Annotated in this window: 39 protein-coding genes and 1 pseudogene; 16 read left to right on the top strand and 24 right to left on the bottom strand. The window is 61.4% G+C overall.

Annotated features, from left to right (window positions below; all coding sequences use genetic code 11):
- Positions 1–468 (top strand): GlxA family transcriptional regulator (locus tag FHT02_RS18915; protein ID WP_184091372.1); only part of this gene is annotated, 468 nt, incomplete at its 5' end.
- Positions 469–528: 60 nt separating this feature from the next.
- Here FHT02_RS18915 and FHT02_RS18910 read toward each other — a convergent pair.
- The 4 genes from FHT02_RS18910 to FHT02_RS18895 form a co-directional block, all read right to left on the bottom strand.
- On the bottom strand, positions 529–1,359 hold the full coding sequence (locus tag FHT02_RS18910; protein ID WP_184091370.1) for an alpha/beta fold hydrolase: 831 nt from the start codon (positions 1,357–1,359) through the stop codon (positions 529–531).
- Positions 1,360–1,834: 475 nt separating this feature from the next.
- Positions 1,835–2,644, bottom strand: coding sequence for an outer membrane protein (locus tag FHT02_RS18905; RefSeq protein ID WP_184091368.1), 810 nt, complete (start codon positions 2,642–2,644; stop codon positions 1,835–1,837).
- Positions 2,645–2,742: 98 nt separating this feature from the next.
- Entirely contained in the window at positions 2,743–3,747 is a 1,005-nt protein-coding gene (locus tag FHT02_RS18900) for a ferritin-like domain-containing protein (RefSeq protein WP_184091366.1), read from the bottom strand.
- Positions 3,748–3,769: 22 nt separating this feature from the next.
- Entirely contained in the window at positions 3,770–4,756 is a 987-nt protein-coding gene (locus tag FHT02_RS18895; protein WP_184091364.1) for a ferritin-like domain-containing protein, read from the bottom strand.
- A gap of 175 nt (positions 4,757–4,931) precedes the next feature.
- Here FHT02_RS18895 and FHT02_RS18890 point away from each other — a divergent pair, with 175 nt between their 5' ends.
- A complete protein-coding gene (locus FHT02_RS18890; protein WP_184091362.1) occupies positions 4,932–5,663 on the top strand; it encodes a Crp/Fnr family transcriptional regulator in 732 nt (243 codons plus the stop codon).
- Here the strand turns inward: FHT02_RS18890 and FHT02_RS18885 are convergent.
- The 3 genes from FHT02_RS18885 to FHT02_RS18875 form a co-directional block, all read right to left on the bottom strand.
- Positions 5,629–6,327: an anti-sigma factor gene (locus FHT02_RS18885; RefSeq protein WP_184091360.1), complete on the bottom strand. Its 699-nt coding sequence runs from the start codon at positions 6,325–6,327 to the stop codon at positions 5,629–5,631. The two genes, FHT02_RS18890 and FHT02_RS18885, sit on opposite strands and share 35 nt — an antisense overlap.
- Complete coding sequence (locus FHT02_RS18880; protein ID WP_184091358.1) at positions 6,320–6,880, bottom strand: sigma-70 family RNA polymerase sigma factor; 561 nt, start codon at positions 6,878–6,880, stop codon at positions 6,320–6,322. The genes FHT02_RS18885 and FHT02_RS18880 overlap by 8 nt, the downstream gene beginning before the upstream one ends.
- 590 nt (positions 6,881–7,470) lie before the next feature.
- A complete protein-coding gene (locus tag FHT02_RS18875) occupies positions 7,471–10,281 on the bottom strand; it encodes a PAS domain S-box protein (RefSeq protein WP_221239584.1) in 2,811 nt (936 codons plus the stop codon).
- Between the two features lie 421 nt (positions 10,282–10,702).
- On the opposite strand from FHT02_RS18875, the gene FHT02_RS18870 reads away from it, so the two are divergent.
- Positions 10,703–11,008 carry a hypothetical protein gene (locus tag FHT02_RS18870; RefSeq protein ID WP_184091357.1) on the top strand — a complete coding sequence of 102 codons (306 nt, stop codon included), beginning with the start codon at positions 10,703–10,705 and terminating at the stop codon, positions 11,006–11,008.
- A gap of 76 nt (positions 11,009–11,084) precedes the next feature.
- Here FHT02_RS18870 and FHT02_RS18865 read toward each other — a convergent pair whose 3' ends face one another.
- Together FHT02_RS18865 and FHT02_RS21695 are read right to left on the bottom strand one after the other, a co-directional pair.
- Positions 11,085–12,821, bottom strand: a complete 1,737-nt coding sequence (locus FHT02_RS18865) for a PAS domain-containing protein (protein WP_221239586.1) — start codon at positions 12,819–12,821, stop codon at positions 11,085–11,087.
- A gap of 101 nt (positions 12,822–12,922) precedes the next feature.
- Positions 12,923–13,795 (bottom strand): annotated as a pseudogene (locus FHT02_RS21695) (PAS domain-containing protein); the annotation flags it as partial.
- A 373-nt stretch (positions 13,796–14,168) separates the two neighbouring features.
- Here FHT02_RS21695 and FHT02_RS18855 point away from each other — a divergent pair.
- On the top strand, positions 14,169–14,561 hold the full coding sequence (locus FHT02_RS18855; protein WP_184091351.1) for an acyl-CoA thioesterase: 393 nt from the start codon (positions 14,169–14,171) through the stop codon (positions 14,559–14,561).
- Between the two features lie 95 nt (positions 14,562–14,656).
- Here FHT02_RS18855 and FHT02_RS18850 read toward each other — a convergent pair whose 3' ends face one another.
- Positions 14,657–15,643: a manganese catalase family protein gene (locus FHT02_RS18850; protein ID WP_184091349.1), complete on the bottom strand. Its 987-nt coding sequence runs from the start codon at positions 15,641–15,643 to the stop codon at positions 14,657–14,659.
- A 508-nt stretch (positions 15,644–16,151) separates the two neighbouring features.
- Here FHT02_RS18850 and FHT02_RS18845 point away from each other — a divergent pair.
- The gene (locus tag FHT02_RS18845) at positions 16,152–16,352 is read left to right on the top strand and encodes a hypothetical protein (RefSeq protein WP_184091347.1); all 201 of its coding nucleotides are present in this window, start codon (positions 16,152–16,154) and stop codon (positions 16,350–16,352) included.
- Positions 16,353–16,615: 263 nt separating this feature from the next.
- Here the strand turns inward: FHT02_RS18845 and FHT02_RS18840 are convergent, their stop codons facing one another.
- The 4 genes from FHT02_RS18840 to FHT02_RS18825 all read right to left on the bottom strand — a co-directional run bounded on the left by FHT02_RS18840 (position 16,616) and on the right by FHT02_RS18825 (position 20,714).
- Positions 16,616–17,788 (bottom strand): ferritin-like domain-containing protein, encoded by a 1,173-nt coding sequence (locus FHT02_RS18840; RefSeq protein WP_184091345.1) that lies wholly within the window; start codon positions 17,786–17,788, stop codon positions 16,616–16,618.
- 182 nt (positions 17,789–17,970) lie between these two features.
- Complete coding sequence (locus FHT02_RS18835) at positions 17,971–18,756, bottom strand: SDR family oxidoreductase (RefSeq protein ID WP_184091343.1); 786 nt, start codon at positions 18,754–18,756, stop codon at positions 17,971–17,973.
- Between the two features lie 76 nt (positions 18,757–18,832).
- The gene (locus tag FHT02_RS18830; RefSeq protein ID WP_184091341.1) at positions 18,833–19,651 is read right to left on the bottom strand and encodes an alpha/beta hydrolase family protein; all 819 of its coding nucleotides are present in this window, start codon (positions 19,649–19,651) and stop codon (positions 18,833–18,835) included.
- A gap of 136 nt (positions 19,652–19,787) precedes the next feature.
- The gene (locus FHT02_RS18825) at positions 19,788–20,714 is read right to left on the bottom strand and encodes an L-lactate dehydrogenase (protein WP_184091339.1); all 927 of its coding nucleotides are present in this window, start codon (positions 20,712–20,714) and stop codon (positions 19,788–19,790) included.
- Positions 20,715–20,945: 231 nt separating this feature from the next.
- Here FHT02_RS18825 and FHT02_RS21690 point away from each other — a divergent pair, with 231 nt between their 5' ends.
- From FHT02_RS21690 to FHT02_RS18810, 3 genes are all read left to right on the top strand, one after another.
- The gene (locus FHT02_RS21690; protein ID WP_184091337.1) at positions 20,946–21,158 is read left to right on the top strand and encodes a hotdog domain-containing protein; all 213 of its coding nucleotides are present in this window, start codon (positions 20,946–20,948) and stop codon (positions 21,156–21,158) included.
- Positions 21,159–21,250: 92 nt separating this feature from the next.
- Positions 21,251–21,916: an HAD family hydrolase gene (locus tag FHT02_RS18815; protein WP_184091335.1), complete on the top strand. Its 666-nt coding sequence runs from the start codon at positions 21,251–21,253 to the stop codon at positions 21,914–21,916.
- A gap of 40 nt (positions 21,917–21,956) precedes the next feature.
- Positions 21,957–23,114 carry a Gfo/Idh/MocA family protein gene (locus FHT02_RS18810; protein ID WP_184091333.1) on the top strand — a complete coding sequence of 386 codons (1,158 nt, stop codon included), beginning with the start codon at positions 21,957–21,959 and terminating at the stop codon, positions 23,112–23,114.
- A 98-nt stretch (positions 23,115–23,212) separates the two neighbouring features.
- Here FHT02_RS18810 and FHT02_RS22120 read toward each other — a convergent pair whose 3' ends face one another.
- Positions 23,213–23,434, bottom strand: a complete 222-nt coding sequence (locus tag FHT02_RS22120; RefSeq protein ID WP_343057004.1) for a helix-turn-helix domain-containing protein — start codon at positions 23,432–23,434, stop codon at positions 23,213–23,215.
- 182 nt (positions 23,435–23,616) lie between these two features.
- Complete coding sequence (locus FHT02_RS18800) at positions 23,617–24,627, bottom strand: SDR family oxidoreductase (RefSeq protein WP_184091331.1); 1,011 nt, start codon at positions 24,625–24,627, stop codon at positions 23,617–23,619.
- Between the two features lie 306 nt (positions 24,628–24,933).
- On the opposite strand from FHT02_RS18800, the gene FHT02_RS18795 reads away from it, so the two are divergent.
- From FHT02_RS18795 to FHT02_RS18780, 4 genes are all read left to right on the top strand, one after another.
- Entirely contained in the window at positions 24,934–25,263 is a 330-nt protein-coding gene (locus tag FHT02_RS18795; RefSeq protein WP_184091329.1) for a hypothetical protein, read from the top strand.
- Positions 25,264–25,276: 13 nt separating this feature from the next.
- On the top strand, positions 25,277–25,534 hold the full coding sequence (locus FHT02_RS18790) for a hypothetical protein (RefSeq protein WP_184091327.1): 258 nt from the start codon (positions 25,277–25,279) through the stop codon (positions 25,532–25,534).
- A 359-nt stretch (positions 25,535–25,893) separates the two neighbouring features.
- Positions 25,894–26,328 (top strand): helix-turn-helix domain-containing protein, encoded by a 435-nt coding sequence (locus FHT02_RS18785; protein WP_184091325.1) that lies wholly within the window; start codon positions 25,894–25,896, stop codon positions 26,326–26,328.
- Between the two features lie 105 nt (positions 26,329–26,433).
- Complete coding sequence (locus FHT02_RS18780; protein ID WP_221239583.1) at positions 26,434–26,790, top strand: DUF2809 domain-containing protein; 357 nt, start codon at positions 26,434–26,436, stop codon at positions 26,788–26,790.
- Positions 26,791–27,025: 235 nt separating this feature from the next.
- On the opposite strand, the gene FHT02_RS18775 is transcribed toward FHT02_RS18780, so the two are convergent.
- Entirely contained in the window at positions 27,026–28,132 is a 1,107-nt protein-coding gene (locus FHT02_RS18775) for a serine hydrolase (protein WP_184091321.1), read from the bottom strand.
- A gap of 549 nt (positions 28,133–28,681) precedes the next feature.
- Between FHT02_RS18775 and FHT02_RS22115 the strand changes: the two genes are divergently transcribed.
- Together FHT02_RS22115 and FHT02_RS18770 are read left to right on the top strand one after the other, a co-directional pair.
- Positions 28,682–28,858 (top strand): transposase, encoded by a 177-nt coding sequence (locus FHT02_RS22115; RefSeq protein ID WP_343057003.1) that lies wholly within the window; start codon positions 28,682–28,684, stop codon positions 28,856–28,858.
- Positions 28,859–28,998: 140 nt separating this feature from the next.
- On the top strand, positions 28,999–29,151 hold the full coding sequence (locus tag FHT02_RS18770) for a hypothetical protein (RefSeq protein ID WP_184091319.1): 153 nt from the start codon (positions 28,999–29,001) through the stop codon (positions 29,149–29,151).
- A 501-nt stretch (positions 29,152–29,652) separates the two neighbouring features.
- On the opposite strand, the gene FHT02_RS18765 is transcribed toward FHT02_RS18770, so the two are convergent.
- The gene (locus FHT02_RS18765; RefSeq protein ID WP_184091317.1) at positions 29,653–29,865 is read right to left on the bottom strand and encodes a hypothetical protein; all 213 of its coding nucleotides are present in this window, start codon (positions 29,863–29,865) and stop codon (positions 29,653–29,655) included.
- 866 nt (positions 29,866–30,731) lie between these two features.
- Positions 30,732–31,154: a hypothetical protein gene (locus tag FHT02_RS18760; protein WP_184091315.1), complete on the bottom strand. Its 423-nt coding sequence runs from the start codon at positions 31,152–31,154 to the stop codon at positions 30,732–30,734.
- A gap of 656 nt (positions 31,155–31,810) precedes the next feature.
- On the opposite strand from FHT02_RS18760, the gene FHT02_RS18755 reads away from it, so the two are divergent.
- Positions 31,811–32,095, top strand: coding sequence for a hypothetical protein (locus FHT02_RS18755; protein ID WP_184091314.1), 285 nt, complete (start codon positions 31,811–31,813; stop codon positions 32,093–32,095).
- 932 nt (positions 32,096–33,027) lie between these two features.
- On the opposite strand, the gene FHT02_RS18750 is transcribed toward FHT02_RS18755, so the two are convergent.
- The 4 genes from FHT02_RS18750 to FHT02_RS18735 all read right to left on the bottom strand — a co-directional run bounded on the left by FHT02_RS18750 (position 33,028) and on the right by FHT02_RS18735 (position 39,045).
- A complete protein-coding gene (locus FHT02_RS18750) occupies positions 33,028–33,315 on the bottom strand; it encodes a hypothetical protein (RefSeq protein WP_184091312.1) in 288 nt (95 codons plus the stop codon).
- Between the two features lie 3 nt (positions 33,316–33,318).
- Positions 33,319–36,585 (bottom strand): error-prone DNA polymerase, encoded by a 3,267-nt coding sequence (locus tag FHT02_RS18745; protein WP_184091310.1) that lies wholly within the window; start codon positions 36,583–36,585, stop codon positions 33,319–33,321.
- On the bottom strand, positions 36,582–38,009 hold the full coding sequence (locus tag FHT02_RS18740) for a Y-family DNA polymerase (protein WP_246352549.1): 1,428 nt from the start codon (positions 38,007–38,009) through the stop codon (positions 36,582–36,584). Before FHT02_RS18740 ends, FHT02_RS18745 begins: the two co-directional genes overlap by 4 nt.
- A 274-nt stretch (positions 38,010–38,283) precedes the next feature.
- Positions 38,284–39,045 carry an ImuA family protein gene (locus FHT02_RS18735; protein WP_184091308.1) on the bottom strand — a complete coding sequence of 254 codons (762 nt, stop codon included), beginning with the start codon at positions 39,043–39,045 and terminating at the stop codon, positions 38,284–38,286.
- 429 nt (positions 39,046–39,474) lie between these two features.
- Between FHT02_RS18735 and FHT02_RS18730 the strand changes: the two genes are divergently transcribed.
- Entirely contained in the window at positions 39,475–39,876 is a 402-nt protein-coding gene (locus tag FHT02_RS18730) for a hypothetical protein (RefSeq protein ID WP_184091307.1), read from the top strand.
- A 42-nt stretch (positions 39,877–39,918) separates the two neighbouring features.
- On the opposite strand, the gene FHT02_RS18725 is transcribed toward FHT02_RS18730, so the two are convergent.
- Positions 39,919–40,338: a lysozyme inhibitor LprI family protein gene (locus FHT02_RS18725; protein WP_184091306.1), complete on the bottom strand. Its 420-nt coding sequence runs from the start codon at positions 40,336–40,338 to the stop codon at positions 39,919–39,921.
- Between the last annotated feature and the right edge of the window lie 165 nt (positions 40,339–40,503).

The following is a 40,503-nucleotide window of genomic DNA, read 5'->3' as shown; positions in this document are numbered from 1 at the left end:
TGGACCGACCTCGGCCTCACGCTTGTCGGACGACTGCTCGGCCCAAGCGTGATGCTCGCAACTGCGCGCTTCTTCCTGGTTGATCCACCTGGTCGCGCGCAGCAACCCTATGGGCAGTTTGTCCTCAAGTTAGATCATGGAGACGCTACCATCCTTGCGGTCCAGCACTGGCTGCAGGCGACAGGAGCCAAGGATCATGGGGTGCCTATGCTTGCCGGCCGCGCGGGTATGGAGGAGCGAACTTTTCTACGCCGCTTCAAAAAGGCGACAGGACTCAGACCCACGGAATATGCGCAGCAGATACGGATAGCGAAGGCTCGCGAGGCACTCGAACTAACGCGGCGGCCGATCGAGCAGATCGCCTGGCAAGTTGGCTATGGTGACCCTTCGGCGTTCCGTAAGCTCTTCCAACGCGTCACGGGATTGGCGCCCACTGAGTATCGCCGCCGGTTCGGCGTGGCGGCGTAGGCGGAAGGCGCCTGCCGCGCAGTGCAGAAAGGGCGGGCCAGGGCCCGCCCTCGGTTGCAATTAGCTTCGAACGAAGGCGAGCAGATCAGCGTTGATGATGGCAGGGTGTGTCGCCGCCATTCCATGCGACAGGCCGTCATACGCCTTGAGCGATCCGTTCTTGAGCAACTCCACGGCGCGTGGAGCATGGTTCTCGAACGGAACCAACTGATCGTCAGTGCCGTGCATCACCAGGACCGGCACATCGATTGCCTTGAGGTCCTCAGTGAAGTCGGTCGCCGAGAAAGCGGTGATGCAGTCATACTGTGCCTTGGCGCCGCCCATCAGGCCCTGGCGCGACCAATTGTCGATCAGGCCTTGGCTTACCTGTGCTCCTTCCCGATTGTACCCGTAGAAGGGGCCGGATGCGATCTCGCGGTAAAAATCGGCACGATTGGCGATGAGCGAGGCGCGGAACCCATCGAAAAGCTCCGGCGGCAATCCCTGTGGGCTATTCTTGCCACGCATCATCATCGGAGGCACGGCACCCAGAAGCACTGCCTTGGCGACACGGCCTGGCGCAGATCGGGCAACATAGCGAACGACTTCGCCGCCGCCAGTCGAGTGGCCGATATGAACTGCGTCTCGAAGGTCGAGAGCCCCAGCAAGTTCGCTGACATCAGCGGCGTAGGTATCCATCTCGTTGCCCGTGTCAGTCTGGCTGGAGCGTCCATGCCCGCGGCGATCATGCGCGATGACGCGGTAGCCCTCACTCGCGAAGAACAGCATCTGGTTGTCCCAATCATCAGCGGACAAGGGCCAGCCATGGTGAAACACGATCGGCTGCGCTTCCTTGCTGCCCCAATCCTTGTAGAAAATGCTGGTGCCATCCTGGGTGGTGATCGTCGCCATGAGCTATCTCCTCTGCTTCCTCGGCAGGAACGCCGTTGCTGGAGATGCTCTAGAGGATCAGCTCTGAGCCTACGCTTGGCAGAAGTGACACAAAGCGCTGCATAACTGACAAGACCCGAGTGCGGTTAGAGTGGCACGCGCAGTGGCATTCTTGTTGGCGGACGCGAGGCTGCCGTTCGCAATTACCATGACCCTGCGTGTGTCGAAGAAGCAGCGATATGCGCGACGTTTGAAAGTGAGCACATTAGCGACAGAGCTACGGCGGAAGTTTCACCCATGCGCATTGGACTGACCCTAGCGATCCTCACCTACCGGTAATATGAGGCTCGGTCATTGGCGCGACGCACTCGTCGAGATCGGACCGAGCTTCTGCGGCGGCTGATCCGGCGTGTAGCCACGCGGATCAGCGACCTGCTAATTACATCCCATCCCCACGGACGTTAGATTCTTATCTAGATGCAAGCTGACACAGCGATTAGAACCTGAACGCGAGGGTCCCTCTGACAGCATGGAAGTCGAACCTAGGGTCACTGCGCCGAAATTCAGTCCCGGGTGCACCAAAGAGGATGAATGGATTGATCGGGTTTGCGATGCCTTGAACCACGCGGACGCGGTAATCGTCGTCCTTGTAGCGGGAATAAAGATATTCGACCCCCATCGAAACATTGGGGGTGAACTTGTGCTCAAGGCCGCCTCCACCGACTACGCCCCAGCTGCGAGATTTGCCATTGTCGAGGAAGGCGTTCTGAGTGTTCGTAGTTTCGAAGCTGTTGTCGATCCGCGCATAGGCTGGTCCGCCTGTCACGTAAGCGAGCGTCCGCTCCCCCAGAACCACACCGGCTCGAGCCCGCAGATTGGCTTCCCAATCGATCGTCCGCGTCATGGTATAGGATGCGGGTGTCGTGCTGAAGGCGGCGACGCTGTCACCGACCTCGCTGCGGCCAAACTCGCCCACAGCGCCCACGACAAATTTACCGAACTGCACGTCCCACCCTGCCCGCACATGATACTGGATCGTGTCGCGGTCGTCGCCACAGCCGGTGTTGCGGGAGCCGAAGGCACGACCGCCACAAAAGCCCGGCGAAAAGGCGTTGGTGCCAGCGGTTGTGGTCACCGTATCGTCGGTGCCGTCGAAGCCTCGATCGAATAGCATCGTCTCTTCGTCATCATCGCCGTTGAAGCTGTATCCGAACGAGCCGCCAACATAGGGGCCATTGAATTCCTGCGCGAGCGCGGGAGTCGCCAGCAGGAGGGCCCCCGCGGCCGTCAGAATGGAGCTACGCATGATGGTCTCCCTCTTCATCTTGTTCGTCCCTTTGTCTTTCATTTCAGCTAAATTGCACAGCGGCCCCGCTAGGTTGCGCAGGGCCGCTGTGGCGCCGATCAGCTGGCCGCTGTACTGAGACGGATCGTTCCGTTCACGCCGGCGGGGAAGAAACCACCGCGATCGGTAGCCATCTTGTTGAGATAGGCGATGTTCAGCACCTGTCCGGTCGTACGGCTAAACGCCACACCGCTGGAGTCGGTCGGTGCGATATTGCTCGCTGCGGTTTCGCCGGTGCCGGTGGGCTGTATTCCCTGGTCGATGTCGCTAGCGCCGTCGAGGCTGTCTCTGGCGTTGGAGATCGCTTCCGTCGCCTGGATCAGCGCTGGAGTCACGAGGCCCTTGCGGTCGAGCACAGTGCGAACCAAACCCGCATGATATGCTTCGGCAGCAAGGATCCCGGCTGCCGCTTCGAGGAAGGTCTTGTTGGTCAGGAGAGGAGACGCACCTTTGTAGGCCGTGACGCCAACATCTTCGAATATGAATGCGCCTAGAAGGAAGTTCTCGTCGTTCTCATAGGGATTGAACGATACGCCTGAACCAACCAGACCCGCAGCCCGGGCAGCGCTTGAGAAGGCGCCATTGGGGTCAGTGCCGATGTCGATCGCTGGTTGTGCCACAGCAGTCGCGCCAATCGCACCGCGCAGAAAGCGCACGTGCGCAACTTCGTCCGCCGCGATTTCGCGCGCGTACTGCGCAACGAGTGGATCCTTGAACGTAGCCTGACGGCCGCCGGTTACAGCGCCTTGGGCGCCAGATCCGGCGAGGAGGTTGGCTGGAAGGCCGCTACCGGTTGCCGCGTAGGAATAGAACTGCGCCTCGAGATACTCCAGGTTAAGCGCGAAGTTGAGGACATCGGCGTCGCTCAATGCCGGCGTGGGTGTGGGCGTGGGTGTGATGATCGGCGCGAACTCGCCGTCATCGCTGTCGCCGCAGGCGCTGAGGAGCGCGCTGCCAGTGACCGCTGCAGAAGCGGCGCTTGCTACTTTGATGAAGCGACGTCGCGCTGCGCGGCGTTGCTCGCTTGCCTCGAGAACCTCGAGGATCAGGTCGTTCTGGCTCATGACGATAAACTCCCTGTGAGGCTCAATTGGCTGCGCTCATGCGCAGGGCGCCAGTGACGCCGTTCGGGAAGAAGCCGCCGCCGGTGACGGCCGCACGGTTGAGGTAGACGATGTTGAGGACCTGACCTGCACTGCGGCTGTAGGCGAGGCCATTCTCGTCCAGAGGCGCGATGTTGCTCGCGATCGTCTGACCGGTTCCCGTGGGGCGAACGCCTTGATCTAGATCCGTGGCACCGTCGAGGCTGTCGCGGGCATTTGAGATTGCCTCGGTTGCTTCGACTAGCATCAACGAAGGCGTCGCCATGCCCTTTGCGTAAAGCGTCGTGCGGATCAGGCTCGCGTGGTACGCCTCCACCGCCAAGATGCCCGCTGCTGCTTCCAGAAAGACCTTGCTCGAGATGAGGGGTGAAGCCCCCTTGTATGCCGTCACGCCGACATCCTCGAAGATGAAGGCGGCGAGAAGGAAGTTCTCGTCGCTTGCGTAAGGATCGAACGCGGTCGCCGTGGGATTGGCCGAGCCGGGTCCGATCAGCCCCGCTGCGCGCGCTGCAGTGGAAAAGGCGCCATTCGGATCGGCGCTGATGTCGATCGCCGGCTGTGCCGCTACGGTTGCCCCGATGGCTTGGCGCAGGAAGGTGACGTGCGCGATCTCATCAGCGGCAATCTCGCGAGCATATCGCGCCACCAGCGGGTCGGTGAACGTCGCCTTCTTGCCGCCAGTGGCCGCGCCTGCGGTACCGGAACCGGCCAGCAGATTAGCGGCAAGGCCATTGCCGGTTGCCGCGTAGGAATAGAATTGCGCTTCGAGGTACTCTAAGTTCAGCGCGAAATTCAGAATGTCTCCATCGCTTGGGGCGGCCTGCGCCTCTGCCGGTGTGGCTTGGTTCACCAGCGCAAAGCCACCTGCGATCGCTGAGGCAGTGCCAAAGGCTTTGAAGAAATCACGCCGGGCATTTCGGCGCTCTGCGCGAGCCTCAAAAGCTTCGAGCACGTCAGTATTGGTTGTCATGGGACTGCCTCCCTGGATTGCAGTCCACCTGGAACAAGGCTGTGACGGGCCCGTTCCATTTACATAGGTAAACCGTACGCTGTCGTACGGAGTGCATCTTTCTACCAATTCCGAACGAATCTTATAACTCGTTTGTGAATGAGGTCAGGATGCAGTCGATCGATCGGCGCGGCAGATGAACTTGCTGCTGCAGTCACTAAGGCCGTTTGATCTCCGTCTGATCGCGCCCCATTTGCAACAAACTCGATTTGGCGCTGGAGAGGTCCTGCTTTCTCCCCGCATGAAGGTCGCAGGCGTCATTTTCCCGGAAACGTTCTTAGTCAGCTTCCGCGATCACCAGCGCGTGGAGGTGGGCCTCGTCGGTCGCGAGGGGATGCTTGGGTGGCCTCTACTACTAGGCAGCGATCACTCACCGCTTACTGGGATAGTAACCCTGGAGGGGGGGACAGCGCTTACGCTTAGCGCCGATCGGCTCTTCGAGGCATGTCGCGTCAGCCTGTCTCTGAACCAAGCGCTGTTGCGTTTCGTGGACAATTTCATGGCCCAAATGGCGTGCACAATTGGATCGAACGCGGCGCACCCGGTCGAACGGAGGGTGGCAAGATGGCTGCTGATGCTGCACGATAGGTCAGCGGAAAATTCTCTGGCACTCACCCACGACCATCTGGGCGACGCTCTTCACGTGCGCCGCGCAACCATCACGGATTGCCTGCATATTCTGGAGGGAGATGGGCTACTTCGCTGTAAGCGAGGTCACATTTTGATCGAAGATCGTGCGGGGCTCGAGCAAGCCGCGGGCGCTGCATACGGAACCGTGGAGGCGCAGTACGCAAGCGCCATCGGCCCGTTCGGCAAGACCAATCGGGTCAGCGCTAAAGCGTCGACAGCGGTGCGGATCCCAGAATAGCACCGCTCGGCGCTTGGTGTGGCGCGCCGTCGGACGGCTCCAGCGTCACTGCGATCGTCGATCCCTCACGCAAAAACGCGCGCAGACCTGGTCGAGCGGCGAATTCGCTGGTGCCCGTCCGGTTGATCAGCCCCAGCGACTGCGGCGTGCCGCCTGCTGGGATGACCCAGAGTTCGGGCACGCGCTGCCCTCCTGGCAGGGCAACCGCTCTGACCCGAAGAGTTCCGCTCGCCTGATCCAGTCGGACGACCAACAGCGCTTCGCCCGACTTGGTGAGTAGCTGCGCAACCGCAGCTTCCGTGACCGGCTGCGGCTGAGGCTGCGGAACAGTTTCAATGGCGAGTAAAATCGCCAAGGCCGCGGCAACCCCACTCGCCGCCACTGCCGCAATTCGCCAGGCCTTGAGCCTCCGAACGATCCCCGTCTGTGCGACTGGCTCGAGCATCGCTTCGAGCCTGGGCCAGATCTCGGGTGCTTCGACGGCGGGGATAGCGGCGAGCATGGGTGCAAACCTGTCCTGCCATTCCTGTACCGCCGCGCGGAAGCTCCTGTCGGTCAATGTAAGCCGCAGAGCGCGCACGCGATCTTCGCCTTCTACGACGCCGAGCGCCAATTCGGCTGCCAGGAAGTCGAACTCCTCGGAAGAGAGCGCCGCATCAGCCATTGTCGATGCACCTTCTCAATTGCGCCAACCCCCGGCGGACCCAGCTCTTCATCGTGGCAAGTGGCACGTCAACATGCGCCGCAAGCTCGGAATAGGTAAAGCCTTCAAAGAACGCGGAGCGGATCGACGTGCGCGGAGATTCCTCAAGAGCGTCCATGCAGCGGCGCAAGAGGCCGGCTCGGTCGTCTCCCCCGTAATCCCACTCGCCGGTCTGGGCCGTACCGTGCGCCGCTCCTCTCGCAGCGAGGAGCGCCTCCTCATATCGATGCGAGGACCGGCGCCAATCTATCGCCCGGTTCCGAGCGATCATGCAGAGCCACGTAATCGGACTGGCGCGGGCAGGATCGAACCGGCCCGCACCTTGCCACACGTGGATATAGACCTCTTGAAGTACATCCTCTGCCAACGCTTGCTCGCCAAGTATGTGGAGGCAGATCCCGTATAATTTCGCCGAGGTGAGTTCGTAGACTTCGCGCAGCGCCGCCCTGTCACCCTGAGCGACGCGTTCTAACGTCGAGACGAGGTGCCTCCTGGCGGGTTCAGCGGCCGTCATTCACAAGCACCCATTGATCGTTCGGGAGCGGTAACGCAGCGGAAGCGTTACGGATCCGGTTCGATAACGATGCACGTTTTGGTAAGCGGCACTTCAGCTGTTGCCCCGCGTCATTTAAAGCGCAGATTTGGGGGAGCAGCCAACTCATGACGATAAGACGCAGGGGTTCGTTCTGGGCACTTGGCTCACATTCGCACTTGAAACGGACATAGATCGTGACGGGCTGAAGAAGCGCGTGCGTTCGCATTGGCGCATAGCGTCGCCTCTCAGGAGGCAAGTGCAGCCACTTTTGACAAGCTGGATGCTGCGGGTGGCAAATTGCTCCGGGCGGGCGATGCGCCTGTCCATGGTGGCCTTCGCGGCACGTTGCAGACCTGACGAACATAGCTGGGGGATCGCGTGGAGCCCGGCTTGACCGATTAGCGACAACGACCAAGTAAGATTCAGCAGTTGATCGCACGGGCAGCAACCCACCCAACAACAGACATGCCGTTAGCGCAAAGCGGCGACATACGAGACGTCCGAAACTCAGGGCGTCAACGATGTGAGGGCCGACCAGAGGCACCAGCAGGCCGCTAATCTTCTCGCTCTTAAAGCTGAGCTAAACTCGCGGCGAGTTCATCCTTCCGGAAGGGCTTTGCCAGGCGCGATAGCCTGGGATCGACGCCCTCATTCTCCGCATAGCCCGATACTACCAACACCGGCAGTCCTGGCCTTAACGTTCGCGCCGCGAGCGCCAGATCGGTGCCGTTCATGCCAGGCATAAGATGATCCGTGACGAGCAGATCGAAGGATGTCTCCGCTTCTATCAGTAGCATCGCCTCCTCACCCGATGAGGCCTCAATGACTGTGTAACCGAGGTCGTGCAGCATGTCGCCGGTGCTCATCCGAACGAGTTCCTCGTCATCTACAAGCAGTGCAATCCCAACAATCGTGGGTATCGCTGCTTCGCTATCGAGTTGAGGCGAGTCTGGCGCTATGGCGCTCTGCGGCAGCCACAGTTCGACGTTGGTTCCGAGTTCCGGACGACTTTGGATGGTTAGGGCGCCTCCCAGCTGCGACGCGAGCCCATGCACCATCGACAAGCCTAGTCCAGTACCCTTGCCGATCCCTTTTGTGGAGAAGAAAGGCTCGACCGCGCGTGCAAGCGTCGCCTCGTCCATACCTATACCTGTGTCCGCTACGGACAGGCGGATGTAGTGCCCGGTTCGGAGTCTCGAGCGGTGACCCGGGCGAATGGACTCCCGGCTTGCAGAGATCCGCAACGTGCCACCATCCGACATGGCGTCTCGTGCATTCACCGCCAGATTGAGGAGTGCCATCTCGAGCTGATTGGGATCCGCTTTGGCAGGCGGCAGGTCGTCAGCCGTCTCGACTACGACTTTGATCTGAGGGCCCGTGGTGCTCGAGACAAGGTCACCCATGCCGGCGACGAGCTTGGATACGTCGACGGGCACGGGCTGCAAAGGCTGCCGTCGTGCAAAGGCAAGCAACCGCTGGACCAACGTCCTGGCTCGCTCTGCTGATTGCACTGCCCCCGCGATGAGGCGCTGCTCACGTTCGCCGCCCAGTCCCTTGCGCTGGAGCATGTCGAGGCTCCCCACGATCGGGGTCAGCAGATTATTGAAGTCATGTGCCACGCCACCCGTGAGCTGGCCCATCGCTTCCATCTTTTGACTTTGACGAAGGGCTTCCTGCGCCTCCTCGCGCTCAGCAACTGCAGTTGCGATCCGCGCTTCCAGCGTGGCGTTAAGATCGCGCAGAGCCTCCTCAGCTTCCTTTCGCGCCGTGATCTGCACCGCGGTCCCAGCAACACGCAGGCAGCGCCCCGCCGCGTCGAAAAGTCCGCGCCCCTTGGCAGCAACCCAGCGTACGACAGCGTCCTCTTTTCCAACCGTGCGATATTCTACGTCGTACAGCGCGCGTTGATCTGGGTCTGCCGCTGCCGCAAACGCTGCACTAGTCGCTTCGCGATCATCCGGATGCAGCCCCTCATAGAAGTCGTGCATAGTGACCGGCACGTCGGCCGAAATTCCGAACATCGCCTTCGTAGCTGGCGGCCATATCAATGTGTCGCTGACCAGGTCCACGTCCCAGAAGCCGACCTCGGCATTATCGACCGCTAAACGTAGCCGTTCCTCGCTCTCGCGCAGCCGAGCCTCGGCACCCACCCGCTCAACATGGGCCCAGCAGCGCTCGACAACTTCCTTGACTAGGGAGATTTCGTCGGCGGTCCAGAACCGCGCCTGATCCTGGTGCACCGCCATCATCGCGGTGAGACGCCCCTCCTTAACGAGTGGGCAGCAGATGATGGCATCAATGGCGATCGCCTGGAACATCTCCCGCCCCTCTCCAGGAGCAAGCTCGTCTGTGACATCACACACCACCAGTGCTCGCCCCGCGCGCAGGTCAGTTGCGGCACGCGGACCAAACAGGTCCAGACTGTAAGCTCCAACCGAGCTCTCTAGGCCAGGAGCATTGTAATCGCTGCGAATCCAGAAGCGATCGCCGTCGGCGGCGACGTCGGCATAGGCGCAACGCGACGCATTGAGTTTGCGACCGAGCATTTCGGCTGCACCAAGCATGGCATCGAAGGCGTCAGCAGAGCTGAAGAGGCGCTTCTCCAGTTCACCAAAGAAGCGCAGGCGCGCCTCGCTCGCCTTCAGTGCTTGCTCAGCCTTTTTTTGGTCGCCTATATCGACCGAGACTGCCAACGTTCCTTTGATCCTGCCGCCTTCTTCTCGCATAGCTGCAACACTGTTGCGTACCCAGACGGTCGATCCGTCAGGACGACGGTAGCGCTTCTCGATCTCGAAGGTCTCACCGTTAGCACTCGCAGCTTCAAACATGAGCATGTTGGCGCTTAGATCGTCAGGATGGGTGATGTCCTGCATTCTGATGTTCAGCAGGGCGTCTCGGGTGTAACCAGTGATTTGGCAGAAGCGGTCGTTAACTTCGGTGAAGCGGCCAAGAAGGTCGGTGTGCGCGAAGCCAGCCGCGGCTTGTTCAAAAAGAGCACGGTAGCGTGCGTCGCCTTGACGCAGCTGCGCGGCGGCGCGCACCGTCGCCGTGACTTCGGTTAGGGAGTGGAACACCCCTTCGATGCCCCCGAGGTCATCAGTGATTGGCAGGAAGTGACCAGTGAAGAAGCGCTCCTCAAGGTCCCCGCGCCCTGTGCGGAGTGGCACTGCAAAGTCATTCACCACTACCGTCTCACCGGCGAAAACGCGATCAAGGATCGGGCCGAGAAAATCGCCGTAGGCTTCGCTCCAATTTTCGGCGGCGGCTTCGCCTAAGGCCCGCGGGTGTCGCTCTGCCGCGATCAGAATATAAGGATCATTGTAGAGCTGAATACGATCAGCTCCCCACAGGATTGATGCTGGCTCTGGGGTGGCCAGCATTATACCGAGAGCCGCCCTCAAATTTGGCCGCCAAGCGTCCATTGGTCCGAGGGGAGTAGCAGCCCACCCGTGCGTGCGTATGCGCTTTGCCATCTCGCCGTCGGCAATGGAGATCGGGGCTCTACGTGGGTTGGTCTCGCTCATGCCACCTCAACGCACGAACGCGAGTCGCGCGGCAAGACTTTGGTGGCCGATTTTTTGGCCGCTGTGCCCTCCCCGGCTAAGTGGCCGGTGACGTATACCGTCAGCGCCAGGCCGATGTCGCATAAGTGGCGACATACGAGACATTCAAAAGTTAGCACATTCGCGACAGACGATAGGAACAGATCGAAATGTGCGGTGCGATAAGAGCAGTGGGACATCTGCGTCCAACCTTCGCCCTCGCACGTTCTCGCCTCAACGATTATCGATTGGAACAGCGATGACGACTTACCCTCTTAGTGAACCCGCTACAATCTACGCTGCCGGAGGTGACGACGGCGCAACGGCAGATGTGGTAGGGCAAGGAACGTTGACAGAGTGCGCGGATATCGTTGCCGATATGTCGTTGGACAAACAGAAGTCGACTTCCATCCAGATGGATAAGCTCGACCTGCGGTTTGAACCTCAGGAGGTCGCCGAGCTCTTAAGCTTCCTACGTGAGGAAGGCGTAGGTTTATCGAATAATGAGATCGCGGACATCAGGAGCCCTGAACGCCGATCTCCAAGGGAGGATCTGCCCTGTTGAAACGTCAAAGCCAAACTGGCGGATGTGACCTGCCGCCTCGAGCCGCTCTTCCCTTGCTCATAATAGATCCAGCTCATCATCCCTCGATTAGGTCGCGGATGCGGGTTGCAAGCACATCCATTGCAAAGGGCTTGGTCAAGACGTGCATTCCTGCAGCAAGGTGCCCGTGGCTTAGAACTGCGTTCTCAGCATATCCTGTGATGAATAGCACCTTCAGATCAGAGCGCACGGCCCGTGCTGCGTCCGCCACCTGTCGGCCGTTGAGACCGCCGGGAAGGCCCACGTCGGTCACGAGGAGGTCGATCCGCAGATCAGAGTTGATGACTTTCAGACCAGCTGGGCCGTCCGCCGCCTCGATCGCGATATAGCCGAGGTCAGTGAGCACTTCCGCGACCAGCATCCGGACGGTCGGCTCATCGTCAACAACGAGGACAGTCTCGCCAGCGTCCGCGCGTGGTGCAGCCTCGAGCTCGCTTTCATCCTCGGCAGCCTCGGCATCGCCTAGGTGTCGCGGGAGGTAAACGCAAACCATCGTTCCCTGACCCACCTCGGAGTAGATTGCCACTGAACCACCCGACTGCTTGGCGAAGCCATAGATCATGGAAAGGCCGAGCCCCGTACCCTCCCCGATTGGCTTGGTGGTGAAGAACGGGTCGAAGGCCTTGGCGATCACGTCGGGTGCCATGCCGGTGCCAGTGTCAGAAACGCACAATGAGATGTACTGACCGGGATCAAGGCCGCGCTGCTTTGCCATGCGCTCGTCCATCCAGCGATTGCATGTCTCAATCGTGATCGTCCCTCCGTCGGGCATCGCATCGCGCGCGTTGATGCAGAGGTTCAACACTGCGTTCTCAAGCTGACTCGGGTCGATGAGGCTCGGCCATAGCCCAGCGGCATGCACCGTTTCGAGCTGCACCGCCGGGCCAACGGTTCGTGCTATAAGATCCTCCACCCCGGAAACGAGTTGTTTCACGTCCGTTGGCTTGGGGGCGAGAGTTTGCCTGCGCGAGAAGGCAAGCAGTCGGTGAGTCAACGCCGCCGCGCGCTTGGCCGCGCCCTGTGCTGCGACAACGTAGCGATCGACCTCCCCTGTCCGCCCCTGAGCCAAGCGCATCTGGATCATCTCAAGACTGCCTGAGATGCCGGTCAGGAGGTTGTTGAAATCGTGAGCCAGACCACCGGTGAGTTGGCCGACGGCTTCCATCTTCTGTGCCTGACGAAGCGCGTCCTGTGCGGCCATGAGCTCTGCAGTCCGCTCCGCGACCCGTGTCTCCAAGGTATCGTTCAATTCACGTAGCGCGTTCTCCGAGCGCTTGCGCTCCGTCAGGTCCAACATTGCCCCGATCATCCTGACGGCCTTGCCCTGCGCGTCGCGGAACACGTGCCCGCGGTCGAACACATCAGCGTACTTGCCATCCTCGCGCCGAAACCGATACTCGGCTGCCCAGTGCTCGCCATCGCTTTCGATGACCGCGTGAATGGCCCTATCGACCGCTGAACGGTCCTCCGGATGAATGTTCTCGAGCCACCAAGTGCCGGTCGGCTCGATTTGCTGCTCGTCGTAACCGAACAGCACCCTTACCGCTTCATTCCATTGAACGTAGTCTGCGGTGAGGTCCCAGTCCCATATCGCGTCGTTTGTGGCCTTAGCGGCCAATCGGAAGCGCTGTTCGGCGTCACGGAGTGCCGCCTCGACAGCCCTGCGCTCTGTCTCGTCACGGGCAATCTTGATGAATCCGGCAATTGCACCTTGGGCGTCGTGGAGGGGGCGAACGGACCCGTTCGCGAAGAAGCGGCTCCGGTCGCGGCGCAGGTGCCAGCGCTCGTCATTCGCGCACCCTTTTGGCGCGCAGTTGCTAGTTCCTCTGCTGGTACGCCCGCTTCTCGATCTTCAGGCGTGAACAGAATGTCAGCCGACCTGCCCTGGATCTCCTCCGCCGACCAACCGAACACAGCCTCCGCCCCGGGGGTCCAGTCCAGTACCCTGTTCCTATCGTCGACCGTGAAGATGGAGTGGTCCTTCACACCCTCCACGATCCGCCGATTTCGCTCCTCGCTTTCGCGAAGCTCGGTTGCCGCACGGTGAGCATCGGTCGCATCGTGCCCTTCGACAAAGATGCCCGTCACAGTGCCGGTTTCGTCGACTACCGGCTCGTAGATGAAATCGAGGACTCTCTCGACCGGTTGTGATCCGGAGGGGTAAAGAAGGATCGGGACGTGGTCGGCGACGAAGCGCTCACCGCTTTGGTACACTCGGTCTAGCAGTTCGTAGAAGCCTTGGCCCGCCAACTCGGGAAAAGCCTCACGCACAGTTTTGCCGACGAACTCACGCTCTCCAAACAGGCGTCGGAATGTCGCGTTGGCGAATTCGAACACGTGCTCTGGGCCGCGAAGAATGGTGATGAATCCTGGAGCTTGCTCGAACAAGCGGCGCTGACGTTCGGTATCGGCGGCGCGGAGTCGCTCTGCGAGCACCTGTTCCGTGATTTCGGTGCATGCGCAAAACAGACCTTGCACTATACCATCCTTGCCCCTGGCCGGCGTGTAGGAGAAGGCAAAGTGCGTCTCCTCCACATAGCCGCGGCGGTTCATCATGAGGGTGATATCATCCATATGGACGGGCAGGCCTGCATATGCCTGCTCGACGATCGGGATCAGGTCAGCCTCGATCTCCGACCACACCTGCATGAAGGGACGACCAAGCGCATTGGAATGCTTGTTGGCCAATATCGTCGCATAGGCGTCGTTGTAGAGCAGCGTCTGCTCGACGCCCCAGGCGACGAACATTGGCTGGTTCGAACCTAGCACGACGCTGATCAGGGTCTTGAGCGGGGTCGGCCAGTCGGATGGTGAACCCAAAGCAGTTTGCGTCCAGTCGTAAGCGCGAATGGCTGCTCCCATTCCGCCGCCATTCACAAGGAAGCTAAGCATCTGAATCCTATCCGTTGTCGCTGTCGACGTATCAGCCCGGCCTCCCGCTCGCCAGCCCGCGTGTCTTTCAACCAAAGTGGAGTACGGCTCGTTGGAAGCCGGGCTCTTGCCGTTACCCGACCCGCATGATCACTGGGGTCTGCGGTCCAATCGCATCCGAGCATGAGCGTCGAAATGATCTGAATGCTTACTCATGCATTGTCCGACCGCGATGCACAGCGTGGCGAAAATGACCGAGATGCCGATCGAGCTTGTTGCGCAAGACCTGAACGCGATCGGCTACATCGAAACCGCTGCATATCTGAAATGGGTGCAAGCTGTCGTGATCAAGCATTGGGAGCGGTTCGCGTCCGAGGCGGCGCAGGCCTCGACGCTTTGGATTGCAGTCAAGCACGTCATTTCGCACCAAGCAGCAGGCCACGCCAGCGATGCTCTCGTAGCGCGCACTCAGATCAAGAAGCTTAAGGGAGTGCGCGCCCTGTTTGTCACGACAGTGAGCAACGGGGAAACGCGTCTCGTAGATATAGAGAGCACTTGGGTCTGCCTGGACAGCATAACGAAGCTTCCCAAGGCGTTGGACCCTGACGTTGTCCGCCTCTTTGTGGAGACTGGAGCGTCCTAAGCCCGGCCGTGTGCTCGAAGATTACGGAGCATTTGCGTGAAAAACGCATCTTAACAGGAGGCCGGCAGCTTCACTTGAAGCCACCGGCCCATGTCTCACTTCGTCTTGGACGCCTTCTTTGCGACCGTCTTTTTGGCCGTGGCGTCGGCCTCAACCGGTGCTTCCTCGATATCGGCAGCACCGCCCATGTCGCCGGTCTTGGTTCGACCGGCGCCTGGGCCTGCACCCAGATCGGCGCCTGTCGTCGGATCAAGGGTCGGATCTGACACCAGGCGGGCCGCCATCTGCTTGGCGACCTTTGCGTCCTTGCTCGAAAGCGTCACCATCGCGGTGCCGTCGCCGCCATCGATGGGCATGGTCTGGGTCAGATCGTCGATCCGCTCCCACTGATCGCCCGAGTTCCATGGCCCGGTCATGTCGCCCTCACCCTGCGACGCGTTCACATAGACGCTGGCGTACTTCTCCACGCCGGGCAGCTTGCCGGACGGGAAGTTGTTCTCGATCGAGTACAGCGCCTTCTCGAACGACTTCTGGTGCGCGACCTCGCGGGTCATCAGGAAGCCGAGCGCGTCCTTGATGCCGGCATCGTCGGTGATGTTGATCAGCCGCTCGTACACGATCTTCGCACGCGCTTCAGCGGCGATGTTAGAGCGGAGATCCACCGTTGGCTCGCCACGAGAGTCGACATAGGCTGCGGTCCAGGGAACACCAGCCGAGTCACACAGTGCCGGGCCACCACCAAACAGGATCGACTCCTTGGCGCTCGTGCCGGTCGCGCCGACCATTTGGTAAAGCTCGGCTTCGTTCATCTGCCCTTCGGAGAGCTGCGCCTTCACACCCTTATTGAGCATGGTGATGATCGAGCCGATCACCTCTAGATGGCTCAACTCCTCGGTGGCGATGTCAAGCAGGAGGTCCTTGCGGCCGGGGTCTTCCTCGGCGAGGCCTTGCGTGAAGTAGCGCATCGCAGCGGCCAGCTCGCCATCGGCGCCGCCGAACTGTTCCATCATCAGCGTCGCGAGACGCGGGTTCGGTTCAGAAACCCGGACAGTGTACTGAAGGCGCTTGTTGTGCATGAACATGGGGGTGCCGCTCCTCTGGTTAGGCTGCGCGGTGAACCGCTCAGTGCGCGTGCTGTTCCCAAGAGTCTCAATGAGTTGGCTACGTACCGCAGAGGCGCGATCGAGCAGCGTTGCTTGACAGGTACAGGCGTGAAGGCAAGGACCCGCCCAATCTAGATCCCGTAGCCAGCCAACACCGTACGATCTACCGGAACGCCGACCTGAAAGGGCGCCCACTGATCACCAGCGTCGGTGGCCGAAACCTGAGTGTCAGCCGCTCGCGTGCATTCCAAGCCGGTATGCCAACACGGCCTCATAGTCTTCAGCCATGTTCAACAACTGTTCTCTAGCGGGACCTGGGCCCACGGTAGCGCTCATGGCTCGGCATTGCTGGGCAAGCGTCATAAGCTCCTGCTGTCGTGCTAAATCTCGTCTCACGTAAACACCCCGTACGCGTGATATCAGGTCTCGATCGGGGAAGCCGATCTACAGCCTAGCGAGTTCTCCTGGCAGGAGTTATCAAAACGCGATGAACGACAAAAGCACCCTTGAGCGCGCACTAGAGCTCGCTCGACAGAGCAGCTGCCGAAACCTCGAAGAGATCCGCCGCACCCTTAAGACCGAAGGGTATCACGGAATTGAGCAGCATCTGGCCGGCTCCTCTATCAAGAAGCAGCTCAACGCGGCGATCGCCGACCGCTTTAGGGCGAACGAGGCAGCCGAGAGCTGATCAAAGATCGCTCTGCCGTTCCGCGTCCCTGATGGAATCCACGTATCTTTAGATGCTCTCGGGCCTACCCGCCGCTCCGGAGCGTCGGATTGCGCCGTCAACTGCATGCGGACGGCGCGTCGCCTGCGACTTCCATCCAGCCGCGACTGCCGCTCCGCTGTCGCAAAAGGCGCGCCATACGCGACGTTCGAAAGTCAGCATTTCTGCGACGAGGCTGAGAAGCCGGCTTGACCCTGTAGCTGCTACAGCCCGACATTCCGCCCCTAGAAGCAGGATAGCGTCGCGGCGGCGCGCGCGATCGCGGCTTTTGCATGATCGCCGATCAGGGCATTGGCTCCGACTAACGCCGACGACCGTTCATTAAGAAGCGCTCGTTCAATGGCACCGCCCAGCAGCGGTTCCACGCCGCGCAGCATTGTAAAGCTCATCCCCGCATGAACGTCGGCACTAGCCGCCGCTGCCGGCAATCGGGCCAGCCGGGTCGATGCGTCCCCCAATGCGTGCATCAGGTCGATTGCTGCGGACATGAGCGCCTTCTGCTCAGCCTCCCGTTCCCGCCCTTCACGTCCGAAGCTTTGAACGAGGCACCGTAGCAGCAGACCATAGGTAGCGCAGGCGAAGTCGAGCAGCCGTGCCGCGTCCGGGTGGCTTATGAACACCCGGCCTTCCGGCTCGGCGGGCTGGCGCAGGACCGGGCTGTCCGCAACGGGCCAAGCGGCCACGAAGGCCGGATCAGCCTGGGTCAGCCGGCTGTATTCGTCACGGATCGACACGAAGCTGTGGTAGTGGGAATCGTCGCGATCGACCGACGAGCCCTCGCCCTGCTCGACAACGACGTCGATGGCGAGGTTCGCATCGGCCAGGCTGGTGATAGGCTGCACGCCCTCGAGATCGATCACCTCAGGCCCGACCTGGCTTCCGGGGTCACCGAGGAACAGAGCGTCTTGCCCGATCTCTTGCTCGAGCGCCTCGAGGTTTACCCGGATCGCATCGTACAAGTGGCCGATGGTGGCATAGTCCTGCGCGCTGGGCATGAGACCCGGCGTGGCTTGTTCGCGCACATAATCTTCTTGCGCGAACGAAGCCCCGTCCTCGTCCTCCACCCCTTGCGGCCGTTCCAGAAAGATGAAGTGGTCGAGCGTCTCGGGGCTGAACCCAGTCAATCGCACGGAGACGCCTGAGGGAAAATAGCCGGGGGAGACAGGGAAGGCAGGTCGCCCGAAATGGGGGCGGCCGCCAACCGCAACCGTCAGGTTGGCCACGATGACGAGGTGCCCCATCTCCTCGACAGCGACGTCGATGATGGCCGCTCGCCACCGCTCAAGCGCTTCGCCGTGCTCCTCCGAGACACCAGGCTCCCCGCGGCGCCTGAGGCTGAACGCGGCATAAAGGTAGCTGCACATCAGCGTGTGCTCGACCTCGGCGGCTTCGGCCAACAGGTGCAGGAGTTGTTCGCGCGATCCGACGACGATCTCAGGTTCGTTGGCGGTAGAGTTCATGGCGTGTCACCTAACTGCGCCATACAGCGCTGGCGAGCCTCCAGCGTGGCCTTCCTAAACGCCGTAGCCGCGCTCCTACCATTCAGTCGCTGGGTGCCGTGGTACGCCATGCTCGGCGGCTACCCGACAAGCAGCGATTCTGCGCCATCGATCCAGACCGGGGTCCCGGTGATGTGCTTGGCGCGATCCGAGAGCAGGAACAGCACCAGGTCGGCCACTACGTCCGCCGTGCCCGCTTCACCTCTGGTCAAAGGCACCTTGCCTTCCGGATACTCCACCGGCTCTCCGGCGACCGCTTCGTCGCGGTGCGTGGTGCTTTCTTCGATGCCGGTCTCGATCTTACCCGGGCAGACCACGTTCACGCGAATCTTGAACTTGGCCAGTTCGAGCGCCAGCATCTGGGTCATAGCAACCTGCGCTGCCTTGGTGGCGCTATATGCCGTCGCCCCGGGATTGGAGAAGATCCGGGTTCCGTTCACCGAAGCGGTGATCACCACAGCGCCGCCGCCTGCACGCTTGAGGTGTGGGACACCGTAGTGAAGCGTGAGGTACGTGCCGCGTAGATTGGTGTTGATGGTGCGATCCCATTCATCCGGCTCGATCTCATCGATGGGCGCCCAGACGCCATTGATGCCGGCATTGACGAACAGATAGTCGAGCCGGTCGTATTCGCGCACCAGATCGGCTACGGCGCCTTTCATCTGATCTTCGCTCGATACGTCTGCCACCAGGGCCAGTGCCTGGCCACCTGCCGCGGCTATTTCGTTCACTGCAGTCTCCGCCTCATCCCGGTCATGGGTAAGCACGCCCACGGCGCACCCCTCGGCCGCGAGGCGTTGCGCGGTTGCCTTGCCAATGCCGGAGCCGCCACCGGTCACGAGCGCGACCTTTCCTGAAAACTGCATTTCGGGAAGACCTTTCGAGTTGAACGAAGGAAACGATCCAATGACGGTTCGAGTCCTGAACGGGGGTACTCAGCATTCAAACGCAGAGATAATTTTGGATCTCCCGCAGCCACCGCAGCACTTCGCGCTGCAGGGAAATCCTGTGATCCGAGTAGCTATGGTCTGTCGTGAAATGTGCCTGAGACACCTTCCCGGCCGCGCCGATAGCGCTGACCAACGCATCGCTGCCCGACGTGAATCCATCGTCCGAGGTGCATAGCAGCAAGGGGCGGCCTGCAAGGTCACCCGCGAAGTTGGGTAGTCGCCACCGGTCCGCGTTCGACGCTACTTCCGCAGCGAGCGCCTGAGGGGATGTGCCCGACAGGATGTGGAGTCCCATGCTGGTGCCGACATTATCATCCATTACGGCAACCGCGCGATTGTTCGGCAGGTCTCCGAAAGCGCTCCCGAGGTCGGCTGCGGAAATGAGTGCCGCTGCTCTTATGCTTCGGTAACGGGCGGCGACATGGCCTGCGATGAAGCCACCCATGCTGTGGCCGATCACAACCAACGCTTCCGGATCGATCCGCGACCCGGCTATTGCCCCTTCGCGGCGCAGCCAGTCGAATGTTGCTTCGGCGTCCTCGATGCAGTGAGCGAACGAGAATGCGCCCGGGCTGCCCCAAGAACCACGATAGTGACACGTCAGCACGTTCCAGCCGGCCCGCCGCATCGACTGGGCCAGATCAACATTCTGCTCATTGCCCGGAAGACCATGCAACAGCAGGACAGTCGGATGACGTCCTGCGCCCGCTGCGGTGTAAAGAAGGGCGTTGAGATTGACCCCACCGCTGGGGATCGCCTGGGCAAGCGTCTCGGCGGGAAACGAGGCGTCTATGGGTGGATCGCGCGTCAAGGCGTACTCCACCGAGCGTTCGCTCGAGACCGCTCCCTCGCTGAAGTGTGAGGCGCCTTTACGCGCAGGATCGCAAGGGTACATCGTCTACCACTCCGAGGCGGTTAGGCCGTACGTTAGGTACGGCACGACGGTGTCATTCAAGATCCGCCAGCGTCTCCCGCAAAGCGTCTGCCGACGCCAGGAGAGCGGCACGCTCGTCAGCCGAAAGGTCGGGGATCAGCACACGTAGAACCCCGGCTGCGCCGATGAGGCATGGCAAGCTCAGATAAAGGTCGTCGATCCCGAACTGACCGCTGAGGCGTGTCGCGACCGGCAGCACCACACGCTCATCGCGATGGATCGCCTCACAGATGCGCACAATGGCACTTGCAACGCCGAACGACGTATAGCCCTTGCCGTGATTGATCGTGTAGCCGGCGCGCATCACGTCGTGGGCGATTTCAAGCCGGTTGAACGCCTGCTCACCCAGAAACGCGTCGAGAGCGACGCCCCCGATCCGCACGGTGGAATACGCCACGACCTCGCTGTCGCCATGCTCACCCAGCACCAGTGCTTCAACTGCTCCTGGCGCAACGGAAAGCTGATCCGCGACACGCTTTCTGAAGCGATTGCTGTCGAGGAGGGTGCCGGTGCCGATCACGCGCTCCGGCGGAAGCCCCGAGGTCGCCTGCGCCACCTGCACCATGGCGTCGACCGGGTTGGATGAGACGACGAGAACGCCGTCGAAGCCCGCACCCATCGCTTCCTGCACGCAGCCCCGTACGATCGCGGCGCTCTTGGCAGCGATGGATGTGCGGGTCTCGTCGCCATGGGTGGCAGCACCGGCGGTGAGGACGAGGACGTCGGCATCCTTGACGTCAGAATAGTCGCCCGCCCAGATCCGGGCCGGCCGCGCGACGGCATTGGCGTCGGCGATGTCGGTCGCCTCCGCAGCAGCCCGATCGGCATCCCTGTCGATGATCACGATTTCGGCGAACAGGCCACGCAGCATGAGTGCGTAAGCGGCAGTGGCGCCGACATTGCCGGCACCGATGATCGCCACTCGGGAAGATGATGGCATGATGAGTTTTCCTCGGGGTGAGCGATGCGCGGTCCCGCACAGACGCCAGACATTCTGTCGGGCTGTTGCACTGGTCCAGTCTAACGGGCGGCTGTCGCCGCCGTTCCGCAGAAGTCAACAGATCTCAGAAGCTTGATGTGGATCAGTGGGTGAAGATCGCTTCCCAGTGCGAGGGCGACTTTCCTGACCAATGATCGTTGAACCGCCTTAAACCCTTTCGGGAGAGCTATGATGGCCGACACGTTTCCGCAGACGCCCGGGGGTGCCCATCTGCGCACGGTCGCGATGCCGCGCGACGCCAACGCAAGCGGCGACATCTTCGGTGGCTGGACGCTGTCGCAGATGGACCTCGCCGGTGCCACATTCGCCGTCAGCCACTCAGGTCTGCGCGTCGTCACCGTGCGGATCGACGCGGTCGATCAGGGTCGAGCCGCGGAACTCTAGCGATCGTCGCGCGCTCGTTGGCTGCGGCAACGGTGCCCACCTGCATGGGCCGCGTCCAGCGATACGTTATCCTTCCCCGAAAGGCATCTTTCATGGCTATCAAGGCTGTCCTGTTCGACATCGACGGCACGCTCGTCGACAGCAACGATTACCACGTCACGGCCTGGAAGGAGGCGTTCGCAGGGGTCGGCGCCCAGTTCGACCGGCAGGTCATCCACGACCAGATCGGCAAAGGCACGGACATGCTCGTGCCCACCCTGCTGCCGGGCACGGACGAGGAAGCCTTGGAGAAGCTCGGCGAGGCGCATGGCGAAGCGTTCAAGTCGAAGTTCTTGGGTCAGGTGAAGCCGTTTCCGATGGCGCGCGAACTTCTTCAGCGGGTGCAGCAAGCCGGGCAGCAGGTGGTGCTCGCCTCTTCGGCATCGAAGGCGGAGCTCGACCACTATCTCGATCTGCTCGATGCCCGCGACATCGTTTTGGAGACGACCAGCGCCGACGACGTCGAGAACACCAAGCCGGCACCCGACATCTTCGCGACCGCGCTCAAGAAGATTGCGCCGCTCTCCGCGCACGAAGTGATCGTGGTGGGCGACACGCCTTACGATATCGAGGCAGCGAAGAAGTGCGGCATTGCCACCATCGGGCTGCGTTCCGGCAAGTTCCCGGACGAGGCGTTGCAGCAGGCGGGCGCCATTGCGCTGTACGACGACGTCGCGGCGCTGCTGCAGGATTACGACAAGTCACCACTCGCCGGCTGATCCGCGCTTTCCAGCGCATCATTCCAGACGTGAGGTCATCATGAGCATCGCTTCCACCCTCGGGCTCGGGTCCGATCGCAAGGTCCGCTACGCATTCGTCGCGTTGGGCGACATCACGCAGGAAGCGATGCTGCCTGGCGTCAGGCACACCGGTAATTCCGAGATCGCCGCGCTTGTCACCGGCGATCCCGAGAAGGCACTCGGCGTCGGCGAGCAATATGGCATCACCGACTGCTACGGCTATGAGCAGTTCGGTGAGCTTCTCAGCTCGGGCAAGATTGACGCGATCTATCTCGCCACGCCGAACTGGCGGCATGCCGAGTTCGCCATCCCCGCGCTGGAGGCCGGTATCCATGTGCTCGTCGAAAAGCCGCTGGAAATTTCGAGCGAGAAGTGCCGCGCGATCATGGAGGCGGAGAAGGCGTCCAGTGCCAGGTTGATGGTGGCGTACCGTCTCCATTTCGAGCCGGCGACGCTGGCCACGATCGAACTCGTCCGCTCGGGCAAGCTCGGCGAGCTGATCGCGTTCAACTCCACGTTTGCCCAGATGGTCGATCCTGAGAACCACCGCGCAAAGAACGGCGTGCTGGCCGGTCCAATTTTCGACATGGGGCCGTATCCGCTGAATGCCGCTCGTTACATTCTCAACGACGAGCCAACCGAAGTCGTTTCGGCTGTGGGCACCCGCCATCCTGAAGCAGGTCTTGGTGACTTCGACGATACGGTGGCGGTCACGTTGCGCTTTCCCGGCAATCGCCTCGCTCAGTTCGTGCTGTCCTACTATGGGAACACGCTCGACACCTACACGGTAATCGGCACGGAAGGCAGCGTCGAGGTCAATCCTGGCTTCATGTATGGCAAGCCGCTGGAGCAGTTCATTACGCTCGGCGACAAGCAGAGTCACGAGAGCTTCAAGAACACCGACCATTTTGGCGGTGAGATGAAATACTTCTCCGATTGCATTCTCAACGACCGCGATCCTGAGCCCGACGCTGAAGAAGGCTATGCTGACGTTCGGGTGCTAGAGGCTATCGTTCGCGCGCTCGAGACCGGCGAACGGCAGGTGCTGCAGCCGTTCACGCGTACTAGGCGGATCGATACCGACGCGCAGGAGGAGCGGCTTTCTGCGCAGCGCTCGCCCGAACTGGTGAACACCTCCAACCCCGGAAAGGGCAAGGAGAAGGTTCCCAAGAACTAGGGGCCCTCATTCCCCGATTGAGCATCAGACCGAGCAGGAAGCGAGCGCGGCGCTGAACAAGCCGCGCCCGCGTAGACGTCTGCACCAGCCTTTGCCCTCTAGGTCGCTCGCGCAGCAAGTGCCCGATAGAGAGTCGCGTGATGGCACTTCAGCAGCTTTGCCGCCTCCCGAACTGATGTCCCTTCGCCGACCAATCGCTCGTCCAGTGCGATCTGGTCGGCTGTAAGCTTGGACGGACGGCCGAACTGGACGCCGCGTGCCTTACCCCCCTGCTGTCTCGATCGGCCTTCCCTTCGGGAACGTTGTTTCGGCCCTTGCACCCAGCTTCAGCCGACAATGCCGCAAAGCACCTTGCCCGATAGCTGTCATCCGTTCACCCTGGTGTCGCGCAAACGGCGACATACGCACGCTCGGAAATCAGAACATTTGCAACGCCAATTCCGGCGCGGGGCGAGGTGTCCGCTGTCTTACAATTGCAAATCACCGCCCCGTTTGGGGGCGTTCAATCCGTTCCGGTGCCACCTGACGCACCGAAGACCTGCCCACTCGAGTAACTCGTCTCCGCAGACGCAAGTGTGACGTACAGGGGCGCGATCTCCGCGGGCTGGCCCGGTCGACCTAAAGGCGTATCTCCGCCGAACTGGGTCAGTTTATCCTGGGGCTGGCCGCCGCTCGGCTGAAGCGGCGTCCAGAACGGTCCTGGGGCAACCGCATTCACCCGTATCCCTTTAGGGCCAAGCTGCTTTGCCAAGGATTTCGCGAAAGCGACATTCGCTGCCTTCGTCTGCGCGTAGTCGAACAGCGAAGCACCGGGATCGTACGCCTGCACTGACGCCGTGATGATGATTGCCGACCCTTCGCTCAGGTGCGGCAGTGCCGCCTTGGTGATCCAGAATGGTGCGTAGACGTTGGTCTTGAACGTGGAGTCGAACTGCTCCGAAGTGACGTCTGCAAGCGCGTCGACCGATTTCTGTTGGCCCGCATTATTGACGAGGATGTCCAGGCCCCCGAGTTCACGAACAGCCTTTCTCACCATTTCCTGGCAAAAGGCCTCGGTCCGAATGTCGCCAGGAACCGCAACCGCCTTGCGACCTTCTGCACGGATCAGGGCAATTACCTCGCGCGCGTCCGATTCTTCTACAGGGAGATAGCCGATCGCGACATCTGCACCTTCACGAGCGTAAGCAATGGCTGCGGCACGTCCAATGCCGCTGTCGCCGCCGGTGATCAGCGCCTTCCGACCAGCAAGTCGTCCCGAGCCGCGATAGCTCTTCTCGCCATGGTCCGGGCGCGGCGTCATCTCGCTGGCAAGACCAGGGGCTGACTGCGGCTGACGCGGAAAGGGCGGCTTGGGATATTTGTTTACCGGATTGCGCTTCGTAGCAGATGTAACGGCTCCTGCCGCTTGACCCGAACCCGATGCCGCTTGTGCGGTCGCGGCACTTCCAGCCACGCCGAGAGCCATAGCGCCCATTACTTGCCGACGTGATGCCGATGTGTCGTCTTTGCGCATGCTGTGGTTCCTGTCAGATGGGGAATTCGGCAGCTCGTACGGCTGCTACCATGTCTTGACGCATGGTCGCCTGTGTTGTGACAAAGCAGTCGTCCGTCACACGCTCTGACAGGAAGCGCCTGAGCAATCAGGACGTTCCGTGTTTACACGTCTTTCCTAATACCGTTCAGTTGCCGTCCGTATTTCGATCCGACTGAAACCGTCCGGACTCGAGCGCGGGGACATTGCTAACCGCCAATTGTCTAACGCCTCGTGTCCCGGGCGGCTACAGCGGCTATCGGTGAGCTTAACTGTGGGGCGGACAACATGGCTGATCTTAAGCAAATGGTGCGGCGACAGCGGCTTCTCGCCGATTTCGGTGACTTTGGCCAGCAGAGCGACGACCTTGATGCCGTGCTGATGGAGGCTTGTCGGTTGTTCGGCGATGCGCTCGGCACCGACCTCGCCAAGGTCATGGAGATCGAAGCGAACAGCCAGACGCTGTTCGTTCGGGCGAGCGTCGGTTGGCAGCCCGGCGTCGTCGGCGCGCTTGCGTCCCGGATCAGGGGGACGAGGATCGTCGCTCGTCACCGCGAAGGAGGTGTTGGCGGGTCGACGACGACGCGCGGCGAGGTTCTCGGGAGTTCGATTATATGATCCCAGCTGGGACATGATCGTCGAATTGTATGGCGCCACGCGCGAACAGCGGGCTCTTGCGGTCTCCCAGCGGCGTGGTCTGAGTGCCGGATTAACGACAACTGCCTTGCGCCCCATCGAGAATATCGAGGCGCTCGGCAATATCCGTCGCTGGCCTGACCCCGACGACCGTCAGTGGTTAATCGTGACTATGTCGCCACGGCTTGAAGATGCAGACAACTGGCTTGATCTGCAGAAGGGGTCTGAACAACTGGGCCTTTGGCTGGCTTGACCCGCTGCGCCGCGCCCTTCTCTGGTTTCGTGCGGTAAAGCACGAAAATTAAGGGGCCTTTCGTTCGGTAAAGCACGAGTCAGCCGCCTTGCCCGAACCTCCCCCTTCCATGTTTCTGGTTCCACGGCGGGTTCGATGAGAATCGATGCCGAACAGGGAGCGTGCGGTGACCACATAAAAGAATGCCCGGCACGAGGCCGGGCACCCTGCGGAGAACCGCTACCACACGCCGGCAAGCGTGAGGCCTACGTCGAACGTAGTCTTAGGTAGCACCATCCCCAGCCCCGTTCAAGATCGCGCGCCTCGCGCCACGCCTTCCTTATGCCTGGTGACGGCCTCCGAAAATGGAGTGTCGAAGGATGACCTATACCCAGAACGCCTTCACGGGGCGAACCGGGGCCCGCCCAATCTCGGCGCTGGCGCGACATATCGAGCGCGAACTTGCGTTGCGCCTGCCGGAGGCGGGCGACATTGATCGGAATGATCTCTACCGTGTGCTCGACGGAGCCAAGACCGCCGTTGGCCTCAGTGCCTGCGCGCTTGAAACGTTGAAGCACCTCATCAGCTTCACTCGTCCGGGCGACTACAAAGGCGACGCGCGACCTCTCGCATGGCCGAGCAACTACACGCTTGCCGAGCTTGCCGGCGTCACCGAAGGAGCCATCAAGGCTCGACTGCGGCAGCTCCGCAACCTGGGACTCGCTCCCGCAATTACCCCATGTTCAGGTTGCGCATTTGCGCCATCGCGCGAAGGAAGGCAGGTCCTGCATCTAAACTGCATGTGGTGCTGGTAGGTCTCGACTATGCCTAACCCGCATCCGCAGCCTTATGCGCCTCCGCCAATCTCCGAACGCGCTGAGGAGCTGCAGCTACCGGTTTCTCGGCAACGGCCCGGATATGTGCTCGGTGCCGCGCTGCTCCTGATCATTGAGGCTGCGATCGCCCTCATTCTCGATGACTCGATTATACGCCCATACGCTGGTGACAGCTTGGCCGTCGTGCTGGTGTACCTAGTCATCCGCGGCGCGACGCGTTTGGCTTTGATCCCTGCAGTGCTCTACGCTCTCGCCACGGCCTTCGTCATTGAGGTCTTACAGTTGTACCGTTTCGTTGAGGTAATCGGTCTTGGACGAAATCCTGTGGCCAGGGCAGTGCTGGGCACCGGCTTCGATCCCCGGGACTTCCTAGCCTATTCCACCGGTGCTGGAGGCGTTCTGATTCTGGAGCACCTTCTCAGGCGGCGTAGAAGGCTCTGAACTGAGTTTTAGGCGAGGCAGCTGAGCGCCCTGTGGTCGCGCTTCTAGAGCGGCTTTCGCGCTTCTAGGTTCCTGCCGATTGCTTACCTGACCTGCAGGCACTTCGACGACCCATTGCGCAGCGCGAGCCGGCGCAATCACGCTGGCGCGTTGGTCTACCGCCCCGCTCCGCTAAGACCTCGCCAGAAGTCTCCCCATGCGTGCATGCTGCGCTGGCTGACCACGCAAGCGCAGGTTACCCGGTGAAACGCACAACTGCCCTTGTGATGTCGCCCATCACTCGCATACGCGCCGGGATCGGCTCACGCGTGCTGGCGATCATTGCCGCCACTGCATAGCGGTGGCCGTCGGGTGCTACGAGTAGAGCAACGTCGTTGTAGCCGGTGGCTAGGTTGCCGAGTTCCTGCCCTGTTCCAGTCTTGTGCGCGATCGTCCAGCCTGTCCGCAGTCCCGACTTCAGGCGAAGCGCGCCAGTCTTGCTGGCCCTCATCAGCGTCAGCAAAGAGCGCGTAGAGGAAGCAGACAGTAGCTTTCCTCGCGCGAGCAGCGAGATCCCCAGGGTCACCCCGTTCGCTGAGGCTCCGTCGTCCGGGTTCGCAAGGTACCGTCGCATAGCCTTATTGCGTGCCTGGTAGGTCATCGCCGCTCTAGCCCTGAGAAACCCGCCTCCGCCTGCCCATTCAGGCCGCCACTTCAAACCAGCGGTACGTGCCTGGAGCTCGCGCTCTCCAGGTCCGAACCTAACGCCATTGATGCCCTTGCTGGCGAGCATGCGCCGTATAGCACTTGGACCGCCCACCTTGCGGAGCAGGAAGTCATTGCAGGTGTTGTCGCTCTGCGTCATCGCGCAGCGAAGCAGCTCGTTGATCGTCGTCTTGTAGCCATTCTTGCCTATCAGCGCGCGGATCGGCTGATGAAACACCGTCAGGTCGGTCCGGCGGAGGGTCACTCCATCGCTTAGCGAAAGGCGTCCCGAGTCCACGTCTCTCATCACCGCTATAGCGACCCAAAGTTTGCTGACGCTTTGCTGCGGGTGCGCCTTGTCACCATTCCAGGCGATTACCCAGCCTTCGTCGACGTCGCGAACTGATATGGCTATCTGCCCATTGAAGCTCCCGCCCAGTGCCTGAATGGCGTTAAGCAGCCTCGCGGGGGGCTCCGAACGTAGGAGCGATGTTCCAGTTCCCCTTTCCACCGGCGCCCTCGACAAAGCCAGGAAGTGCGAAGGCGTGACCTCGGCAGGGATCGCAGACGCGAGTACGAAGGGAACGAAACCTAGGGAACCCTTGAGAGCAACCGACAGGAGTTGCTGCGATGGTGGCGTGAACGTGCTGATCGTCATTGCGACGCTACCTAACGTCGCCGTCGACTGCGTGAAGCAAAACTTGCCGAGCATGCTGCGACGAATCGAGCGCTGTCTTTGATTAAACGACCCTGCGATATCCGACGTGCAAGCACTTTACGACCGCATCCCGGTCCGCGTCGGCAGCTAGGCGCAAGTAGCTGCCCCTCCCTGCTTCTCGTTAGCTACCGTCCATTCAGGTTAGGGCTCTGCAGGTCAGACGTCGGGGTCGCGTGGAAAACGGCCCGTCCGCTCACGGGTGCTGAAGCGAGGTAAGCGGACGCTTGTTCATGAAGCTCATAACTGGCAGCTACGCGCCCCGTTACTGGTCGTAGCAGCTGAAGCCGAACCCTCGGACAGCGGGCGTTGGCTTAATTCTTGATAAGGCCGAGGTCGTGGGTTTGGTTCTCACCACAAGCAGCATATGCTTGTGTCCCTATGGCGACCCCTATGAAGGGACGTGACACATCCCCGTGGCGCAGGTCTGAGTTGAGCTTAGGCCCTGTTGACATAGTGGACTCCCAATCAGGCTGATCTCTGATTCAAGACTTGCTTTTGGAAGCGGGCTTGGATCGAGGTAATCTGTCGGACGAGGAATGGTCGATCATCGGGGTGCTGCTGCCGTCGGAGCGCGGCCGCAAGGCTCGGCCATCGCACGACAACCGGCGGTTCTTGAACGGTATGCTGCATGTGTTTCGCGTCGGCCGCCCCTTGACTGCCACGTAGCAAGTGCCAAGTGCCGTGGCGAACTTGCTCGACGGGCGACCGTTCGATCCATAAGCTTGGGTGCTGCCCCACCGCTATCACAAGCACGTTCGGGCAAAACCTTTGGCGGCAACACGGCGCGATGCAAGCTCCGCCACTCAGTGTTCGAACAGATCTGCGGAGGCACCGATTTTGTACGCTCTAGCAATGTTGCGTTCCGGCCTGCGAGCTTCGAGTTCGTGACGCCAGTCAATCAGCTTGGTAGGCAGCCCAACCATCTGCTGACCTTCGCCCGCACGGCCTTGCAGATCTGATCGATATTCGAACCAATCGAGCGTTGATGACTCAGTACGTCGACCGCTCCGCCCTGCAGTGTGTTGCAAGGCGTTCGCTCTCTTCCGGAGGTCCGGCCCTCAGCTCGGGAGCGCTATTGGTAGGCCGCTGCCGATTTCTTTTCGGCTGTGGACCTGGGATGCTGCGCTTGTGCCTTGAGGCACGACCGGTCAGCCTCACCTCTCACAGCCTTAAACCGGTCCAACATTCTTGTCTCGAGGTAAGCTGTCGCGAGCTTTTGATGCTCCGCACAGATTGCATCCGGTTTGCCCAGCTGACGAATCAACTACAGCCGGTCCTCAGCGGCGGCGGCGGCGGTAGAGCAGCTGGCCAGGGCTGGGAAGATGAAGACCGGAATTCCTGAACACCCCAAGCGATCTACCCAGCTAGTCTTTCGAAGATTGCAGAGCGCAGCGACCGTCGCGAAACACGCTCGGTTGCTGGCTCCGCGCGGCGTTCAAAGCCTCGAAAGGCTGCGATTGTCAGACTTCATTCTCGTCCGCTTCGTCAGCGTCGACGGCAAGCGCATCCCCCTCATCGTTGTTGAGCTGCTCATTAATGGCGTCGACGATGAGATCAAGCTGGTCATACTGCGCCGTGAATTCCAGAGTTTCGCCTTCGTCGTCTTCGAGATGCAGCCTGTACTCGGCATCTCCAGATGGCGTGATGGTGAACTGTGCCAGTGTCTTCGCCATGTTTCGCTCCCTTGCTTGAACCGGGCCAACCCCGTTGGAGCGAAATGGTTGCCGTTTCGAGGTGTATCCTCGGCCTGGCACCTGCCAACGAGAGGATTCTTGGCTGACATCCTTTGGCAGGAGCTTTGGCCAGGTCACGGTCCTCCAGCGGCAGATGATCCAGGCGAGCTACTGACTTTTGTGGGGAATAGACGTAAGTAAGCGTTGAAGGCTTGTACGGGCGATCAGCTAAAGAAAAAAAATGGACGACCAAGCAGCCTACTCATCGAGGGCAGCGGTGCCAAAGCAGCTGATATCCTGTTCAAGAGCCTCGCGGCGCGCCGCGCGGCGACTAAAACGCGCAAATGAATTTAGGCCTGATCTCGTCCTGCGAGACCACTGGCGAGCACATGACCTGATTGAGGCGCATAAGCGGTTCATCATCGCTGCCGTCACGCCGCGGCTCCTCGTGAGCGCGCAGAGATCGCGCAGGAAATGACGGCTCTACGAATTAGAAGGCAGCAACGCCTTTGCTGCAGGGTCCTCGGCGACACGCGGTTTGAGCTACTTACCCCGAGCTTCAGCAATAGAAGCGCTTAAGTGAGGTGGATAGCAGTCTTACAACAATGCTCAATGCAGATAGCCTAATTGAGCTCCTGCACCTGAAAAAGGATTCTATGGCGAAGAAGCGCATTCGAAGCAGTCCTGAGGCGGAGCTGTTTACAGATGCCGTTAATTACCGCACGGCCAATGGGCCGGAATGGCCCGATTAGCGTTGGCGCACCTTAAACGGCTCTCGGTGGACGCAGATCGAGTGAGTTTCGACCGCTGTGTAGCGCTGATGAAGGTGATGATGCAACTCGATGAGCCCAAGCGCTAGGCGCTTGTCATTGTGCTGCGAGCGTTAGCAGCTGCAGGCTTTTCCGCATCAGAACCTCCGGGGCATGCAATGGAGCAGGCCGGCCACGACGTTCAGGAAGTGCAATCGTGCCGTCTTTAAGGCCCTCATACGTTGCTGTCCTGAAACGCTCGACCGCCCGAGCGGCCTGCTCTCGCGAGCGAGGCGCGACTGAGCGGAGACATTCCTCGGGCGAAGCAGCTTCGTCAGCCGTCCACCAGCTGCACGTGCTCGCGCGAGTGTAGTCAAAGTTATGCCCGATGATCTGCCCGGAGCTATCATTGCACCAGACCACGCATCGAAGCTCGTAGCCTTCTTCAGTATCGTTGAAGATCCGAAACGAACCGTAGTAGGAACTTTCGTCCCACTCCAGCATGTCTGGATCGGCAATGATTCCTCCGATGGCCGACATGATATGTTCCTCTCCAAACGCTGCGTACATTCGCAGCATCAATTCCAGATCACCACACCAGTTCCAGGTTAACACTTCGTTAGGCACCTTTTTGCTGCTGCTCCCGCTAAGACGTTCATCGTCACCTTTGTTGCGCTTCCTCAACGACGTCGCGTACAATGACCGGCCCAACTAGCCTTGCAGGCGGCGCGCTCCCCGGCCGATTAAATCTTGACCCTATGAACTATCTGTCGTGGTCGTCGCCTCGTCCATCGCGCTCCCGGTTGCTATGAAACTTTGCATTGCAATCTGGAGATTCAGTAAGATGAGCGAGTTTCATGATAGTAAAGGGGCTTGCTGAAACGCTGGAGACCAAGGGTCGCGGTGTGCTTCTGCCCGCCCCCGAACGGGATTTGGTGGAAGCTGATTGGCGAGGCTGTCTCGGCCACGAAGGCTGACAGAGGCAATCGCTACCGAAGGTATCAAGCGCGGAACCTTACGATCCAGGTGTACTATTGCCAGAGCGGCCAAGCATGAACGCACGATTCCGCCGCCGTTGGCCGATGTGTCCCTGTTGCTTGTCGCCGCTGCTCGGTTGGCGGGCTGACACTCGGCTTCGCAATTGTAATCCCTCCTACCGGCCGATCATCAGGGTTCCAAGCATACGCCACGCGGGCGTGTCGCGCATCCGCAGCGTGCTCGACTTTGGCTACACGACATACGGGGTGCTCACCCCAGTCCTCGTGGCTACCTTCGCCTTCAGCGACGTGAGCACACTTCGGTTCATGAAGCTGTTTTCGGTGCTGCTGTTCGTCATCGGCTCGGTGTTGATCGTCGAAGGCTATTTACGATTCGGACAGGGGTGGCGTTTAGCGGCCGCAGAGTCCTTCGCAACCAAGCGGTGTCTTCGGCGGGCGGATGGAGGTTTGCAGCGGGGGTCCTGGCGCTGTGCCTCATGCTAGTCGAATTAGGAATTCAACGTGCACCAGGATTCACGTGCTTTCAGGCATGGCGTCGCGACGGATCAAAACGCTCGCGCGAAAGTCCCAGCAGCACGAACATTGGGAATGCCGACGCCTGAATAAGGCCGGCCCCCCGGCCCGAGGAGCTGAGGTCACCTTGAGGTGGTCCGAGAGCCGATTACCCAGTCGAACTCGCTTAATCGACAGCGACAGCGCGGATCGCGACTGAGAAGACGACTTGTCTGAGATGCAGCGTTTTTCGACTTCGGCTGCATCATTCTTGACGTGGTCGAGATGCGAATTGGCGCGGGAACGCAGACTGGCAACGGCGTTCGAATTGCCACTCCAGACAATCAGCGTGATCCTGTTTCGCACGCTGACATGCTCGAGTTCGCGCGCCCGATCAGCGGACCCCCAACGTTCGTATTGGAGGCGGTGCGATTATCCTGCAAGGGAATAATCATCGGGAACGATCGGAGCGGGAAGTGTCGTCACCCGAGACGTACCTGCCAAATCTACTGCCTTACAAATCCTGATTGGTTGCGGTCCATCGCCGGAGTAGAGCAGGATCGGGAAAGCAGCTAAGTTTTAGCTAAGCTCATATCACGGGTTAACTTCGAGAATTGTGCGGTAGCGGTGCGATTTATCTCGGGAGGAGCAGTTCGGTGCTATATCCAAGGGCGAAGCACAGACACCGGTTTAACCGTCGCGTGACCGCGCCTCCTGCACGAGCTGCAGCGTAGGGGTGCTGCAGCTAGCGTGACGTTCTCAGCATACTGGAAACGTGCGAGGATCTTGTCCAACGGAACGTTGATCGTCCGACCGCATTTGCAGACGATGAGCATGTCCGCGCGATCCTCAGCCCACTCCGTCAGAGTGGAGTATGTGCTATCAGCCACCGCCACCTGGTCTCATCGCTTCCGTCGACCAGATCATGACGGCGTTACTTCCTCATAGCATCCAGCGCGCCGCAGCTGCCGGACAATGCCGTTGAACGCGGCAGTGACGCCTTGAGCCCGACCGATCTCGTTCTCCTGCTGGGCAGCGTCCCAGTAAAGCTCGAGCGGCCAGCGTTCCGGACAATGCGGCAACAGGCAGCGCAAGGCGAGCCGGACCTCAACGCCGTCGACGCGGCTGTCTCCCGAGCGCGTAACGCCTGAGCGAAGGATGTGGACGGAGAGCGCGATCACGACGCGCTGATGGCGATGGAGCTTCGCCATGAATCAATGGAAGTCATGCGACTTGAACCGCACGACTTCTTCGGGATCCATGCCGTCTGCATGAGGCGGCCAGTAGCAGTTGCGAGGTTCAGGGCTCCAGGTCTTGTCGCGCTGGTCGGGCGATCCTGGATGCTGACCTGCGTCGCCTCTGCCGGTTCGATGCGGGAACGACATGCCGCCGATGCGGTGGAGCAGAGCGCCATGGTCGATGATCTTCTCGCAGATGACGTGGATCACCTCGCCTTCTTTCTGGACGATCCCCTTCATTCCGATCATTGAGGCGGACATGACGGTGCGGCGCTGCGCTTCGAAACGGTCGGGCCACAGGATGCCGTTGGCGATCCCTGTCTCATCCTCGATGGTGATGAACAGCACGCCCTTGGCGGAGCCGGGCTTCTGGCGGACAAGAATGATGCCAGCGACTTCCACACGTCGGCCGTCCCGAATGTTGGCGAGGTCGGCGCACTTGGTCACACCGCTGCGCGTCAGCTCATCTCGCACGAACGTCAGAGGGTGCGCTCGAAGCGAGAGCTGGAGCGAGCGATAGTCCTCGATAACTTCACGGCCGTCTGTCAGGGGCCGCAGCGCGACACCCGGCTCGATCCCCTCCGCGCTGAAGGTCTCGGCCGAGCGGTCGGCGGCAGCGAAGAGAGGCAGGGGCGCCTCGCCCAAGCCCCTCACCTTCCAGAGCCCCTGCCGGCGATCGGCGCCAAAGGCGTGGAAGGCGTCTCCATCAGCCAGCTTCTCAATCGCGGCGCGCTGCACCCCTGATCGACGCCAGACATCCTCGACGGATTTGAACGGCGTGGTGCTGCGTGCGCCGACGATCTTGGCGCCATCGGCGTTGGAGAGACCGCGGATCTGCCGCAGACCAAGCCGCACGGCGAGGTAGCGCGCGCCGGTTGGCTCAAGCGTGCAATCCCACCGGCTTGCGTTCACACAAGGAGGCCGAACATCAACGCCATGCTCGCGAGCATCACGCACGATCTGTGCCGGCGCGTAGAAGCCCATTGGCTGCGCGTTCATCAGCGCGGCACAGAACACGTCAGGGTGGTGATGCTTCATCCACGACGAGGCGTAGGAGATCTTGGCGAAAGAGGCGGCGTGGCTCTCGGGAAACCCATAGGAGCCGAAACCTTCGAGCTGGCGGAAGGTCCGCTCAGCGAACTCTCGCGGGTACTGACGCGCCACCATGCCTTCGATGAGCTTTTCTGAGAAATGCGACACCCCGCCGGTGAACTTGAACGTCGCCATGGCTCGGCGCAGCTGATCGGCCTCTGCCGGCGTAAAGCCCGCGCCCACGATCGCCACTTTCATCGCCTGCTCCTGGAAGAGCGGCACGCCCAGCGTCTTCTCCAATACCGCTCTAAGCTCAGGGCGCGGATACTCGGGCTTTTCCAGCCCCTCGCGCCGGCGCAGATAAGGGTGAACCATGTCGCCCTGAATTGGGCCGGGACGCACGATGGCAACCTGGATTACTAGATCGTAGAAGCGCCGCGGCTTCATGCGCGGCAGCATCGACATCTGCGCGCGGCTTTCGATCTGGAAGGTGCCGAGCGTGTCAGCCTTCTGGATCATGGCGTAGACCGCGGGATCATCGTCCTGCAGGTCGGCAAGCCCGATGCGGATGCCCTTGTCCTGCTCGAGCATGTTGAAGGCGCGGTTCATGCAGCCGAGCATGCCCAGCCCCAAGACGTCGACCTTCATGAACTTCAGCGCATCGATGTCATCCTTGTCCCACTCGATGATCTGGCGATCTTCCATCGCTGCAGGCTCGATCGGCACCAGATCATCAAGGCGATCATGGGTGAGGACAAAGCCCCCCGGGTGCTGGCTCATGTGGCGGGGCACGCCGATCAGCTTGCGGGCAAGGTCCAGCGTCAGGCGAAGACGACGATCGGCGATGTCGAGGTTGAGCTCCTCGACCTGCTTCTCGCCCACGCCTTCGGCGGACCAACCCCACACCAGCCCCGCCAGCGAGGACGTCAGGTCCTCCGGCAGGCCAAGAGCCTTGCCGACATCCCGAACCGCGCCACGTGCTCGGTAGCGGGTAACCACTGCCGTCAGCGCGGAGCGATTACGTCCATAGGTCTCGTAGATCCACTGGATGATCTCTTCGCGGCGCTCGTGTTCGAAATCGACGTCGATGTCTGGTGGCTCTCGCCGCTCGCCTGACACGAAGCGCTCGAACAGCAGCTCGTGCTTGATCGGGTCGATCGAGGTGATCCCCAGCACGAAGCAGACGCAAGAGTTGGCGGCCGATCCCCGCCCCTGGCACAGGATGCCGCGCCGGCGCGCTTCGCGCACAATTGCGTTCACCGTCAGGAAGTACGGCGCATACCCAAGCTCAGCGATCAGCTTGAGCTCATGGGCGATCTGATTGCAATAGGCCGTCGGCACCTCGCCGCCGTCGAACATGCGGGTAACCGCGTCGGAAGCCAGCTGCTCCAAGGCCTCTTGGGCGCTGAGGCCCTCGATCACCCGCTCGTGCGGATACTGATAGGCGAGCTCGCCAAGGTCAAAGGTGCAGAGGCGGGCGATGTCCACGCTGGCTTGCAGCGCATCGGGATAGGCGCCGAACCGCCGCACCATCTCTTCGGGCGGCTTCAATGCTCGGTCGGCGTTGACCTCACGCCGATAGCCTAGTTCATCGACCGTGCACTTCTCGCGAACCGCCGTCACCACATCCTGCAGCAGGCGAGCCTCAGGGGCGTGGTATAGCACGTCGCCTGTAACCACAGCGCGGACGCCTGCCCCGCCGGCCTGCCGCGCTAGCGCATCGATCCGCACGGTGTCGTTGGGGCGCCGGCGCTGAAACAACGCCATATAGCCACGCCGCCCGTAGATCTTCTTAAGGTCCGACAGTGCCGCGAGGTTCTCCTCGTCGGCCTCATGGGGAAGCAGGATCGCAATCACGCCTTCCGACCAGGGCTGAAGCTCGTTCCAATGGAGGAGGCAGCCGCCCTTTCCTGCCCGCTTCTTGCCGACGGTCAGAAGCCTTGTGATGCGCGACCAAGCTGGACGATCGGTAGGATAGAGCAGCAGGCGACGGCCGCAGGACAGCTCAACCCGCGTACCGGCAATCGAGCGAACGCCGGTGGCCTTCTGCGCTTCCCAGGCTCGCACAACACCGGCGACGGTGCCGATGTCGCTGATCCCGATGGCCGGGTATCCCTGGAGAGCCGCCGCAGCGAACAGTTCGTCAGGGCCGGACGCGCCGCGCAGCAGCGAGAAGTGGGTGAGCACCTGAAGCTCGACATACCGGCTCATGCGAAGATGCCGTGCATCCACCAGGTCAAATCCCCGGTGTGGCCTTCAACGCCGTCGCCACGCCTGAAAACCCAGTAGCGGCCACCCTCTTCATCCTCGACGCGGTAATAGTCCCGAACGGCCCACGTTTCCGCGTCACGGCGCCACCATTCGCCATGGATGCGCTCAGGCCCATCAGCAGCCACAACCTTGTGGGGCTTGCCGCGCCACTCGAAGCGTCTGGGGGGTTGGTCGGGCATTAGTGCCATGACCCCGAAAAGCGGCTCGGCTCGCGCAAACAGCCGTATGGGGCGTTCCCAGCGTGGCCAACTCCCCGTTGCCTCAACGGGGTCGGAGCGCGTTGCCGCTCGCTCTGGTACGTGGCTCTCCAGGGGAACCACCCGGAAGACAGAGCTAGGCCCGATCCTTCCGGCGATCACGTCCACCAAACGTGACGGATCTCGCACCAAGGTTTCGCCGGCAAGTACCGCGCCCAAGTCCGCTGCATCGAGGAGCTCGGTGTGAGGAGCGACCAGGGAGAATTGCTCTAGCCCCAAGCCGGGATCGATGCGCTCGATGCGCAGCTTCAACAGGCGCAGAAGGTGTGAGACCTCACGCGTAGGACGTGAGGTGCCAACCGCCACGGTTTGCTCTCCGCCATCAATGCGCAAGCCGGTCAGACGCAGTGATCGCGCTCCGAGCCCGCGCGCCTGCAGAACCTCTGCCAGGTCGCGGAGCAAGTCGGCCATGACCTGCTCGATGGCCTCTGCCGTCCCAATCGGCTCAAGGAGGCGCCGCTCCACGTGAGGGACTTCGGCATCCTCGCGGGGGGTTATCGGCTCAGCTACTGCGCCAAGCGCCTGATCGAGGCGAGTGATCGCTGGCAGACCCAAGCGTCGTGCAAGCGGCCCTCTGGCGACAGGCAGGAGATCCGCGACGCGCTCGAACCCGAACTTGCGCGCTGCCACCAGCGCTGTTGGTGCTAGCCGCAGGGAAGCAATTGGCAGGGGAGCAATAGCCTGCGCCGTTGCGCCGGGTTCAACCCGGATGATGTCGGAAGGCCCGAACCTCGCCAGCGCATGCGCGGCGCCGGCGGTGTCGGCCACAGCAACGCGAGCGGTAAATCCAGCTCGGCGGCAGAATGCGAGCAATCGGCGGCAAAACCGCTCCTCGCCGCCGTGCAGATGCTCGCACCCGGTTAGGTCGATCCAGATGCCATCCGGCGGCGTCCCCGCCGCGATCGGCGACCAGCGCCGGACCGCAAGCAGCGCCAGGCGGTCCAGCAGCGCCGCGTCTGCCTCAGGCTCGGCAGGGCGGAAGTCGAGATCGGACACCAGTGCGCGAGCATGCGTAGCGGCCATTCCGGGGTGGATGCCGAGCGCGATGGCTGCGCTGCAGGCGGCAACAACCTCCTCACGGCGACCGACGTTGCCCACCAGAGCCAACGGGGCATACTCGACTGCCGGGGGTGCTGCGATCGCCTTCGGGGGGACGGCATTCGCCGCACCTTTGAAAGGATGACTAGCGGCCTCCGAGCGCCGGCCAAGCTCACGCATGAGAGGCTGCGCATGTGTCGGCAGCGAGGCGATCTGTGCCTCGACGTCTTGCCGCGAAGATGTACCCCCTCGTGCCCAGCGCGCGCCAGGTCGCCAGCCACCGCCACGAGGAACGGAGCAGGCACCAGGATCATCGTCGACGGGAAGCTGGAGAGCTGGCCGCTCAGGCAGCCGAGTAGCGGGCCGTTCCAACCGTCTCAGCCGCTCGACGGCCAAATTCGGCAGGAACAGCGAGACGACCCGTCTCATCGCTGCTCTCCACAATCAGAGAAAAGGGAGCGCCGCCACGCTGACGAGTCAGCTCAACAGCCCACCGAGGCCTGCCGACACTCGCGACACGCAATCGCTCTGAAGGCGCAGTGCCGATCCGCCAGCGCGTCCATGCCGCAGATGGCTCGGCAAGCGGATCCTGGTCGCGGCCACGCCGACGGCGAAGCAACAGCACCGGCATGTCGGATTCTGTCGCCACCAGCTGCAGGCGGCGTGTGGCAACCATCGGAACCTTGCTCGCCTCTGCGACGATCACCGAAGGAGTCCCGTCACGTACCGCGTCTTCGATCACGGCAAGCAGCGCAGCATCGTCACGCGGCTGAGCATGGATGACGTTGGCCGGGGGTAGACCGGCTTGGGCCAGGCCAGGCGCGTATAGATCTGCGCGGCAGCTCGCCCACAGCACCGGAGCGCCGGTGTTTGCAGCCTCTCGCGCGGCGATACCTGCCAGGAACAGCGTTGTTGCCGCGTCGTCGACCAGCGAGGCGCTGCGGGCCGTGGCCTCATGAAGCCCTCCGGCCCGCAGTCCCCCTGCCCCGAGCCGGCTATCGATCTCGCCTACCCCAAAGGGCAGCACGCGATAATCGGCTGCTGGCGCAGCGATCGAGCGCAGATGCGCTATGCTAGGCGCGCGGGAATCGAGGGCGGCGGACATCGTGGTTCTAAGACTCCTTCTGTTCTCCTAATGTTCCGTTAGCGCGAGCCTTCGGTCAAGCCCGCCCCCCCCTAACTTGTGGATAAGCGGCGAGAACGGGGGCGGTACGGAGCCGCAACAAACAGGGAAGAATGTGCTTTCCTTCGCGGTTTTCCTGACTCATAGAATCAGGATGCCAATACGGCCCGAGAACCGCTGGCTGGTAAGCGTCCGGTCTGAACCGTGCTTTCGTAAACGGCGCCTTCTCGCCTCCGCGTAAGCGTTTAGCCCGCGACCGTCTGCGTCCGCTTTCGGGTCACGCCCGAAGCTAGCTTTATGGCGACGTTTGGGTGGGGAGCGGAACGGCGGCTTACGGGAAATAACGCTGCTAAACGGACATTGCTTTCGACCAGCGACGCTGCAACGTTTGGCTGATTAGGAGATCCATCGATGATTGTCGCGACGGCGTTGCTGCTCCAGATGGCGTCCCCACCTTCTCCGCCGGCTGGTTCCGGCTCGCACCCGTACCCGGCGCAGAGAAGCGAGCAGATGACTACAGGCAGATGTGGGCGGCAAGACATTGTGGTGCGAAAAACGACGCATGCGGGAACGCTCACGCAGCGCTCGTATCAGTCCGTCGAGGTCAGCATTGCGGGTAAACGCGTGCCGCAGGTGGATGCGATCCGTCTTAACCGCGCTGTGACGGCTTTCGGAGCTGCCTCTAGCGTGGACGTCTACTGCATCGCAGGCCAGGTGGCTCAACTCCGGTTCTATGGGCCTGTCAGCGGTTCTGACCAAGGTAAGCAGATGATCGTGGATTTCGATCGCGATCGCATTACCGATGTCCGGTAATCGGAACGTCACTTGGTGTCGGCTATGACCAGTTCTGGGGCGTTAGCCGCCGAACTTTTCGACCTTCCACCAGTAAGCTGCTTTGAGGTCCACAATGCGATGGCGGGTCACTGCTTCCAAGCAGGCGGGATAGGCTGCGTTGCCGCCGGTGCCCCCATCATAGAGATTCCGCTCAGCAGCACATGCTAGGTCCCGATAGTTGCGCCACGTGCGCTGCGCATCCTCAAACTCTTGTCGGGCTTGAGGGCTCAAGACAGATAGAATCCGTCGGCTTGCCTCGTTGAGAGCGATATCGGCGTCCTTAGCCGCTATGCTGAGGCAACCCGCAAACTCAGCGCCGCTGCCTGCAGATCGACACGGCGCCTCCGCGGCATTCATATGCTGCGCTCTTGCAGGAACGCTGGCGATGAACGGGCTGACGATGGCCGTTGCAAGCAGCATCTTCGAGCTGATCCTGACCATTTCGCCTCCTCCACCGATGTCCGCTTATAGGCAGCGAATTACAACGCGGGAATGACTGACTTTGGGCGGAAGCGGAAGGGCGGCTTCTCTATCGCGGCCTGAGTCAACAGGCGAAGGCTACTCTCCGCTGCCGCAAGGGCACCGGTGTGGTGGATTGGGAAGCGA

This window comes from Sphingomonas xinjiangensis (assembly GCF_014199255.1).
Lineage (GTDB): Bacteria > Pseudomonadota > Alphaproteobacteria > Sphingomonadales > Sphingomonadaceae > Sphingomonas > Sphingomonas xinjiangensis.
This window is presented reverse-complemented; position numbering and strand designations above follow the sequence as displayed.

Bases quoted from the DNA above. Each gene is read 5' to 3' on its own strand.
- FHT02_RS18890 (WP_184091362.1), top strand. From the start codon at position 4,932: ATGAACTTGCTGCTGCAGTCACTAAGGCCGTTTGATCTCCGTCTGATC.
- FHT02_RS18900 (WP_184091366.1), bottom strand. From the start codon at position 3,747: ATGAGCCAGAACGACCTGATCCTCGAGGTTCTCGAGGCAAGCGAGCAA.
- FHT02_RS18845 (WP_184091347.1), top strand. From the start codon at position 16,152: ATGAACGACAAAAGCACCCTTGAGCGCGCACTAGAGCTCGCTCGACAG.
- FHT02_RS18750 (WP_184091312.1), bottom strand. From the start codon at position 33,315: ATGGCGAAGCTCCATCGCCATCAGCGCGTCGTGATCGCGCTCTCCGTC.
- FHT02_RS18800 (WP_184091331.1), bottom strand. From the start codon at position 24,627: ATGCGCAAAGACGACACATCGGCATCACGTCGGCAAGTAATGGGCGCT.
- FHT02_RS18735 (WP_184091308.1), bottom strand. From the start codon at position 39,045: ATGTCCGCCGCCCTCGATTCCCGCGCGCCTAGCATAGCGCATCTGCGC.
- FHT02_RS18875 (WP_221239584.1), bottom strand. From the start codon at position 10,281: ATGCTGGCCACCCCAGAGCCAGCATCAATCCTGTGGGGAGCTGATCGT.
- FHT02_RS18765 (WP_184091317.1), bottom strand. From the start codon at position 29,865: ATGGCGAAGACACTGGCACAGTTCACCATCACGCCATCTGGAGATGCC.
- FHT02_RS18760 (WP_184091315.1), bottom strand. From the start codon at position 31,154: ATGTCGGCCATCGGAGGAATCATTGCCGATCCAGACATGCTGGAGTGG.
- FHT02_RS18790 (WP_184091327.1), top strand. From the start codon at position 25,277: ATGATCGTCGAATTGTATGGCGCCACGCGCGAACAGCGGGCTCTTGCG.
- FHT02_RS18905 (WP_184091368.1), bottom strand. From the start codon at position 2,644: ATGCGTAGCTCCATTCTGACGGCCGCGGGGGCCCTCCTGCTGGCGACT.
- FHT02_RS18825 (WP_184091339.1), bottom strand. From the start codon at position 20,714: ATGCCATCATCTTCCCGAGTGGCGATCATCGGTGCCGGCAATGTCGGC.
- FHT02_RS18745 (WP_184091310.1), bottom strand. From the start codon at position 36,585: ATGAGCCGGTATGTCGAGCTTCAGGTGCTCACCCACTTCTCGCTGCTG.
- FHT02_RS18855 (WP_184091351.1), top strand. From the start codon at position 14,169: ATGACCGAGATGCCGATCGAGCTTGTTGCGCAAGACCTGAACGCGATC.
- FHT02_RS21690 (WP_184091337.1), top strand. From the start codon at position 20,946: ATGGCCGACACGTTTCCGCAGACGCCCGGGGGTGCCCATCTGCGCACG.
- FHT02_RS18725 (WP_184091306.1), bottom strand. From the start codon at position 40,338: ATGGTCAGGATCAGCTCGAAGATGCTGCTTGCAACGGCCATCGTCAGC.
- FHT02_RS18795 (WP_184091329.1), top strand. From the start codon at position 24,934: ATGGCTGATCTTAAGCAAATGGTGCGGCGACAGCGGCTTCTCGCCGAT.
- FHT02_RS18815 (WP_184091335.1), top strand. From the start codon at position 21,251: ATGGCTATCAAGGCTGTCCTGTTCGACATCGACGGCACGCTCGTCGAC.
- FHT02_RS18730 (WP_184091307.1), top strand. From the start codon at position 39,475: ATGATTGTCGCGACGGCGTTGCTGCTCCAGATGGCGTCCCCACCTTCT.
- FHT02_RS18895 (WP_184091364.1), bottom strand. From the start codon at position 4,756: ATGACAACCAATACTGACGTGCTCGAAGCTTTTGAGGCTCGCGCAGAG.
- FHT02_RS18885 (WP_184091360.1), bottom strand. From the start codon at position 6,327: ATGGCTGATGCGGCGCTCTCTTCCGAGGAGTTCGACTTCCTGGCAGCC.
- FHT02_RS18870 (WP_184091357.1), top strand. From the start codon at position 10,703: ATGACGACTTACCCTCTTAGTGAACCCGCTACAATCTACGCTGCCGGA.
- FHT02_RS18850 (WP_184091349.1), bottom strand. From the start codon at position 15,643: ATGTTCATGCACAACAAGCGCCTTCAGTACACTGTCCGGGTTTCTGAA.
- FHT02_RS18835 (WP_184091343.1), bottom strand. From the start codon at position 18,756: ATGCAGTTTTCAGGAAAGGTCGCGCTCGTGACCGGTGGCGGCTCCGGC.
- FHT02_RS18910 (WP_184091370.1), bottom strand. From the start codon at position 1,359: ATGGCGACGATCACCACCCAGGATGGCACCAGCATTTTCTACAAGGAT.
- FHT02_RS18810 (WP_184091333.1), top strand. From the start codon at position 21,957: ATGAGCATCGCTTCCACCCTCGGGCTCGGGTCCGATCGCAAGGTCCGC.
- FHT02_RS18785 (WP_184091325.1), top strand. From the start codon at position 25,894: ATGACCTATACCCAGAACGCCTTCACGGGGCGAACCGGGGCCCGCCCA.
- FHT02_RS18775 (WP_184091321.1), bottom strand. From the start codon at position 28,132: ATGACGATCAGCACGTTCACGCCACCATCGCAGCAACTCCTGTCGGTT.
- FHT02_RS18880 (WP_184091358.1), bottom strand. From the start codon at position 6,880: ATGACGGCCGCTGAACCCGCCAGGAGGCACCTCGTCTCGACGTTAGAA.